Origin of the sequence: Candidatus Methylobacter oryzae, assembly GCF_003994235.2 — a bacterium.
Lineage (GTDB): Bacteria > Pseudomonadota > Gammaproteobacteria > Methylococcales > Methylomonadaceae > Methylobacter_A > Methylobacter_A oryzae.
Map to the genome: position 1 here is coordinate 24378 of NZ_RYFG02000020.1, position 45366 is coordinate 69743.

A 45366-nucleotide genomic window follows, 5' to 3' on the forward strand; every position below is an offset into this window, starting at 1 on the left:
TCGGATTGATAACCCTTTTTTTATGCCTGCCGGTTTTGTTCCTGCATCAGGCAATGCCGAAGATATTCTTATATCCAAAGGCATAAGTTTCGTTTGTGCAGACGAACCGCTCAACTCAGCTTTAACAGCAGTCATCTCAATGGGGCGTCGTTCTCTATTTTGCCGTTCATGTCGTCAAATCTTAACGCAGCCGGCTCAGAGTGTTGTTTTTAATCATTTATAGAATAAGCCCACGCTAAATAATCTCAATATAGTGACTTATAACCGTTTTAGGCTTGGTTGTAGTGAGCTATTGGTTAAGGAATTATTCCGGGCGAGTTCGGGCGAGTTAAAGTTATCCATTGATCAGGTTTTTACTTTCCCGCTTATTCGCATACATGGCTTGATCGGCATGTCGTAGCAATGCTTCCGCTGTTTCGCCGTGTTGCGGATAACTTGCGATGCCTATACTGATGTTGGTCGTGATTACGTTGCCGCGATAATTGAAACTGCCGGCGGTTAATGTTTCTTTGATGCGCTTCGTTACCAGTCCGGCCTCTTCGGCAGTGGTGTTCGGCAGCAATATCGTAAATTCATCGCCGCCATAGCGGGCAGCGGAATCGCAGCCTCTCAAGCAGTGGCGGAAGTTGTCGGCGATCGATTGTAATAACAAATTGCCCGCTTCATGTCCGTATTGATCGTTGACGATTTTTAAGTTGTCGCAATCGCCCAGTAACACGCTGAACGTATGTCCGCCACGTTTGGTTTGGTGCAATTGTTTTTCCAACAAATCCATAAAGGCACGGCGGTTGTAGAGACTGGTTAGTTCGTCGGTTTGCGCGCTGGTCTTAATACGGCTGAAAGCGTGGTAAATGTCGCTGGATAGCATAGTGGTAACGTATCCGACCAACAACATAGGAAATAACCAAGCCAGTAAAACGCTGCTTTGGGCCAAGGAAAAGATTTGATCTTTAGGTACGTCGCTTTTCCCTAAATATAGGTAGCAAGCACCGATCAGCAGAACTTCCAATAATGTCGTTAACCTGCCTAAAGCCAGGGCGCTGGTGATGATGGGCAGAAAATACAGGTTCAGCAACAGGCTGTTTTGGCGGCCGGTGTGCCAGACAAACCAAGTGACCAACAAGATCATGACCCAGGTTTCTAAAGCCAGTTTCCAAACGTTGGCTTTGGAAAAAAAGTTCAGGTAATGAAATGCCATCACAAAACCGGCGAAAGCGCAGAGACCGCCTAACAAAAAGATTTTAACGTTCTCTTCGATTTGTCCTACAACCAGGTAAAACATCATCAAGACCAGTAGCAGCCACTGGATTTCCGCAACAGTACGGGAAAAACCGCTCAGCGCTTCAGGTTCTTGGTTAAGACGAAAAAACGGTTCCTTGGGCATGTGGAGTTTTCCGGGTTAATAGTGTTGGATAATGAAATATAAAAGGATAGACCAATCTTTTTATCTTAACACAATAGCTGAAGACGGCCGCGCTGCCGATCTGAAAGAGAATGTTATTAATTTAAGGGATTTCAATTGGGTTAAAACGGCATCTCCAAGCGGCATGCCGTTTTAACCGCTACGACTTACAACCAGCCTTTTCGTTTAAAGAACCAGTAGGGGGCAATCCCGGATAGCAGCATTAAGCACAATGCGCCAGGATAGCCCAGCTTAAAGTTGAGTTCAGGCATGTTCTGAAAATTCATGCCGTAAATGCTGGCCACCAGGGTAGGGGGCAGGAATACCACGGCAGCAATGGAAAAGATTTTAATAATCTTGTTTTGGGTGATGTTGATAAAACCTTGCGTCGAATCCATCAAGAAATTGATTTTATCGAACAGGAAAGTCGTGTGCGACATCAATGTATCCACGTCGCGCATGATTTCACGGGCCGTTTCCTGCAATTCGGGATGATTACGCAAGTGCCTCTGCAGAAAAGATATAGAACGTTGCGTATCCATTAGGCATAGCCGGATCTTACCGTTGCTGTCTTCCAGTTTGGCCAGTTGATCGATCGCCGTTTCAAGATCCGATTCTATTTCTTCCAGCACTAGATAACTGACATCTTCCAGTTTGCGATGAATATCCTCCAATGCATCGGCCAGGTTTTCCACTTTTTGCTCGAATATCAGCACCAGTAACTCCTGCGGGGAATGCGCGGCTACATGTCCATGCCGGGCGCGCATGCGCAGCAGGCGAAAGTCGGCCAGCGCACCTTCACGAAGGGTAATCAAGCGGTCGTTTTGCAGGATGAAGGCGACGGTTGCGGTGCTGTGCCGCCCTTCGCTGAGGGAAAGGAACAAAGAGCGTACATGAACGCCGGTCTTATCGGTAAAATAACGCGCCGATGATTCGATCTCTTCCACGTCATCCGATTCGGGTAGTATGGTACGCAAAAAAGCTTGTAATAAAGAGCGCTCAGTATCGCTCGGATCATGCGCATCAATCCAGGACGCTTTGGCAACGGCTTGTTTGATCTGATCTTCAGGCGGAGTGTGTTCTTTGAGTCGGCCCTTGTCAAAATTGAATAGTCGTAACATGTTTTTTTAATTATTCAGGCAGGCTGTCCGGTCGAATCAGCGTGATTAATTTGGCGCCGCCTTCGGCCAATGTTGTCCAGTCTCCTTCAAAGACCAGTTGGGCTAAAGCAGCGGTAGGTAGGCATTTTCCTTTAATCGATAGCGGAATCGAATGGGTGATCAATTTTTCCAATAAGTTTTCCAGGCCGGGATTATGCCCGACCAATAGCACGCGCCGTTCACGGCAAGTGGTTCTCAGCACGGTAAGTAAAGTCGACGCATCCGCTTCATAAATGCGTGGATCGCAGATTACCGCCGACTTGTCTATGTCCAGTTGTTTGCAAACCCGTTGCGCCGTTGCCAGGGCGCGCGTTGCCGGCGAGCTGAGTATGGCGTCGGGTATTAGATCTTGTTCGCGTAGCCAGCGTCCGATTTGTTTAGCCGCGCGGCGTCCGCGTTTTTTTAAAGGACGGGAAAAATCATCCATTTCAACCGACCAATCTGACTTGGCGTGTCGTAATAATAAAAGTTCGTGAGTCATAAAATATTTCTGTAAATGTAGGATTAATCCCCGGACACATAAATACTGTAATACTATAACAGTTAATGTTTACAATCCCATTAAAAACGAACGCATAAATCACCTGAAGCCTAGATAATGCAAGGCATTGGGAGCGTTAGAAGATCGGCGGAGTAGTGATACTACTTATTGATTGATGGAGTCGACTTCTCTATTCTTCAAGCGCTTAGGCAATATCAACTGTTAACGGGCGTTCGATACCATGAGGTGTGCCATGTCGATAAAAGAAGATTTTGAAAATCTATTGGGTAAGCTACAAACAGAACGGGATGAAATCAATTTAAAAATACATTTGGCTTCGATGGAAGTTAGGCAAGAATTTGAAGATGCCGAAAAAGAGTGGGGCCGGTTAAAAGCCAAAGCCTCCGAAATAGCCGGGGAGCCGTTAGAAACCTCGGAAGAGTTTATCGCCAATGCCAAAATAATCGGCGAAGAGCTTAAAGAAACTTACAATCGAATCAGCAAACGCCTGGCTCATTAATTTTCTTATTCTCTATAGAAAAATACAAAGTCGTACAGTCTTTTATGGTCTCTTGGCCTGAGAGGCGTTTGCCTATCGGTGCACAGAAAAACAGGTTCATCGGAAATTCCTGCTAATATGCTGGCGGCAAGGAGAATATTATGAATATTTCACGTTGGGCGCTGTTGGCTGTGATCGTTACGTTGTTCGCGGCGTTTTTTATTTTCGATCTGCAAAGCTATTTAACGCTGGAAGCACTCAAAGCCCGGCAAGCCTCTATCGAAGCTTATCGCAGCAGCCACCCGTTTTCGGCAATGGCTATATATGCGTCGATTTATATCGCCGCGACCGCTTTATCGCTGCCGGGGGCTGCCATTTTGACGCTGGCCGGCGGCGCCGTGTTCGGATTAGGGTGGGGAACATTGATTGTTTCGTTTGCTTCCACAATTGGCGCAACACTGGCTTTTCTGGTGGCGCGTTTTTTGTTCCGGGATGCGGTTAAAGCCCGTTTTGGCGACCGCCTGAACGTGATTAATAAAGGCATCGACAAAGACGGCGCGCTGTATCTTTTTACGCTGAGACTGGTGCCGATTTTCCCTTTTTTTGTGATCAACCTGGTGATGGGCTTAACGAACCTGAAAACCCAAACTTTCTACTGGGTCAGTCAGGCCGGCATGTTAGCCGGTACCGTGGTGTATGTGAATGCCGGAACTCAGCTTGGCAAGCTGGAGTCATTGTCGGGCATTTTATCGCCCGGATTGGTCGGGTCTTTTATTTTGCTGGGCGTTTTCCCGCTGTTGGCCAATAAAATCGTCGAAGCCATTAAGGCCAACAAGGTTTATCGCCAATGGCTAAAGCCGTCGCGCTTTGACAGCAATATCGTGGTGATCGGCGCAGGTTCGGGCGGCTTGGTTACCGCTTACATCGCGGCGGCCGTCAAGGCCAAAGTGACGTTGATTGAAAAGCATCAAATGGGCGGCGATTGCCTGAACAGCGGTTGCGTTCCGTCTAAAGCCTTAATCCGTTCCGCCGGATTGTTGGCCCAGATTCGTCGGGCTGCGGATTTCGGCATTACAAAAGCCGACGCCGAAGTGGATTTTGCCGAGGTGATGAAGCGCGTGCAGTCCGTCATCCTTACCATCGAACCGCACGATTCCGTGCAACGTTATACAGACCTTGGCGTGGACGTTATTGAAGGCGAAGCGAAGATTATTTCGCCTTGGGAAGTTCAGGTAACGACAACTGAAACAACGCGTATTATTACCACGCGTTCGATTGTCGTTGCCGCCGGTTCGCGTCCGCTGATTCCGCCGATTCCGGGTATTGGCGATAGCGCTTATCTAACTTCCGACACGATTTGGGCATTGCGCGAACTGCCGGGACGTTTGCTGGTATTGGGCGGCGGACCTATCGGTTGCGAATTGGCGCAATGTTTTGCCCGTTTTGGCAGCGAAGTGACGCAAGTCGAAATGGCGCCCCGCTTATTGATCAAGGAAGATCCGGAAGCTTCCGAAGCGGTGATGGCAAAGTTTCGCCGGGAAGGCGTTAATGTGCTGGTCGGCCACACCGCGAAAAGTTTTATCGTCGAGAACGGTCAAAAAATCCTGCTGGCCGAGCATGAAGGAAAGGAGCTGCGCATTTCTTTCGACCAGGTTTTGCTGGCCATCGGCCGGACTGCGAATATTCAAGGTTATGGGCTTGAACAGTTGGGCGTTGAAATCTCAACCAATCGCACGATTGAAACTAATGAGTTTCAGCAAACCAACTACCCGAACATTTTTGCTTGCGGCGATGTATCCGGCCCGTTCCAGTTTACGCATACTGCCGCTCATCAAGCGTGGTATGCGGCCGTGAATGCGCTGTTCGGCGGTTTGGTGAAATTTCGTACCGACTATTCGGCGGTTCCCTGGGCGACTTTCACCGATCCTGAAGTTGCGCGGGTCGGCGTTAACGAGCAAGACGCGAAAGCAACAGGGATTGCTTATGAAGTCAGCACTTATCATCTTGACGACCTGGACCGCGCAATTGCCGACGGCGTGGCGCACGGCTTCGTTAAAGTATTGACTGTACCGGGCAGTGACAGGATTCTCGGCGTGACGATTGTCGGCGAACAGGCCGGCGATTTGATCGCCGAGTTTGTGTTGGCGATGAAGCACAATATCGGTTTGAATAAATTGCTGGGCACTATCCATATCTATCCAACCTTGTCCGAAGCCAACAAGTACGCGGCCGGGGTTTGGAAACGCAACCATGCGCCGAAAGCTTTATTGCGGTGCGTGGCTCGTTATCACGAATGGCGTAGGGGATGAGCTTTATACGCTCGGCTTTTTCAACATCAACAGCTTGATATTAATCAAGGCCACTTTTGTCTATAATCGGAGGCAATTTTAGACCCGCGCCGAGCAACGGAAAATGAAACGTTGTTATTTTCAATATTAGGTTCAGGTTCCAGTTAACAGGAGTAACAATTTGAACCCCAATAACAAGATTCTGTTCGCAGGCGATCCGCATGGAGATTTCAGGCCGTTGATAGCGGCCGTGCATAAATACCGGCCCGAAGCCGTGGTGTTGCTGGGCGATTACGATCTGGAAATGCCGTTGGAAATTTGTTTGCAGGAAATTATCGGTTTAACTGAAATCTGGTGGATTGCCGGGAACCATGATTTTGAAACTCCGGTCAAGTATAAAAACCTGTTTCACTCGGCCCTGGCCGGAAACAGTCTGCACCTGAAAGTCACGGAAATAGCGGGATTAAGAATTGCCGGTCTAGGCGGGATTTTTCTCGGCCGTGTCTGGTATCCGCCGCAGCCGCCCAGATGGAGGAATAAACAGCATTTCCTGAACGGTCAAGCGGCCGGCGCAAAATCTGCCGCGCTGTCATTAAAATATCAGGGCGCGATCTGGCCTGACGAGTTTCATGCATTGAAAGCGCTGAAAGCGGATATTCTGGTGACTCACGAAGCGCCGGGGGGGCATCGCCACGGTTTCGACGTAATTGGTGAGCTGGGCGTTGCGATGGGCGTCAAACATATTTTTCATGGCCATCTGCATGAAAATTACACCGGCATTGTTAAAAACAATATCAAGGTATTCGGCGTGGCGAACAGGGCGGTTGCCGATTTGATGGGTAATACGTTAAAGGATGAGGATTGATCAACGCCGGTAAATCGTATTTACCACGAAGACACGAACGGCTGTATGGATACAGCCGTTCGTGTCTTCGCGGCGATGATTTTTGATGATCGTTCTAAGCCTGACTGCTTAAGTAATCCTCATAATTACCGTTGAAATCGACAATCCCGTTCGGGGTTAATTCGATAATCCGCGTCGCCAGCGACGACACAAACTCACGGTCATGGCTGACGAATATCAACGTGCCGGGATAGTTTTCCAGCGCGGTATTCAGCGACTCAATCGATTCCATGTCCAAATGGTTGGTCGGTTCGTCCAGCACCATGATATTGTTCTTTTGCAGGATCAGTTTGCCGAACAACATGCGGCCTTGCTCGCCGCCGGAGATGACCTTAACGGATTTGTTAATCTCATCGGCGCTGAACAACAAGCGTCCCAGCGTACCGCGAATGGTCTGGTCGTCGTCGGTTTCCTTGCGCCATTGCCCCATCCATTCGATCAGCGTCATATTTTCGGCAAAATCCTCGGCATGATCCTGGGCAAAATAGCCGACTTCCGAATTTTCCGACCATTTAACGACGCCGGTGTCCGGGCTTAAATCGTCGACCAGCGTACGCAGCAAAGTGGATTTACCGATACCGTTAGGGCCGATCACAGCAACGCGCTCGCCGACCGCAACCATCAGGTTCAGGTTTTTGAATAAGGGCTCTTCGCCGTAACCTTTGCTCAAGCCTTCAACTTCCAGCGCCAAGCGATGCAACTTCTTGGTTTGGTCGAAACGGATAAACGGATTAACCCGGCTTGACGGTTTGACTTCGTCCAGTTTGATTTTCTCCAACTGCCGTGCGCGCGACGTGGCTTGCTTGGCCTTCGACGCATTGGCCGAGAAGCGGCTGACGAAAGTTTGCAGTTCGGCAATCTGGGCTTTTTTCTTCGCATTTCCGGCCAGCAGGCGTTCGCGAACTTCAGTCACCGCGATCATGTAGTCGTCGTAATTGCCCGGATAAACGCGCAGTTCGCCGTAGTCCATATCGGCCATGTGCGTGCAGACGCTGTTCAGGAAGTGACGGTCGTGCGAGATGATGATCATCGTACAATCGCGCTGGTTCAGAGTGTCTTCAAGCCAGCGGATCGTGTTGATGTCCAGGTTGTTGGTCGGCTCGTCGAGCAGCATGATGTCGGGATTCGAAAATAGCGCTTGCGCCAGCAATACCCGCAACTTCCAGCCCGGCGCCACTGCGCTCATCGGGCCGTTATGCTGTTCCAGCGGAATGCCCACGCCCAGCAACAGCTCGCCGGCCCTGGCTTCGGCGGTGTAGCCGTCGTACTCGGCGAATACAGATTCCAGCTCGGCCGCGCGCATATAATCGTCCTCGGTCGCTTCCATGTTCGCGTAGATAGCGTCGCGCTCGGACATCGCGGCCCACATTTCCGCGTGGCCCATCAATACCACGTCCAATACGCGCTGGTCTTCATAAGCGAACTGGTCCTGGCGCAAATTACCCAGGCGTTCATTCGGGCTGATGCTGACGTTGCCGGCTGACGGCTCCAAATCGCCGCTCAATATTTTCATGAAGGTCGATTTGCCGCAGCCGTTCGCGCCGATCAGGCCGTAACGGTTGCCGTCGCCGAATTTGACCGAGACGTTTTCAAACAGGGGTTTAGCCCCGAACTGCATGGTAATGTTAGCTGTAGAGATCAAGTTTTTGTTCCGAAGATTAAGAGAAGAGAAAGTTGTTAGAAAAATAGAACTCGGCAATTGCTCCTGCATCCATGCAGTCGACGGATGGCACGGATCGGACGGATTTACACAAATTTTTTATCCGTGTTCCATTATTTCGTATTATTGAGTTTAATTAAGCCAAACCTCAGGCACGATATTGGCCGTGTTCTGGTCATCGCTGATCCAAAGCTGGCCGTCCTGGATAGTGACTTGTAATTGCATGGTACGCTTTACCATCGGCGCGAGCTGATCGGTCGCTTCCTTAGGCAAATTAATAACGCTCAGGTTTTTAAAGCGCTCCAGCTTCGGTTGAATCTGGTTCCACCAGACATTATTGCGGCCGCCGTAAGTGTAGACGATGACTTTATCGGCTCGATTGGATGCTTTGCGGATGCGTTTCTCATCGGGCATGCCCATATCGATCCACAATTCGATGTCGTCGGTCAGGTTTTTCCGCCAGAGGTCGGGTTCGTCGTCGGTACTCAGGCCTTTAGTGAATTGCAGTTGTTCGTCAGCATTCATGACAAAAGCCAACAGACGCGCCATCATGCGCTCTTCGGTTTCCGAAGGATGCAGGGCAATGGTCAGGTTATGCGATTGGTAATAGCCTCTGTCCATATCTGAAATTTGGCAGTCGGCTTTATAGATGGTTGACTTAAGCGCCATTGAGCGTTTTTAGGATTCTGAAAATAAACGCTTATTCTAACAGATTTGCGCCTATTCAGGCGACGTTCGGCTTTTATTTATTGGAAAGCATGTATTTTTTTGACATTTGCCGATGCTGTTTTGTCATGTTGAATTGAGAGCACTGAGCTGATTAGGGCAGTGCCAATTGAATTTAAACGGTCTATTGCTGAAATGCGAACTTGGAGCGCCCATAAAAACCCGATGTTTCGCGTTTTTGGTAATGTATTGATTAGTATGTGTTTTTCGATTGGTAGAAAATGAGCTAAAATGCGTTTGGCGGATGTTTTGACCGGTTCGCAAATATTCGGTTTTTCAGCCGTTAAATTCAGCCGGTTAAGCATACGCCGTCGCGCCTCACGTAGGCGCGTGGATTGAAACGAGGCCTCAACGTCAGACCATCCGTTATTAATAGTCGCGCCTCACGTAGGCGCGTGGATTGAAACTATCTATATAAGGAAACGTATCATGAACACATTAGTCGCGCCTCACGTAGGCGCGTGGATTGAAACTTAGTCTTAGAAGCATCATGTATAATCTTTGGCAAGTCGCGCCTCACGTAGGCGCGTGGATTGAAACCTAAGGTGCATATTATACGTACATATACGTAGATGTCGCGCCTCACGTAGGCGCGTGGATTGAAACGGTGTTTAACCTTAGCGTGGCTTGCTTAGCGAGTAGTCGCGCCTCACGTAGGCGCGTGGATTGAAACATACAGGTGTAGCAACGCGTAACTCATTACCTGTCGCGCCTCACGTAGGCGCGTGGATTGAAACGTGGCGTGTGCGCCATCCTCGTCGGTACTATTGGTCGCGCCTCACGTAGGCGCGTGGATTGAAACAACAAAATGGCGCAGCGCGAACGCGAAGAAATCGTCGCGCCTCACGTAGGCGCGTGGATTGAAACCACTGATTTGTAGCAACAAGCGCCCAAGTATTCGGTCGCGCCTCACGTAGGCGCGTGGATTGAAACACGTAATAAAGCGTTACCTCCAACCCAACAGGAGGTCGCGCCTCACGTAGGCGCGTGGATTGAAACTCATAGGCAATATTATGCGCAGGCTGTAACTCCTGTCGCGCCTCACGTAGGCGCGTGGATTGAAACGACCAGCCGGAGCCATGCACGTAGGCCAAAGCGGTCGCGCCTCACGTAGGCGCGTGGATTGAAACCGTAATCATTTGTGCTAGATAGTCGTCCTTATAGTCGCGCCTCACGTAGGCGCGTGGATTGAAACGTAGTCGTAGTCGAGTACAACAATACCCCGTGGAAGTCGCGCCTCACGTAGGCGCGTGGATTGAAACTAATGATAGATATAGCTCCTATGGAGGAAGAGGTCGCGCCTCACGTAGGCGCGTGGATTGAAACGGTCATATTGTCGCGATGTCCCATGCTAAAAAGTCGCGCCTCACGTAGGCGCGTGGATTGAAACGTCATATTGTCGCGATGTCCCATGCTAAAAAGGGAGTCGCGCCTCACGTAGGCGCGTGGATTGAAACATTTCCATGCTGTAATGGATCGGCATCACCAGCGTCGCGCCTCACGTAGGCGCGTGGATTGAAACATGAAACCAAGAATATGTGCCTAACGCCCCGGTAGTCGCGCCTCACGTAGGCGCGTGGATTGAAACACCCCCGATGCGTTGTCCATATAAATCAACGAGGTCGCGCCTCACGTAGGCGCGTGGATTGAAACGATGGAATTTGCTCAGGCCTGGGATTTATATAAAGTCGCGCCTCACGTAGGCGCGTGGATTGAAACAGGAAGTCCAGCGCCGTCAAACTCATCAACGAGTCGCGCCTCACGTAGGCGCGTGGATTGAAACAGCATCGTACGCCGTCTTGGCCGTATCCAATTGTCGCGCCTCACGTAGGCGCGTGGATTGAAACTTATCAACAACCGGTTGATAAGGATGCGGATCGTCGCGCCTCACGTAGGCGCGTGGATTGAAACCCACATGCAGTTATTGTTTTATGCTTATGCCCGTCGCGCCTCACGTAGGCGCGTGGATTGAAACACCGATGTCTTCCAGCACATAGCTAGCCAGGGGTCGCGCCTCACGTAGGCGCGTGGATTGAAACAACCAGATCGGCAGGCGCTGGATAATCGGCAACGGTCGCGCCTCACGTAGGCGCGTGGATTGAAACTGTTGCTAAGCCTCTGGATACATTAGCAAGACCGTCGCGCCTCACGTAGGCGCGTGGATTGAAACTTAATTTCAGCTTGAGACTGGAATTTCTTTAAGTCGCGCCTCACGTAGGCGCGTGGATTGAAACTGCTCTACGTTTTGCATCGTCTTTAACAATCGGTCGCGCCTCACGTAGGCGCGTGGATTGAAACAATTTGCGGTAACATGAATTGCCCGACAGTGCCAGTCGCGCCTCACGTAGGCGCGTGGATTGAAACTTCGATCAGGATCACATGCGAGTTTTTATCCCTGTCGCGCCTCACGTAGGCGCGTGGATTGAACCGGAGACTGCCCTGCGGATAGCTTCCGTTAGCGGATACTGGTGCTCACTACCGGGCTGACAGGCCCCGCTGCTGTTCGTCATCGGCAATCCGCTGGTTGCAAAAGCGCAGGACGAATAAGAAAAACCGGTTAAATAAGCCGGAACAAACTATTGGCAAACAGTCTTGGCGATTTTAACAAAGCCGTCCGGCGCATATGGGGCGTTTTTGCGTCATTTCACCTGGTCAGTAAGGCATATGCCGCATTCCTCTACCTCTCCCCAACGAATAACTCTATTCAATATCAATTCCCTAACGATTGGCTTGGTTATTGCTGACTGTTTGAATCTTCCGGAAAGGCATTTTCAATTTGTTAGAAAAATTATCGTTATGACCAGCCTTAGTCTCAATATCAACGACTTGTTTTTAAATCATCGGCAATCATTAATTCGAACTATCTACCGTATTGTCGGTTGTCCGCAAACGGCCGAAGATCTGGCGCACGAGGCTTATTTAAAAATGCTGCATGCTTCAAAGAACCAGGAAATAAGTTATCCGCATCCGTTTCTTTACCAGATTGCCCGCAATCTGGCGCTGGATCATCTGCGCAAGGAAAAAATACGTCAGCGTAGCGACGATAGCCAGTTAAAACACAGCGAGGATGCCGACGATTTATTGGAATATATTCCTTCATCCGCGCCTACTCCGGAACAGCAAACCGATAACAGCCAGCAGGTCGCGCTGATGCTTGACGCCTTGAACGGCTTATCTGAGCGTCGCCGCCAAATTCTGGTGCTGCATAAGTTTCATCACTGGACGTACGAACGCATCGCCCGGCATTACGGCATTTCCCGCAGTGCGGTGGAAAAAAACGTGCATGTTGCTCTTGCCCACTTGATGGCCGCACAGAGCGGAACGGCGTTTTAAAGTACGGATTTGCGTTCACGTACGCCTAATAATGATAGAATTTTCGCAAAATTATCTAAGTTGTATGCCTTATGTCTTCACACGCCAACCCGGAACCGACTCATTCCTTAAGCAAAACGCAAGATCAAGCGCTGGCTTGGTTTGCCCGTTTACAGGACAGTAAAGCCAGCCAACGCGACCGGGCCGAGTTTGCCGCCTGGCTGGCCGTCTCGCCGGCGCATCAAGCCGCTTACGACAAAATCGCTCAGTTCTGGCAATCTCCTGCGCTGAATGCGGCCTTGAGCCAATGCGCAGAGATTCCGCTGCCGCAAAGATCGCGAAAACTGCCTCGGCAACGCTGGGCTGCCGCTGCCTGTGTGGTAGTGGCGAGCGGCTGGTTGTTGCTGGCCTCGGGTTTGATCGACCGCTGGCAAGCCGATGCGGTGACCGCCACCGGGGAGCAGCGCCGTATTATGTTGGCCGACGGCTCGGCGGCAACGTTGAATACCGATACGGCACTGGCGTTTAATTACGGCGCCGAACGGCGCGGCGTAAAAATACTCAGCGGGGAAGTCTACTTTGAAGTACAGCCTGACAAAGCCCGGCCATTTATCGTCGAGACAGAGCAGGGCACGGTGCGGGTGGTCGGCACCCGTTTTAGCGTCAAAACCGGTGACGCCATCCAGGTCGACGTCGAAAGCGGCATAGTTGCCTGTGCCGGGCGGCAAGGCGGCAGCCGTCAACTCACGGCCGGACAGCATACCCGCATCTTCAGCCAGGGCGTTGACGCAGTTACCGAAATCGATGCCGGCCGAGCTTTCGCCTGGCTTAACGGACGGTTGATTTTTCAGGATCAACCGCTGGCGGAAGTGATCGCCGAGCTGGACCGCTATCATCCCGGCGCCATCGTCATTACCGATGCCGCGCTCGCCAAAACCCGAGTCACCGGCAATTATAAACTGGAGGATACCGCTGCCATTGTTCGCACCTTGGCCGATATTACCGGAGCGAGGGTGATCAATCTGTCATCGTATTTGACTGTGTTAAAAGGCTAAGATGCATTGTCGTTACTGCATTGTTAGAGCGGTTATATAACAACGGATACTGCACTTTTAATTCAATCGTTATTTAGAAAATCTCATTCGAAAAAACTACTGGACTAACCAGCACGAAAAAATTCTCCCGCAAGTGTGTGTTAATCATGCTGATACGTCTCGTTAGTTGTGCGTGGTGTTGCCAACGCGCTAACTAACGACATTATTAAGTAGGAGTATTCATGCCCCAGGTTCCCCCTCATGTGCCTTACACATTGCGCAAACTGACTATTGCCATTGCCCTCGTATTACCTGTATCCAGTTTGCCGTTGCCGGTACTGGCCTCCGGCACAGCAGCGCATAATGCGGCAGATTCACAAAATGCAACACTCAGTTTTAATATTCCTGGCCAATCTTTGGCGGATGCGCTCAACGCCTTTATCGCAATCAGCGACTGGCAGGTCGGCTTTCCTTCGGGGATGGCGAAAAATGCACGCTCCAGCGCGGTAAACGGCAACTACACGCCGGAACAGGCTTTGCAGCGGCTACTGAGCGGAAGCGGGTTAAGTTATCGAATAACGGGAGTCAATACAGTCACGCTGGAGAAGGTGCCGGAGCAACTCAATAAGGTCGACACGACCATATTAAAAATGATGACAGTGACCGGCAAAGCCAAATACGACCCAAATGATCCGTATGACAAGCATTACGCTGCAACCAATTCCAGCTTTGCCACTAAAACCGACACTCCGATCATGGAAACGCCGCTGAATATTCAAGTGCTTCCGAAGGCCGTACTTGAAGACCAACAATCCACCAAGCTTGATCAGGCAGTGAAATTAGTCAGCGGCGTCACGACCGGTCAAGGCGCCGGCGGGATTTCCGACCAAATCACCATACGCGGCTTTTTCAACTACAACTATTTTCGCAACGGCATGCGCATCGATACTAACGGCGGTTCGGACGGAACGCGCGCGATGGCGAACGTGCAAAGCCTGGAAGTGCTCAAAGGACCTGCGGCGATGCTGTACGGACGCGTCGAACCCGGAGGCATGGTCAATGTCGTCACTAAAAAGCCATTGGATACTGCCTATTATTCGTTGCAACAGCAAGCCGGATCGTTTGATTTCTATCGCACCAGTATCGACGCGACAGGGCCTTTGACCGGCAATAAGGACTTGCTGTACCGGATGAATGTTTCCTATGAAAACAGCGGTTCGTTTCGCGAGTTTGACAATTACGAAAAAGTGTTTGTCGCGCCGGTCCTGCAATGGAATATCAGCCCGCAAACACAAGCAATGCTGGAGATGGAATACCGCCACGAAAATAATAGCTACGATCCCTATGCGGGCGCTTTGATCATTGACGGAAAAACAGCGGACGGCACTTGGATCAACCCGCGCCTGGCAAAAATTCCCCGCGAACGGAATTTGATAGAGCCCGACAATAACAACCCTCTCGATAACGAGTTTATCGGCTTTAATGTGAACCATAAATTTAGTGACGACTGGGTATTGTCCGAGCAACTCGGCATCAATCTATTGGATAGAACCCGGACAGCGATGAACTCCGGACTTTTGAACGCCGATCAACGCACATTGAACAGGCAATTGCTCACCAGCGACTTTTATACCAACGACAGTTATTTCACCACAACCAATTTGACCGGCCATTTCGACACCTGGGGGCTTAAACACACGTTGTTGGTCGGCGGCGACTATTATCTTCAAGACGAAAATTCCGTCGGCTACAGCAGCACGGTTGCCAGCACCATTGACATTTATAATCCTGTCCACAGAGGCCTTCCGCCTGTTAATCCAACGACGCGGGCCAGCCAGTCGTTTCACACGACCACGGATTTGTACGGCATCTATCTACAGGATCAAATCAAGTTGCCTTATAACGTCCATGTGATGGGCGGCTTTCGTTACCAGAACGTCGAGCAATACAATGTGCTTACCAAGCGGATCGGACAAAAAGCCGATGCGGTAACGCCGCAGGTAGGCGTGCTTTGGCAGCCGATGCATTGGTTGAGTCTTTACGGTAACTATGTGGAAAATTTCGGCGCCACCAACGGCCAGGGACAAGGCGGTACCTTTTTACCGCCGCAAACCGCGCAACAATGGGAAGGCGGATTTAAAACCGCATTCTTCGATGACCGTTTAAGCACCACCATTGCTTACTTCAACTTGACCAAGCAAAACATTCCTACGCTTGACCCTGTTAATCCGACCTTCAGTATTGCAACCGGCGAGGCGCAAAGCCGCGGCGTAGAAGCGGACATCAAAGGCGAAATTTTGCCGGGATGGAACACTATTGCCACCTATGCCTATACCGAAACCGAGGTACTCAAGGAAAATAATCCCAATAACATACCCGTCGGCAGTCCGCTTCGGGGTGTTCCTAAACATACCTCCACTTTATGGATGACCTACGATTTTCAACAAGATTATTTGCGCGGCTTCAAGGTGGGCGCCGGCGTGGATTTGTATAGTTCAAGAAAAGCCACTTTCGACCGGCAGCAGTTCGATTTTGCCGGCTACGGCATTGTTAACCTGCTGGGGAGCTATACGCGGAACGTCGCTAAATCCAAGGTAACCCTCCAGTTGAACGTCACCAACCTGCTGGATAAGGAGTATATCCACGACGGTTTTATCCAATCCAATTCCCCGACCCTGCAAACCCGGACTACCTGGGGGACGCCAAGGACGCTGATGGGATCGGTGAAAGTCGAGTTTTAACCGGTATCGCTAAGTTTGTTTTGCGCCAATGCCGGGAGGATTTCTCTCGGCATTGGCGTGCATGACTGCATTGTTAGTTGTTTAGTCACTACCTTAAAGAAATAAATCATGCGACAACCATTTATTAAAGATTTTTCTGCGCTTAGCTCTGTGACAATATCGAAAGCGGATATTCATCTGGCTAAACTCAAAGCGCGACGTAAACTGTGGCTGGATGTTCACCTTTATCTCGGCTTGATCGTCGGCGCGATATTGGCCGTGGTTGGCCTGACCGGCTGCATTCTGGTGTTTTATCAAGAAATGCAGGAAGTCTTGAACCCGGAATTGGCTGTTGTTTCCGCACCGCCCGAAAATCGGCAACAAGTGCGCGGCTTGGACGACATCGTAGCGGCTGCGGAATCGGCCAAGCCGCGAGGCAGCCGTTTTTTCAAAGTCTACTACCCACGCAAGCCCGATGTCGCCTATAAGCTGCTGTATTATGTCAGGGACGAAAGCCTGGCTAACAACGGCGACGGCTATTACATTTTCGTCGATCCATACAAAGCTCAGGTTCAAGGCATTCAGCTTTGGCATCCGAAAGACCGCTACTGGGGGCGGCCTCTGGTCAGTTTCATCATGCAACTGCACTGGTGCTTGTTGTTGGGCAAACAAGTCGGCGGTACTCTTAATTGCGTTATGGCGGCGTTATCGATTATTTCGCTGTTGACCGGCCTGATTGTCTGGTGGCCGCTGACCGGTAAATTCAAACAGGCGTTAACCTTTAAGCGCAATGGCAGCGCCGTGCGTTTTAATTTCGACCTGCATAAAACATTCGGTTTTTATTCGGCCATCGTATTGTTGCCGGTGTTGTTTTCCGGGGTTTACATGGTGTTGCCCGAACGAGTGAACGTATTGATCAAGCTGTTCTCGCCGGTCAGCCGCCCCCATGCTTACAGCGCCGTGCCGGCAGGAATCCATAGCAAACCGCAAGAGGGCCGGCAGCCGGTCACTATCGCGGAAGTGGAAGCAATAGTGCAGAAACACTATCCCGCCGGCAAGCTATGGATGCTCAATGGGCCGAAAAACCGGGAGGACGTTTACACGGTAATGAAACACGACGTCATCGAATTAAGCCGCTTTATCGGCTATCGCGACATTGCCGTCGACCAATACAGCGGCGAAATCATCAATGTTTTCGACAGGGGAACGGGCAACGCCGGCGATATTTTCACGGATTGGCAATGGCCGTTGCACAACGGCCATGCTTTCGGTTGGACTGGCCGGATGCTGGTCTTTCTCTCCGGCCTGGCTTGTCCGCTTTTGTATGTGACCGGCTTGGTCCGCTGGCAGCAAAAGCGCAAGGCGAAAAAGTTAAAAAGGATCGTCGAGCTCCAAAAGCAACGCTAACGCCTCAAGCCGTCACAGCAGCAGCTTGTCATCTATGGCTATAAAACGGCTGGCCGATTTAATCAGCGAAGGAGAGGTCAGCGCCGGTACGCCGTACACTTCTGTCGTTACGCCGTAAGCGTTCCGGACTTTATCCAACAGCAGATCAAAGTCGCCATCGCCGGACAGCAAAATAATCACGTCGGCTTTGGCCGCAGTGTCGATCACATCCAGCGTGATGCCGACATCCCAATCGCCTTTTGCGGAACCGTCGCTACGCTGGATGTAAGGCTTCAGTTTGATTGTAAAACCGATATTGCGAAGGACTTGCTGAAATCCCTGTTGTTTGCTGTCGCCTTTATCGATTGCATAAGCAAATGCGGCAACTACCTCGCGGCCCGCAGTCGCCTGCGCCCAGAATGCGCTGTAGTTAAAATGCCGGTGATAACTTTGCTTGGTGGTGTAATAGATATTTTGCACATCGACAAAGATGGCGACTTTTTCCATGCTTATTTCAGGAACGAGCAGCAGTAATCGCTAGGGGTTTTAACTTTCATCGTGAATGCCGAGTTGGCAGGCACATTAAACGATTCGCCGCCTTTGACGCTTTGCCATTCCGCGCCGGGCAATAATACGTCCAGCTCGCCGTCGAGGATTTCCATTAATTCAGGATCGGCGGTATTGAACGTGTATTCGCCGGGCAGCATGAAGCCCAGGGTTTTGCTTGAACCGTCCGCGAATCTGATAGTCCGGCTGCTGACGTTGCCGCCGAAATAGACGTTGGCTTTTTTGACGATGGTGACGTTGTTGAATTCTGACATGGATTGTCCTTTATGAAAGAGTGGATAAAAAGGGCGGCCATGATACCAGATTGTGCCGATTTGGCGAGTTGTAATAGAACGCGGATGATGGTGCTCTTTGCCGGCAACGTTGCAAAGTGTCACCGGTTTTGCTGTGTTTGCGTAAGCACGAGCAAGACAAACCGTCGTTAACTAAGTCATTTAGTTTCGGTAGCAAATCCTGTTTTTATGTTTTCCAGTCGCCAAGGTTTAAGTTCGCCACTCTTGAAAATTCCCTTGCGCCATGACGTAAAGCAATAGCTGCAATCTGTAAGTCATAAGGGCCAATTGGCGTACCGGCTTTGGCAAGCTTTGTGCGGATTTGACCGAAGCGGCGGGCTGCACTTCCGTCAAACGGGAGCGATAAAGAACTGTTGCTCAATTCATCAAGTAATGCCAAGTTTTCTTCGCGGCGCGTACTCTTAAACGCGCCAAAATATAGTTCCGCTTTCCCAACATCGCATAGGCATATTGTGCCGGCTGGATGCTTTAAAAAATGAGCTTTTACCTGGAAGGCTTGGGGATTCAAATAGCGCACCCAAACGTTAGTGTCGGGTAACCATATGTGGATGCCAAGGCAACCTACTCGGGCTTACAGCCCGCCATAGCTCGCTTGGCAAACGTTATCGGCAACCCGCCGCCGATAACCAAGGCGACAAAGCGCCTATGTTAAGGATCAAATTGTTGGACAATGGGCTGAGGTAATAGACGTGATTGTCGGCAGAGGACGTACCCAGATAGGCGTTTGTTTGCGGATAATACCGATAATAGTACGGCGCTAGAGTGCGCGATGTCGAGCTCACAGGACCGAACAGTCTGAGGTAGGTTTTTTCCGCCCAGTTGAACAAGCAATCGGACTTTGAAATGAAATCAGACGCTGAGCTGGTTAGCCTGTATATCTTCGAAGCAGCCGCGTCGGCGACATAGATTTCGCCGTTTTCGTCTTCACCGAAAGTGGTGATATACAGGTCCGAGGCTAGCAATACCGAGTTCGAGACGCCCCCGTTTGCGGGTGCGCTAATACCCCAGATCGTACCGCTGCATAAGTCCCCGTAAACATAGACGCCTTTGAACAGCGGGTTCTCTCCGGGCGAGTTCGCGGGTATCAACTCGGGCACCGCTCGGCCCCGGTACAAGTAACCGCCGGTTACAGAACAACCCTGGCCATGATCGTAGTCGACAATAGGCGATGTGAAACGAGGATCGTGGCACGGCAAATCGCCGGGAAGATTCGTACACTGCGTACCCTCCATTATCCGCCAGCCGAAGTTCATTCCGCCGGCACTGCCGGCGCGGACGAAATCAATCTCTTCGCGCGCGTCCTGGCCCACGTCGCCGATGAACAGATCGCCCGTCAAACTATCGAAGCTGAACCGCCAAGGATTGCGCAGTCCGTAGGCCCAAATTTCGGCGCGCACGCCGGGCTGTGCCGATCCGACAAACGGGTTGTCGGACGGAATGCCGTAGGGGAGAGTGCCGGTCGTGGTATTTACGTCGATGCGAAGCATTTTGCCCAGCAGGCTGGTGAGGTCTTGGGCATGATTTTGCGGATCGTTACCCGAGCCGCCATCGCCCATCCCGATATACAGATAACCGTCGGGGCCGAAGCGCACCGCGCCGCCATTGTGGTTGGCGTAGGGTTGCGGGATCGTTAACAATACCGCCGCGCTTTGCGGATCGGCGGCGTCGGGGTTGTTCGCGCTACGCGAATAGCGCGCCACCACCGTTGCGCCGTCGGGGCTGCGCGTATAGTTCACGTAAAAGAAGCCGTTGTTGCGATAATCCGGATGAAACGCAAGGCCCAACAAGCCTTGCTCGACGCCGGTCAGGACCAGGTTTGAAATATCCAGGAACGCAGCCGGCGGTTCGGCATCGTTCTTCCATGCCATGATCCGGCCGCTCTGCTGGACGAAGAATAATCGGCCGGAGCCGTCACGCGCGTTCTGGATATCGGTCGGATTGCTGATGCCGGAGGCAACCTGAGCCAGCGTCACACTGGCGGATGCTGGCAGCGCTGTTAGCAGCGCCCCGAGAAGAGCAACAGAGCCCAGCCATATATGGCGCGTGCATCTAATCGAAAAAGTCACCATAGGATCTCCTAGAATGTAAAACGGCTGCGAATGTTTGCCGCTTTCAGAGTCCGCTTGTCGGGCAAGTCAGGAATTTTGTGATGTAAAAACGGAGGATAGCTTAAGCGCTAATTTCGCGTCTTGGGATTGGTGCGAATACTTATATTGTCGGCTTTTGATGGTTCCTGCGAGATTGGGGCGGAAAGACGGCCGGACGCGCTACCCAACTGCTCAACTGTTCAGGTATTACTTTTGCTGCTAGAATCCAGGCGGCTTTACACCATAATAATAAATTGCTCACACTAATGAAGAAGGTATCGCTCATGTCCGAATATATTTCCGAAGCATCCGAAATTGCTAACCAAGAAGCCGAACGCGCCAGACAGGCGGCAAATCGTTGTGAAGATTTCTATCTATCTGCCGAACAATCTCAACGAGCCGCTGAACGACAGGCGCAAGAGGCATCCGAACGTGCCGTTCAAGCTGACCAACATGCTCATCAAGCCGCATTAGTTCTCCGTCATACTGAAATGCACGCTGAAAATGCCGGTAACTCGGCTCAGAATGCTTACGATAGCGCCCAAACGGCGGCACAAGCGGCCGGCAAGGCGGAGGATGAGGCGCAACAAGCCCGCAACTACGCCGAAACAGCCGCGCATGCGGCGACTGAAAGCCAGGCTTCTGCTCAGACAGCCCAAGATTGTGCCCAGCAGGCCCAACTACAAGCTGAAAATGCCGGTAACTTAGCTCAGGATGCAAGCGGAAGCGCCCAAACGGCAGCCCAGGCAGCTATTAAGGCGGAGGATGAAGCACAACAGGCCGCTCGATTTGCCAGCGACGCTCAATCATCCGCCTATTTGATCGGCCAGACTGTGAGCCAATCTCAGGAGCATGCCGCCCAAGCAGCCCAGTTTAATGAGCAATCGGCCGGTCTTACTCAAGAAATTGTGCAACGGCGCAGCGATGCACAGACGGAAATAGATAGGATACAGGGTATTCGTGCTCAGGCCGAATTTGTATTATCGCAACTGCAACAATCGCTCTCGGAAACTCAAAACGCCCAGCGCTTGGCTGAACAGGCTCGCGACGATGCGCAGAGGCTGCGCGATGATGCGCGAAAATTGCACGAGCAGGCCCAAGAGGCCGTTGCCCTCATCCTGGATCATTCCCGCAATGCCGAACAAGCTAAAGCCGAAGCGAGCAGCGCCGTCGAAGATACGAAAAAATCAATGTTCGAGGCCAGGGCTGTATTGTCGCGAGCTTTTGCTGCGGTTAAGTGGTAACAAGCGCGTAAGGATGTGCTAAACAAAGCGAAGCGCATCATTCGCAATTGATGCGCTTCGTACTTCAGTCTAATTTACGCACTATGAATTGTTTTAGAGGCCGTTTGAAAACTGCCTCCTCACAAGCCAAGCGATTCAGCGTAATGGCGGACATGGCAACATGCCCGGCTTAGGTTGGCGGCAATTAAGATTGCGTTAGATTCTGAGAAATTACGGTTTGGTCAGCTTATCCAAACGTCCTTGGTTGACGTACAGCGGGTTAATAAACAGCTGGTAAAACTTTACGAAGACTGTGCCCAACAAGAAACCGGTTGCCCTGAAAACTGCTTTGGCAACTTCCGCTTGGGGACGAAGAACGTTCAAGAAGCCGAAGACATGCGCCAGTTTAGGCGCCATCGCACTGATTAGCCATATGACAGCCGCGATGACCAAGACGTAAACCGGAACGGAACTTTTGAGCCAGGCGACAAGGTGCGGGCCGAGAAAATAGATGGCCGCGATAACGACTACCGGCAACGCGATCCACAGCCAGGAAAAACGCATCAGCGCTTTGCCGAACGTCATCTGAGCTATTTTCAGTTGCTGCTTGTAATCATCATTCGGGTTATTTATCCAAGGCTCTATGCCTGCGAATTTCCACGGCGCTTCCGGCTCTGTTCTTTCACTGGCCGGTTTGGCTGCTTGCATGCAGTGGGCGTGTTCCTTGAAATGTTCCAAGTCCTGTTTGCTCATGCGGTAAGCGTCGAGCATCAAGGAGTAAGCTTCCACTTCGGTAAAAGCGTCCAGGTCGGTGCGGATTTTCGACAGGCCTTCTTGTACTTCGGGGGCAACGCCAAATTCCGTACATGTTGCCGGAAAGATTTTATCCTCAGGCTGTTTGTCGTGTTGATCGATTGGAAAAATTTCCCGGACTTCCAGTCCGGCGCGTAAATTCATGAAAGCGACGTTATGCATACCTTGGCTGTTTTTTAGTAACAGCAGTCCTTCGGTGCGCACTCTATCCTGCAGGATGGTGCTGGTGCGCAACAACACTGGGACGGAACCGGTTTCCGGGCTGTCTTCGGTGTTCATTTGTCCTGACGCATCGCTGATCACAAAGCATGTGCATTTGTTGCGCAGCAAGACGTCGATGCCCTGGTTATCGTGAACGCCGCCGTCTACCAATTGCACGCGTATATCCAGTTTTTGCTCCAGGTCTTTGTACAAGCCGCTGACAGCCATCGGATCGAACAATCCGGGCACGCAGGCGGAAGCCGCAACCGCATGGGCTAAAGGAAAGTCTTGCTGGGCCTTTACAATATCGTTATATCCGTCGGCAGCACTCAGGCGGATAGGTTTGCAGTCGATGTCGTTGTCGCTCAGGCAGAGAGGCTTATGGCCATTATCATGCGCGTGGGCAGATGTTGCGTTGATTTTATTTTCCTCGGGTACGAGCGGTTCGCCCATCGTCTGCGCTGTAAACTGCCAGTTGCGGCCGGTATTCAGGGAGGTGGCGTTAAGGACCAAGATCGGCACTTTAGCCGACCTGTTTGCGTTATGTTTATTCGGGTGGAAGTTTTCTTCGCCGCCTTTGGGAAATATTTTCAACTCCCGCATCTGGATTGGGGTACTAACGCCCGGCAGGACTTTTTGGTATAGCCAATCATTGTAGATTTCGGCGATACGGTCACTGCGGGAGTAGTTAAGAAACATCATCCTGAAGTTGGCTTTGAAACTGCTAAAAGTTTCCATGCGGATGTTTTTTTCGGTCGCTTCCAGGAAATCCTTTTCAATCGTATGGACGATTTCGACATAATCCCGGTCGGTAATATCTTTGTCTTCCTTGCTTTCGAGCAGTTTTTTTACATGCAGGTAATAGAGCGCGCCGATAATGGAGCCGCCGGAAACGGTGGAAATAACCTCGACGTTTTTCAGTAAGTTGAGTTCCGCCATTTGCGCTAAAACGCCGATGTGGAAAAATGACGCGCGGAGTCCGCCGCCGGAAAGGCCAAGACCTAATCTTTCTTGTATTTTTTCTTCTGACATTAGATGTTTCCCGGTTAAGTTGGAGTTGAATCGATGGCGCCCGGTTTTTATGATTGGTAAGATGAAAACCGTGTAAGCCGGCATGCGACGTGGCGGTTTGTGGTTTCAGGCGACAACGGCAATTGTGGCAAAAAAGCTCAGCGGCGTATGTCAGCTAAAGCTGAAATTGGCTTGGAATTGGATAGAGAGTGCCCGTTATTTGCGATTGGCCGGGGTATGTTGATTAGGTGTTTTAATTTAAGAAAAACCGTAACTATTAAATTAAATGGAACGCGGATTTTTACGGATTCACACGGATAAGAAGTTAAACGCGTAAAAATCCGCGTCAATCCGTCGTATTAGTGTCATCCGTGTTCCATTTTTAAGATCATCAGCGTTGTTTGCGGATTACGAACAGCCGTGGGGCCGAGTCTTTGTGTTCAACACTGTAAATAGTATCAACTGCGAATTGCTCCTTATTCAGCTGTTCGCACCAATTTTTAACTTGGCCTGTCTCACTATCGCCGCCTTGGTGGCCGGGGTAGGCGAGCAATGTGACGATGCCGTCGACGGCTAAAATCCGGCTTGCAGCCGTTAAGGCGCTTAATGTGGTATCTGTCAAGGTGATGATGCTTTTGTCGCCGCCCGGCAGGTAGCCCAGGTTAAACATGATCGCGCGGATTTTGCCGTGGTGAAAGGCTGGGATTTTTCCGCTCATTTCAGCATGGCTGGCGTGAAGCAAAGTCAGGCGTTCCGATAGAAGCGTTTGCCGGAATTTCTCCCGAGTCGAATCGATAGCGGCTTGTTGTATATCAAAACCGTACACATGGCCGGACGGGCCGACTTGTTCGGCCAGGAACAAGGTGTCGTGGCCGTTGCCTAGCGTTGCATCGATCGCAATGTCGCCGGGGCGTAAGATGTCCCGGATCAAGTCATGGGCGGTATTAACCAGTGAAATGCGTTTCATAATATTTGAGATTTGTTGATTATTGGAGTGCAGGCTTTGCCTACATGGACAGATATTTGCTCCTGCAATATCTGCATTAACCACATCCATGTGGCTTATGTAGGTAAGGAGCGGAAGCTTTGCCTGCAAGGGCAAGCACCAAAAGTAGGCGCTTTAGGCGAAGCTTGCACTCCTGTTAGATACGTTGAATGTCGCAAGTTTGGGACAGGGCAGTGCCGTTTAATAAAGCATCGGCAAAATGCCGGCTGTAGCAGGGTATTTGCAAGCTGCCTTTTGCGCCGAAGCCGTTAAAAATAAGCAGGTTGTGATGTTGAGGATGCCTGCCGATAAAGGGCTGTTTGTCCAAAGTGCAAGGCCGGATGTTGGCTTGATGATTAATCAGGGGAGCATCGATTAGATTAGCCGAGATTTGCCCTAATGCTTTTAATAAGCTTTCTTTGCCTTGTTCGGTAATTTGGGTATCCAGGTTTTCCCGGTCGAAGGTTGCGCCGACGCGAATTTGCCTGCTGTTTAACGGAATCAGCCAGTTGCCGTAATTGAGGATTTTATCCGGTAATTCGGTTTGATGTTCCAGCGTCAGGATCTCGCCTTTAGCCGGTTGAAAAGGCAGCCAGGAAAACCAGGGATTTTGCGCAACCCGATAACCTTCGCAGAAGATAATCCGCTTAGGCGCAATATCTTGCCACCGCAAAGACGCTTGCAATTGCAGGTCCCGGTAATCGAATTCGGCTTGCCGGTAGCTGTTTTGGGCAATGAAAAATTCTTTTAAACTGTCTAATAACGGCCGGGTTAATAAATAGCCGGTTTGTTGTTGCTCCAGCAAACCGAACGGTGCTGCCAGATTTTTGATGCGTGTGCCAGGCGGCTGGATATTGCCCAAGTAGGCTTGATAATCGGGATTATTCAGGCGCTTATTAGCGTTGAGCCATTCGTTGTTGCTGCGGAAAATCCTCAGCATCGGTTTTTCGATATAAAAATCTTGCTGAAAGAAACCGGCTAACTGTGAGTAACAATGTTTTGCAATGGGCAGCAGCGTATCGACTTCGGCGGATTTGACAAAACGCATGCCGGTAACCGGATTGATCAGTCCGGCTGCAACTTGCGAAGCATTTTCCCGGCCGTTATCGATAATGACGACTTTGCAGCCGCGTTGTATCAGTTCCCAAGCCAGCAAGCTGCCGGCGAGTCCCTGGCCGATGATTAGGAAGTCGATCATGATTCTGAATGTTTATCGGTAGGGGCGGGCCATGCCCGCGATTGGCGTTTCACACATTTGTTGGCGAAATATCGCGGGCATGGCCCGCTCCTACCGAGCTTGGCGCTCTTATTTAGCCGTCAACGCCACGCCTTTAAAGCTAATCCCATCCCAGCCGTATTGCATAAAATTCCTGATGTTCTGGTGGCCCGTGCCGTTCGGGTCGTTTAAAACATCCACTCGATAATAATCGCCGAACAGGTTTAATGTCTGCTGCGGATCGAGCCCGTGCAGTTGGGCGAAAGCGAAAATCTTGCAAGAGCCTTCGTTAGTGCCGGCTGGGCTGACTAACGCCTGTTCATTCAGGCCATTGCTGAATTCGGTAGGTTGGTAATGAAAGTTTTCGGTGATGACGGCAATGGTTTCGTCAAAGCCGACGGCTTCGTTGTTGGTGACTTTTTCGATAAAAGAGGTAAGCGACATGGGATAACTCAAGGGTTAACGGAGTAAAGCGGAGATCTTTTTAAATTCAGGGTGAGTCGAATCTCTGAGCCATTCGAACAATACCGATTCGTAATTGGTAATGGTCGCGCCTTGCTGCTGCATGCGTTGCAAGGCGTAGAACTTATGTTCCGCTTTGCGCGAACAGATCGCGTCTTCGGCGACGTGAACCTGATAGCCGAGATGCAATAGTTCCAAGGCTGTTTGCAGTACGCAAACATGCGCTTCTTGTCCGACCAGTATGATTTGCCTGCGATCGGCATTGGCGACGGTGTCGGTAAAGCCTTCCGCCGCGCAGCAGGAAAATCCGGTTTTGTCGAAGATCAACGTGTCTTCGGACAATATATCGGTGATGGTGGTATCGGTCGAGCCCAAGCCCTTCGGATATTGCTCGGTCAACAATACAGGAATATTCAACAGCCCGGCGGCTTCAACCAGGCTGCCAGCGTTGGCCGTCATCAATTCGGCTTCTTGCTCGGGCATGGCTGCCGATAGTTTTGGCTGCAAGTCGACGACGATCAGCAGGCTGTTTTCTATAGACAGAATGTTTGGATGTGTAGTCATATGTTAGCTGAAAGGTTCAAAGTGAAAGGTTCAAAGTGAAAGGTTCAAGGGCATAAGGTAAGGTTAAAAACGCATCCTTGAACCTTGCGCCTTTAACCTTTCACCTCATTAACCCTTTTTCATAATCCGCGCTTTTTCACGCTGCCAATCGCGGTCTTTAGAAGCGGCGCGCTTGTCGTGTAATTGCTTGCCTTTTGCCAGGCCGATTTCCAGTTTGGCCCTGCCGTTTTTCCAGTACATCGACAACGGAATCAACGTGTAGCCTTTGCGTTCGACCGCGCCGATCAGCTTGTTCAGCTCATGGCGGTTAAGCAGCAGTTTTTTGGCGCGGACAGAGTCAGGATTGACGTGGGTCGATGCGGATAATAACGGTGAAATATGCGCTCCGGCTAACCAGGCCTCGCCGCGTTTCATCGCAACGTAACTTTCTTTCAGTTGCACGCGTCCGTCCCGCAGGCTTTTAACTTCCCAGCCTTCCAAAACCATGCCGGCCTCAAAGCGTTCCTCAATCGTATACTCAAATTTAGCTTGACGATTAACGGCAATGGTGGCGTTTTGCTGCTTGTTGTTTTTCTTGGACTTTTTATCGGCCATAAGTGCGAGTTAAGATTTTTAAACTGACGTAAAGGAATAATTTTGTTATTTTACTCGATATTACTGCAATAGTCAGAAAAGCTCACCCCGATAATTATAAAGTTTTACAGGCACACTAATGACGGACACAAAAAAATCAATCCATGGCCAGTGGTCATCGCGTTTCGCCTTTATTTTGGCTGCAACAGGTTCGGCGGTCGGCCTGGGTAACATCTGGAAGTTTCCTTATATTACCGGGGAAAACGGCGGCGGGGCGTTTGTTCTTGTCTATTTGCTGTGCGTGCTGCTGATCGGCATACCTATCATGATGGCCGAAACGATGCTCGGGCGTCGCAGCAGGCAGAATCCAATTAATACCATGGTGACTTTGTCCGAAGAAGCCGGAGCCGATAAAAACTGGCACTATTTAGGCTGGATGGGCGTCATTGCCGGATTTTTAATTCTCTCTTATTACAGTGTTATCGCCGGCTGGGCTTCGGCTTATGTGTTAAAGGCTTTTACCGGCAGTTTTTTCGGCGCCGATGCAACAACGATAAAAGGGCTTTTCGATAATTTCATGGCCAGCCCGATACAGCTGACTTTTTGGCATAGCCTATTCATGTTGGCGACGATGTTGGTTGTGGTTCGCGGCGTCAATACCGGCCTGGAAAAAGCGGTGCGTTTTTTAATGCCCAGCTTGTTCGTATTGCTGATACTGATGGTCGCGTATGCGATGACCTTCGATGACTATTACGACAAAGGCATTAAATTCTTATTCACGCCCGACTTTAGCAAATTGACCGCTAACGGCGTATTGACCGCGATGGGGCACGCCTTTTTCACGCTGAGTTTAGGCATGGGCGCGATCATGATTTACGGCTCTTATTTGCCGAAAGACGTGTCGATTGCGAAAACTGCAATTTTGATCGCCGGTACCGATACGGCGGTTGCGTTATTGGCCGGTATTGCGATTTTTCCGATTGTGTTCGCGGCCGGCCTGGAGCCTGCCTCCGGTCCCGGTCTTATTTTTCAAATCTTGCCGATTGCTTTCGGCAACATGACCGGCGGCTGGCTGTTCGGCATTTTGTTCTTTGTAATGCTGGTGTTTGCGGCCTTGTCTTCGTCGATTTCGCTGATCGAGCCGGCTGTAGCCTGGTTGATTGAAAATAAAGACATGAGCAGGGAGCAAGCCTGTATTCGGTCGGGTTTAGTCACTTGGCTATTGGGATTGGGTACTATTTTCTCATTTAATATTTGGTCCGGGTTTAAGATTTTCGATAGAACCATTTTTCAATTGATGGATTATTTAACCGCCAATTTGATGTTGCCGATCGGCGGCTTTTGTATCGCCGTATTCGCCGGCTGGATCATGAAGCAGCAACATACCGAGCAAGAACTGGATATGTCTGACGCACTCAGCTACCAAGTGTGGAGGTTTTTAATTTGCTATATCTCTCCCGCCTCGGTGTTTGTGGTATTCCTGCACGTGGTTGGAGTTCTCTAAGTATGACCGTTGTTCAGAAAAGCGCCCTGGTTAAATTTTCGGCGCAGCAAATGTTTGATTTGGTTAACGATATTGAAGCTTATCCGGAGTTTTTGCCTTGGTGCAGCGGCAGCCGGATTATTACGCGCGAAGATGACATCGTCGAAGCCGAGCTGTTGATTTCCAAAGGCGGTTTTAAAAAATCCTTTTCGACCCGGAATAAGATTGAACAAGGACGCCGAATGACGGTTTCCCTGTTGAACGGCCCGTTTTCTCACCTGGATGGGGTGTGGGATTTTGTAGCGCTACGCGAAGACGCCAGCAAGATTTCTTTAGACCTTGAATTCGAAATGTCCGGGAAACTGGCAAGTTTGGCGTTCGGTGCGGTTTTTAACCAAATCTGCAATACGATGGTGAGTTCATTTACCGGGCGGGCCAAAGCAATTTATGGTTAATGTCGAAGTGGCGTATGCGAAGCCTGACGAGCAGGTGATTGTTGAGTTGGCGCTGGATGAAGACACGACTGTGGATGCGGCGGTAAAAGCTTCCGGGCTGCTTGATCGTTTCCCTGAGATTGCTTTGTCCGAACTTAATGCCGGAATTTTTGGTGTGGCTTGTAAATTGGATCAGCCTGTCAAAGAGGGCGACAGGATAGAAATTTACCGGCCTTTGGTGCATGATCCGAAAGAGGCTAGGCGGCAAAGGGCCTTAAAGCTGTAATTCTATAGCGCTAATCTGCTAATTAGAAGGTAACAATATGAGTGTGCTATCTAAAAGATCAACCGTTTATTTGGAGCCGGAAGTTCATCAGGCATTGAAAATCAAGGCCGCTAGCGCCCATCAATCCATATCTGAAGTAGTTAATGAGGCGGTACGCATTGCTTTGCTAGAAGATAGTGAAGATTTATCGGCTTTTGAAGAAAGAGCGGGTGAATCTACGTTAAGCTATGAGGAGCTATTAGCAGATCTAAAAGCGCATGGCAAATTATAAGGTCACGTTCAAAAGTTCAGTTGCAAAAGATCTTCGAAACATTCCAAATACCGATGTAAAACGTATACTCAATTGCATTAATTCGCTTTGTGAAAACCCAAGGTCTGAGGGTTGTATTAAGCTATCGGGCCAGGAGCGGTAGCGGATAAGGCAAGGCGTATATCGAATTATTTATGAAATTCAGGATTCAGAGTTAATAGTTTTGGTTGTTAAAGTTGCACATCGCAAGGAAGTTTATAAAAACAATTAACAACCGTTATGTATCGCGCATCGCTCTCAAATGCTGTTGAATACAGAAAAGGGCGCGATGCGCGCCCTCAATTGCTATAGCGGCAACTGATCCGTCGGCGATCCCGATGCCGGTTTTGCATTCGCTTTATCGGCTTTAGTCGAATCGTCAATGCCGTCATAGCCAAACAGGCCGGTGATCATTTCCCACAAGGTTTTTTCAAGATCGCGCTTAGGCACATCCACGGTAGTTTCTCCAGATGTCTTAACAACAGGGACCTCGCTAGGTTTAAAATCGCCTTGTACGCCGACGAGCTGGTCGTTATCGAAGAACAGCGAAATTCGTTTTTGCTCTCTATCTCCGCCTTTAACCTGGGCCGAATAGAGGTAGTCCCAACGGTTTTTATGAAAAAAATCCGTCAGCATCGGCGAGCCCATGATGTACAGTACTTGGCGTTTGTTCATGTTGGGCCTGAGTTGGTCAATCATGCCTTGATCGACGATATTGCCTTGCTGGACATCGATTGTGTAGACGCCGGGCAGGTTATTCAGGATGGTGGAACAGGATGCGAGCGTTAGGCTTGCTGTAACTGCAAAGATGCAGGAAATACGGCTCCGCGGATGGAGCAAGTGTCGAGAGCAATGACCAGATTGGTTTAAAGCGGAAAGCGGCTTTCTCATTTAAGGCAGCGGATGAGTTAAAAATGCGAAATCATACAGGATGTTAAACGATTATCCTATAAAACTGTCATGCCAATGGCGTCAAAAAAAGGCTACAATGCGCGTAATTCTATCTAAAACTGCCTATATACAAGGCATAAACGGAGATCAATATTGGATACTCATGATTTAAGGAATGCCGGCCTGAAAGTAACTTTGCCTAGGGTCAAGATTCTGCAAATTTTAGAAGATCAGGCGAATGAACGTCATTTAACGGCTGAACAAGTTTATAAAATTCTGCTCAGTGAAGATGAAGAAATTGGCTTGGCTACGGTTTATCGCGTTTTAACGCAGTTTGAAGCGGCCGGCTTAGTGAGTCGGCATCACTTCGAAGGCGGCAATTCTGTTTTTGAGCTGGATAAAGGCTCGCATCATGATCACATACTTTGCGTGAGGTGCGGTAAAGTGGACGAGTTTACCGACGAAGTGATTGAAGCCCGGCAGAAAGAAATCGCAGGAAAGCTAGGCTATGATTTGACCGATCACAGCCTTTATTTGTACGGTTTTTGCGCTCAGTGCAGGAAATCCTGAATTATATGATAGAACACGGATGACACGGATTGGACTGATTAACACTGATAAATAATTTTACAGAAAATTCAGAATGAACTCTGATTTCAGTTTCTTACTAATCCGTTTAAATCCGTCCAATCCGTGAGCTATTTTTCTAACTTTTGAACAGTTCTTTCATTTTAAATTGTAGGCTTCATGTTTAAACCTCTTATTTTTTATATCGGCTTGCGCTATACGCGAGCAAAACGCCGAACTCAGTTCATTTCGTTTATCACATTAACGTCCATTTTGGGCATAGCCTTAGGCGTTACTGCGCTGATTGCCGTATTGTCTGTCATGAACGGCTTTGAAGCCGAACTGCGCGAGCGGATACTCGGCATGACGTCGCATGCGACTGCTACCGGAAGGTACGGTCAATTGGATAATTGGCAGGAACTGGACCAGAAATTAAAAAACTATCCGCATATAGAAGGCGCCGCGCCTTTTATTAACGGGCAGGTGATGATTAATGCCGACCGGCGCGTTAGCGGCACGATGCTGAGCGGGATTTTGCCGGATTATGAGTCCAAGGTATCGGAAGTGGCCGATAAAATGAAAGAGGGTAAGTTGTCCGACCTGGTGCCGGGCGAATACGGCATTATCCTGGGCGCGGAACTGGCCAGTTATCTGGGCGTTTTTACCGGCGATAAAATCACTATCATCAGTCCGCAGATCAACTCCACTCCGGCCGGCATCGTACCGCGCATGCGGCGCTTTACCGTGGTCGGCGTTTTCAAGGTGGGTATGTACGAATACGATCGCAACATGGCGCTGATTCATCTTGACGATGCAGCCAAGCTGTTCCGCATGGAGGGGGCTGTCTCTGGTCTTAGAATCAAGCTGGATGATTTGTTTAATGCGCCGAAAATAACCCGCTCGTTGTCCAATGCTCTGGCTGGCGAGTATCAGGTTAGCGATTGGACGCTGGCGCACAGCAATTTTTTCCGCGCTATTCAGACCGAAAAGCGGGTCATGTTTATCATCCTGTTGCTTATCGTCGCGGTAGCGGCTTTCAACATCGTTTCAACATTAGTTATGGTCGTGACCGATAAGCGCGGCGATATTGCTATTTTAAAAACCCAAGGCTTGACGTCGCGTGCGGTGATGGGGATTTTTATCGTTTTGGGGGCTGTCATCGGTGTCACCGGCACGGCCTTGGGAACTGTTGGCGGCGTATTGCTGGCCTTGAATGTTGAAACTATCGTACCGGCAATTGAAAAGCTGTTTAATGTTCAATTTATGGCGGCCGATGTTTATTACATCAGCCAATTACCTTCCAAACTGGTTTGGACGGATGTTTATGCGATAGCAGGCATGGCGTTTTTACTGTCGTTACTGGCGACTATTTATCCTGCCTGGCAGGCATCCAAAGTAAATCCGGCGGAAGTTCTCAGATATGAATAATACCAATATTTTGCAATGCCAGCAGTTGACCATGCGCTATGACCAAGGCGGGCTCGATGTCGAGGTTTTAAAAGGCGTTAATTTAAGTATCGGTATCGGCGAGCGTGTCGCTATCATGGGCGCGTCCGGTTCGGGTAAAAGCACTTTGCTGCATCTGTTGGGCGGTCTTGAAAGACCGACCGGCGGCAAGGTGGTTTTGGACGGTGTGAATCTGAATGAAGTAAGCGCCGGCCAGCAGGCTAAATTAAGAAATAAATCTTTGGGTTTTATCTATCAGTCGCATCATTTGCTGAGCGAATTTACCGTTCTGGAAAATGTGGCAATGCCGTTGTTGATTGCCGGGCTCCCGGTAAAGTTGGCGAGTAACCGGGCGATAGAGTTATTGCAGCGGGTAGGCTTGGGGCACCGTGTCGAGCATAAGCCCGGCGAATTGTCCGGCGGAGAAAGACAGCGCGCGGCAATTGCCAGGGCGTTAATTAATAAACCCGGCGTCGTTCTGGCGGATGAGCCGACAGGAAACCTGGACAGCAAAACGGCTGACCAGGTTTACCAGTTAATGTTGGAATTAAACCAGGAGTTGAATGTCAGCTTCTTGGTGGTGACTCATGACCATGAGCTGGCTGCAAGGATGGGCAAGGTCTTGCACATGGAAGATGGGGTTATATTAGGCTAAAGATACAAGGTAAAAGGCGCAAGCATTAAGTCCTTGGGCCTTTCGCCTTTAGCCTTTTTTCTTTGCGGTTTTCCCATTTTTTAGTTATGTGTTGTTGCCAGTAATATTGGATGCCGAAATAACCGGCTGCGGACGAGACAATGCCCATAATAAAACAACCGATCAGGAACGGTTGCCAAACATCGCCAAGCCCGGAAAACATGCCGCTTATTGAAAATTCGGATTCATCGGCGACGGCCGGTTGATTCATAAACCAGAGGCCGACTCTATAAGCAAAATAGAACAGCGGCGGCATAGTAATGGGGTTGGTTATCCAGACCAAGCCCACTGAAAGCGGCAGGTTTGCCCTGTAATAAATCGCTCCGGCAGCCGCGATAGCCATCTGTGCCGGCGTTGGAATCCATGCGCAAAAAAGGCCTATCGCAAAAGCCATCGAGACGGAGCGCCGGTTTAGATGCCAAAGGTTAGGTTCATGCAATTTCTCGCCAAGAAACTGTAGGCTCTTGTGCCGTTTGATCATCTCTGGATCAGGAATGAGCTTGTCGATCAGTTTTTGTATCAGTTCTTTTGGCATCGTTATTTCTTATTAAATTCATGTTTTCGCAGTTTAGCAGGTTTTAGGTAGTCTAAAAAAACATCAAGGTGACGAATGGTTGTTTCCGCTCTGTCGTTTTTAGCCGGATTGATATGGGTTCAGCAGTTGGCGGTATTGCCGGATGTTAAGTGGCTGATAGCCGGCGGCGTAGCGACCTGCATTATTGCAGGGTTACGTTATTGGCGGTGCCTGTTTTTTCTGGTCGGTATTCTATGGGCGATAGTGTTTGCAATGCACCGCTTGGCCGATCGATTGCCTGAACAACTGGAAGGCGTGGAGATTCCTGTTACCGGCACCATAGCCGATTTGCCGGAGCAAGATGAAAAGCGAGTCCGCTTCGATTTTATCACCAGGGATGGTGTGTATGCCGAAAACCTGTCGGGAACAGGTTCGGCGATTACCAGAAATACCTCCGAATTCGCTGGCCGATTACCGTCTAAACTGCGATTAAGTTGGTATTACCCGGATCAACCCGTTAAAGCGGGCCAGCAATGGACTTTTACTGTTAAATTGAAGCGAGTGCACGGCACTCTCAATCCCGGAGGCTTCGATTATGAGCGTTGGTTGTTTTCCGAGGGTGTGGGCGCGACAGGCTATGTGCGGCCTAATCCGAAGCCGGTTTTGTTGGGGAATGATCCGGCTTGGCGCAATATTTCTGTCTGGAGGCAAAGCCTTGCGGATCGGCTTTCGAACACGTTGGGAAATAGCCCGAGCCTTGCGTTGATTAAGGCGTTAACTATTGGTGACGGCAACGGCATCGAGCAAGAACAATGGGAGGTTTTTCGTAAAACCGGTACCACGCATTTGGTGGTGATTTCCGGTTCGCATATCGGTCTTATTGCCGGTCTGGTTTATTTGCTGGTGCTTAGAGCCTGGGCGTGGACAGGCTATCTGGCGTGGTCGCCGCAGAAAGTTGCTGCGCTTTCGGCGGTATTGGCCGCAATTTTTTACTCAGGTCTGGCCGGGTTTTCGGTGCCGACTCAACGCTCCGTGGTTATGTTGGCTATTGCGATGTTGGCCGTTATCCTGCAACGCAACAGCCGTCCTTTCAATACCTTGGCTGTTGCAATGTTTGCGGTGTTGGTCTTTGATCCGTTAGCCGTTTTGTCGGCGGGATTCTGGCTGTCATTTCTTGCGGTGGGAATCATTGTTTACGTCGTTTCCGGCCGCTTGGGCAAGCTCGGCCATGTTTGGGCGGCAATAAAAATCAACTGGGCGACTTCGGTCGCTTTGTCGCCTCTGCTGTTGCTGTTTTTTCAGCAAATTTCATTGATTGCGCCATTCGCTAACTTGATCGCCGTGCCGGTCATCAGTTTGTTGGCGGTGCCGTTGTCGTTGTTGGCTGTCATGATTATGTTTATCTCGCCGATGTTGGCGGACAAATTGTTCTTTTTGGTGGATCGTGTCTTGCAAAGCTTATGGTGGTTGTTGACGCACTTGGCGGAAACGCCGATGGCAGCGGTAAATCATGCGTTGCCATCGTATTGGGCATTGCTTTTCGCTGTGCCGGGTATTTTGTTGCTGCTTGCGCCTGTCGGAATTCCGGCTCGATGGCTGGGTTTGGTGATGTTTTTTCCGCTGGTGTTTACGGAGTCGAGGCAACCTGAAACCGGCGCTATCAGAATGACCCTGCTCGATGTCGGACAAGGCTTGTCGACGGTCGTGCAAACTACGCATCACCTTCTGGTTTTCGATACCGGCGCTAAGTTTTCCGAGCAAAGTGATATGGGGCAGGGTGTTCTGTTGCCTTTTCTGCATTCGGAGGGCGTGACAAAAATCGACAGCTTGATCGTTAGCCATGGCGATAACGATCATATTGGCGGCGCTGCTTCGTTAATGCGCGGTATGCCGGCTGAGAAATTGCTGACCAGCGTTCCGCAAATGTTGAGCGAGTATGCGCCTGTTCAATGTAAGGCCGGGCAATCGTGGGTATGGGATCAAGTTGAATTCACTGTGCTGGCGCCGCGGCAGGCGTTTGTCTCGGAAAATGATAATTCCTGCGTGCTGAAAATCCGCTCCCAATATGGCACGGCATTATTGACTGGAGACATTGAGGCGGTGGCAGAATCCTGGCTGGTTAATACTTATGGTGAGGAATTAAAGGCCGATGTGTTAGTCGCGCCGCATCATGGCAGTAAAACTTCGTCGACAGCCGGTTTTTTGCAAGCCGTTCAGCCTAATTACGTGTTGATTTCGGCGGGCTATCGAAACCAATTCGGCCATCCGCATAAAGATGTGTTGGCGCGTTATCGACAAGTCAATGCGAAATGGCTAAGTAGTGCTGAAAGCGGGGCTATTGCTGTTAACGTTGGAAACAGCGGTTTTGCAGTGCAAGGGATGCGCGAAACGGAAGGAAGGTATTGGAATACAAAATGATAATTACCTAGAGCTTTACTCTGGAATTAAATAGGACTAAAATAGTCCTTAATTGATGAGGGTGGGATATGTTACGGTTGAGTAAGTTAACTGATTATGCGACGGTTATTCTAAGCTTTATGGCCAGGGACGGATCGCAGATGCGCGCGGCTATGGAAATAGCGACAATGACCGGTATCGCCCTGCCGACGGTCAGTAAAATCCTCAAACTGCTGGTTAATGCTAATGTGTTGATCTCTACACGCGGCGCCAAAGGCGGTTATGCTTTGGCAAGAATGCCGGAAGAGATTAGTGTCGCGGCTGTTATCAGCGCTCTGGAAGGACCGATAGCCCTGACCGAATGCAGCATTTCCCATCAAGGCTGCGAGCAGGCTTCGCGTTGCGATATTTTGGGAAACTGGGGCTTAATTAACCAGACTATTCATAATGCATTAGAGTCGGTGACTGTGGCAGATTTAATCAGGCCCGTTGTTGTGCCGGAAGAAGTGTTGATACCGGTCTCCAGTTTATATAGGTAGAAATGTTATGTCAGCAAGTGAACAAGAAATTAAAAATCTGATCGGCAAGGAATACAAACAAGGGTTTGTGACCGAATTGGAAACCGACACTTTTCTTCCCGGATTGGATGAAGAAGTGATTCACAGGTTATCTAAAGTCAAAAATGAACCTGAGTTTATGCTTGAATACCGGTTGAAAGCGTTTCGCCATTGGCAGACGATGAAATCTCCCGAGTGGGCGTTTGTTAACTTCGATCCTATCGATTACCAAGCCATTAGCTACTATTCGGCGCCTAAACGCAAGGAAGACCGGCCGAAAAGTCTCGATGAAATCGATCCGCAAGTCTTGGATGCTTACAAAAAACTCGGTATTCCATTGGATGAGCAGGAGCGTTTGGCCGGTGTCGCGGTCGATGCGGTTTTTGACAGCGTGTCGGTGGCGACTACGTTTAAAGGCAAGCTGAAAGAAGCCGGCGTTATTTTTTGCCCGATTTCGGAAGCGTTGCGCGAGCATCCCGAGCTGGTCAAACAATACCTGGGTTCGGTCGTGCCGCCTACCGACAATTTTTTTGCTGCGTTAAATGCGGCGGTATTTACCGACGGGTCGTTTGTGTATATTCCGAAAGGCGTGCGTTGCCCGATGGAACTATCGACTTATTTCAGAATCAACGCGGCCAATACCGGCCAGTTCGAGCGGACTTTGATCATTGCCGATGAAGGCAGTTACGTCAGTTATCTGGAAGGCTGTACCGCACCGATGCGCGACGAAAATCAGCTGCATGCGGCTGTGGTCGAGCTGGTTGCAATGAAAGACGCGCAAATTAAATACTCGACCGTACAAAACTGGTATCCAGGAGACAAAGAAGGCAAGGGCGGTATTTACAACTTCGTAACTAAGCGCGCCGATTGCCGCGGCGAAAATTCCAAAGTGTCGTGGACGCAGGTTGAAACCGGCTCGGCAATTACCTGGAAATATCCGAGCTGCATTCTGACCGGCGATAACTCAACCGGCGAGTTTTACTCAGTCGCGCTGACCAACAATTTCCAGCAGGCCGATACCGGTACCAAGATGATTCATATTGGCAAAAACACCCGCAGTACGATCGTGTCCAAAGGTATTTCGGCTGGTAAGGCACAGAACACTTACCGCGGTTTGGTTAAGGTATTAAAAAGCGCGGAGAACGCCCGCAACTATACCCAGTGCGATTCCTTATTAATCGGCGATAAATGCGGCGCTCATACCTTTCCTTATGTCGAAGTCAAGCAGCCGTCGGCGCAGGTTGAACATGAAGCGACGACCTCCAAGATTAGCGAAGATCAGCTGTTCTTTTGCCAGCAACGCGGCTTGTCGGCCGAAGACGCGGTGTCGATGATTGTGAACGGTTTCTGTAAGGAAGTGTTCAGGGAGCTGCCGATGGAGTTTGCGGTAGAGGCTCAAGCATTGTTAGGGCTGAGTTTGGAAGGCTCGGTTGGATAATGTCCATCTATTGGGTTGACTTAAGGAAACCCAATAGATACTGATTCGATGTATTGAACTTCGTACCAGCCTAACCAATTTAATTGTCAAACAAACGCTCATTTTTAGTCCTTTTTAAATTGACTGAATGGTGGTATGTGAGATGAAAATTAAAGCCAAGGTTGATTGTAACGACGAAGAATATGTAACTGATGAAATTGATATTTCACCTATAACGCAAGAACAAATAATTAATTACTGTACAGATGGCTATCTGAATATTTTTCAGAGTAAGCATCGTGTTACCGATGTATGGCGGTATGTCGTAGACGTCGCTAATACTGATATAAATATAATGCCTGTTGATAAGACAGTTGAATTATCGGACTTTAATGATCGTCCGGCAGCCGATGCCGAAGGTACGAAAAATATTTTGTTTATTTTAGAGTCGCCCCATAAAAGCGAATATAAGCATGATAAGAAAAACTTTACTTTAAAACCCAAAGCTCCGGCCCAAGGTTATACGGGGCGTAATATAGAAAGTTTTATCGGCGATATTTTGAAAAAAATACCGGAACTATCAAAAGATAATTATTGCTTAATTATATCCAACCCAATCCCTTATCTGTGCTCCTTAGGGATTTTTACCGATAAATTAAATGCCAAGATTCGCGATAATGTCTGGAATGCGCTTTGGAATATTACTGATGAAAAAGGTAAATATATTATTCGGGAAGAGTTTATTACCCGCTGTAAGCATTATCAGCCCGAATATATTATTAATTGCTGCACAGCAAATTTGAAAAAGAATGTTACAAGTTGTCTGCTTGCTCATGGGTTTAAACATAATCTATATACAGCGCATCATCCTTCTGCATGGAAATATCGAACCCCGGAAGAACTTGATATTCTAAAAGTTAAAGTAACAGGCTAATTATACTGTCTTAGGTAACGTTAAAAAACAATTGGAAACCCTCATGCTTAGTATTAAAGATTTAACCGTCAATGTTAACGACAAACAAATTCTCAAGGGCATTAATCTTGAGATTAAACCGGGTGAAATCCACGCGATCATGGGCCCTAACGGTTCAGGCAAAAGCACGTTGTCGCATGTGTTGTCCGGTAAGGCTGGGTACACGGTAACAGGCGGAACGGCGACTTATTTGGGGAAAGATTTACTGGAAATGGCGCCTGAAATACGGGCTCGCGAAGGCGTATTTTTGGCGTTCCAATATCCGGTGGAAATCCCCGGCGTCAGCAATGTTTATTTATTGAAAGCGGCGCTGAACTCCATACGCAAACATCACGGCCAGCCTGAAGTCGATGCAATGGATTTTTTAACGCTGGTTAAAGAGAAAGTGCGCTTGCTGGAAATGGATGAGAAGTTTCTGTATCGTGCGGTCAACGAAGGTTTCTCCGGCGGCGAAAAGAAACGTAATGAAATCCTGCAAATGGCTATTTTGGAACCTAAACTGTGCATTATGGATGAGACCGATTCAGGCTTGGATATCGATGCGTTGAAAATCGTCGCGGAAGGCGTTAACTCATTGCGCTCACCGGAGCGTTCGTTTGTGATGGTTACGCATTATCAGCGCTTGCTGGATTACATCAAGCCGGATAAGGTCCACGTTTTGGCGCATGGCCGCATTGTCAAATCCGGCGGTCCTGAACTGGCGTTGGAGCTGGAAGAAAAAGGTTATAGTTGGGTTGAAGAGGCGGCAGCATAATGAATACGGCAATGGCAAGCCGTTATACGGCTGAATATCAAAGCATAGCATCCGCATTACCGGGACAAAGTCTGCCTTGGCTGCAAGCTTTAAGAATCGAGGCATTGGCGCAGTTTGCCGAGCAAGGCTTTCCATCGCCGCGTGAAGAGGAATGGCGTTATACCAATGTTTCCGGTATTGAAAAGAAACTGTTTGCGCCGTCGGCGGATTTAACGGCCGGCGATACCGATGTTGATTGGTTGAAACAGTACCGGTTGCAAGATGCTTGGGTCGTGGTGGTCGTGAATGGGCATTTTGCAGCCGATCTTTCGGTTTTGGACGGTCTGCCCGAAGGTGTTTGGGTAATGAGCATGGCCGAAGCATTAGCAACGCAGCCGGATGCGGTCGAAAAATATCTGGGTAAGGCAGTCAATCATTCGGAACACGGCTTTATAGCCTTCAATACCGCGTGGTTTAGCGACGGCCTGTTCGTACAGGTGCCGGCCAAGCAGGTTTTGGATAAGCCTATACAACTGCTGCATGTCGTCAGCAAAGCCGAAGCAATGGCGACGACGCGCAATATCATCGTTGCCGACGACATGGCCGAGTTGAAAGTAGTAGAAACATTTATTGGCGCCGAGGCTTGTTTGACGGCTGCGGTCACCGAGGTTTTTGTCGGACAAAACGCCGATCTGACGCTGTATAAAATGCAATGCGAATCCGAAAAGACCTATCATTTCGGCGGCTGCTACATTAAACAGGTCCGGGATGCACGGTTTACGCATCATAATTTTGCTTTTGGCGGCTTGCTGGCGCGTAGCGATATTCATGCCGATCTGGATCATGCGTCGGAGTGTGAATTGAATGGCTTGTACCTGGGTTCAAAGCGCCAGCACATAGATAGCCATACCCGTATCAATCACTTAAAACCTTATGGTATTAGTCGTGAGATTTATAAAGGCGTACTTGACGATAGAGCCAGAGGGGTGTTTCAGGGACGGGTGATTGTTGCTGTCGATGCGCAAAAAACCGACTCGCAAATGAATAACCGCAATTTGTTACTATCGGATGATGCTGAAGCGGATACCAAACCGCAGTTGGAAATTTATGCCGATGACGTCAAATGCGGGCATGGTGTGACGGTTGGGCAGTTGGATGAAAAGTCTATTTTCTACCTGCAATCACGTTGCGTTGACGAAGAAACGGCGCGAAATATGCTGACTTTTGCGTTTGCTAACGAAATGGTCGATAAGATCAAGATTAGAGGTTTGCACGATATGGTTTTGGAACAAGTGCTGGCGCGCTTCCCGCAAGAAGGAGTCAATAAAGAATGGCTATAAAATATCGGCAATATTGATGGTGATTTGATCTAGTTGAGATAAGGTGATGCTGTCGCCGACGCGTAATGCGGTTTTTTCGCCATAACAATCGCCGTGCGGTTGACGGTATATCTCAACGCAGGGGTCGTTCAAGTTCATCAGCCAGTATTCGGGGATATTATGGGTGGCATATAAACGCAGCTTTTGGTTTTGGTCGAAGCTGAGCGAACTATCGGCGACTTCGATCAACAGTAATACGTCATTAGCATTAGGATGGCGAGAACAGTAGAAATCGGCATTCGGCTTTAACAGCGTGAAATCCGGCTCAGGCTCGGAAAGATCCCCGAGTTGTAATGGGTTTTGAACGCTGACTATAGCTTTGCCGAAAACTAAAGCTGATAGGAAGTGGGTTAAACGTATACATGCCCTGAATGATTAAAGCCAATAGGCGCCATTTCAAAGATTTCTCCATCGATAAGTTCAAGACGGCTGCCGGGCGGAAAAATATTAGCTTCACCTAATTTTTGCCATTCCTTAATGTCGGTCAGATGTTTTCGTACAGTCGCAGTTGCCATAGTCATTTTCTTAATGAGAGTCAGACAAGAAGAATGGTTTGAATATAATGGGTTGTAATTAAAGAATCAATGTTATCGGAATAAATATGACAAACTTTCCCGTAGAAAAAATTCGCGCCGATTTCCCCATATTGGCAGAACTTATCCGCAACAAGCCGTTGGTTTATCTGGATAACGCGGCCTCTTGCCAAAAACCGCAGGCGGTTATCGACAGCATCGTGCATTTATATAGCCATGATTACGCCAACGTGCATCGCGGCGTACATACTTTGAGCGTGCGTTCTACCGATAAGTTTGAAGACGCACGCACCAAGGTTAAAGAGTTTATTAATGCGGCCAGCGAAAAAGAGATTATTTTCGTCAGGGGGGCTACGGAAGCGATTAACCTAGTTGCGCAGACCTACGGAAAAACCAATATGAAAATTGGTGATGAGATTTTAATTACCGCGATGGAACATCATTCCAATATCGTGCCTTGGCAAATGCTTTGCGAGCAGACCGGAGCAATCTTAAAAGTTGCGCCGATTGATCTGCGCGGCGAATTGATCTATGGTGAATTTGAAAAATTGATCAGCGATAAAACCAAGCTGGTTTCAGTGGTGCATATGTCCAATGCTTTGGGCACGATCAATCCGGTTAAAGAGATTATTGCAGCGGCACATGCCAAAAATATTCCGGTGCTGCTGGATGGTGCGCAAGCTATTCCGCATATGGCAGTCAATATGCAGGACTTGGATTGCGATTTTTACGTTTTCTCCGGTCATAAACTTTACGGGCCTTCCGGTATCGGCGTACTGTACGGTAAACAGGCTTTATTGGAAGCCATGCCCCCGTATCAGGGCGGCGGCGACATGATACGCAAAGTCACTTTTGAAGAAACCGAATATAATGTGCTGCCTTATAAGTTTGAAGCAGGTACGCCGAACATTGCCGATGTAGTGGGGTTAGGGGCGGCAATTGATTATTTGAACGGCATCGGCATGGATAATATTGCCGCTTATGAGGCTGAACTGCTCGATTATGCCACTGAAAAAGCCAAGCAAATTAAAGGGCTTAGAATTATCGGCGAGGCCGAGCATAAAGGCGCCATATTGGCGTTCGTGCTGGATAAAATTCATCCTCATGATATCGGCACTATGTTGGACAGCTTAGGTATTGCAATCAGGGCAGGGCATCATTGCGCGATGCCGGTGATGGATTTTTTTACAGTTCCGGCAACGGCAAGAGCATCCTTTGCAATGTATAACACCAAACAAGAAATTGATGTATTAATGAAAGGTATACAATCCTTGATCGAGGTATTTGGCTAATGTTTGAAGATTTACGCGACCTCTATCAAGAGGTGATATTCGACCACAACCGCAACCCGCGTAATTTCCGGGTTATAGACGATGCCGATCGAAAAGTGGAAGGTTTTAACCCGCTATGCGGCGATCGCCTGACCTTATATTTGAAGATGGACGGCGATAAGATCATCGATGCCAGTTTTCAAGGGTCAGGTTGCGCTATTTCGACGGCTTCGGTTTCATTAATGACCGAAATAGTCAAAGGCAAAACCGAACAGGAAGCCGAAGATTTATTTAAAAAATTCCATGAAATGACTACCGGTAAAGATGAGCAGGTTAGTTTGGAGGCTGTCGGCAAGCTGGCTGTACTGGCCGGTGTCCGTGAATATCCGGCGCGGGTCAAATGCGCGACATTGGCTTGGCATACGCTGGATGCTGCTCTGAAAAACGAGCAAAAATCCATTTCAACAGAATAATTCTTCACTAAGACGCGAAGGACATGAAGTTTTTATGAACGTCCTTCGTGGCTAAATTTAAGTCATGACCAACACAACATCGCAGCAATACATCGGAAAGCTGGCCGTACTTTATCTAGGGCAGGGTGATAGGCTGCCGTTTCAACAGCTTGCGGAAAGATTAGGCGTTCCTTTGTATGAGTCGTTTAATGGCGATAGCCCGGAAGAATTCTTTTTAACTTGGCGTGACGGCTGCTTAAAACTACTCGACAAAGAGCTGATTAAAAAAGGTGGTTTGGCAGTCGATATTGAGCCTCGCAACGGCGAACAGCGATCATGGCCCGCTCCCAAAGACGGTGCTTTGGCCCAGGCGTTGGGCCGAAAAACCAGGACCGTTGTCGATGCTACGACCGGTTGGGGGCAGGACAGTCTGTATATCTTCCGTATGGGTTACGAGCTATTGTGTATCGAGCGGTCTCCGGTTATGGTGGAATTGCTGGCCGATGGCTTTGTCCGTTTGGCGCAACTGGATTGGATGCAGCGGCTTAATCTTGAGCCTCCGCGATTGCTACAAGGCAACGCCATCGAATTATTGGCTGGTTTGGAAGTCAAGCCCGATTGTATTTATCTTGACCCTATGTTTCCGCCTAAACGCAAGAAATCAGCACTCGCCAAAAAAACAATGATGGTTTTGCGCGATTTGTTAGGTGATGACCAGGATAAGGAATTGCTTTTTCAGGCGGCTTTAAACGCAGCCGGAAAACGAGTTGTAGTGAAAAGCCCTGATTATGCCGAACCTTTGGGCTGCAAGCCTAGCCAAAGTTTTCAGGGCAAATTGTTGCGGTATGATGTTTATTTGAAACTATAGACCTTACAAGTTTAAAAAATCTGGAAGGTCTGAACATATTAAAAATATAACGATAACGGTAAAAAAATGTCAGATTGGATAGACGCAATAGATGAAAATGCTTTGGCAAATGGCGAGCACATCGTCGTAGATGTTGACGGTACGGATGTCGCTATTTTTAAAATTGACGGTAAATTTTACGCGCTTGAGGATGTCTGTACTCATGACGGAGCGGAAATAGCCAGCGGCAGATTGGAAGGTGATGAGATTATCTGTCCTCGTCATGGTGCGCGTTTTTGTGTAAAAACCGGTGAAGTAAAATCTCCGCCTGCGTATGAAAATATTGACTGTTTTCCGCTTAGAATCAAAAACGGTAAGCTCCAAGTTAGGGATAATCGTTGGGATTAGTGCCGTTCTGAAACATATTTTTTAATGCTTGGTTTATAAAATTTTAAGACGGGTAATCCTCATAAATATTTCGCTTTTGTGCTTTTAGCAGTTTCCATATTCGTGGGCGAACATATATTGGGACATGATAAAAGTGAAAATAAAAGCTTGACGGCAGAGAGGAAAGGCGTAGAATGCGCGGCTCTTTCGGGGCCGATGTTGCGAAAGACAGCCTTGGGGTTCCGCAAT

Annotated in this window: 47 protein-coding genes and 1 CRISPR repeat array; of the genes, 27 read left to right on the plus strand and 20 right to left on the minus strand. The window is 49.3% G+C overall.

The genetic code is table 11. The features are described from left to right. The coding region (locus tag EKO24_RS22780) for a hypothetical protein (protein ID WP_206667203.1) at positions 1–223 on the plus strand (223 nt) is incomplete at its 5' end. A 111-nt stretch (positions 224–334) separates the two neighbouring features. Here the strand turns inward: EKO24_RS22780 and EKO24_RS03890 are convergent. The 3 genes from EKO24_RS03890 to EKO24_RS03900 form a co-directional block, all read right to left on the minus strand. Beyond that, positions 335–1384, minus strand: a complete 1050-nt coding sequence (locus EKO24_RS03890; protein WP_127029856.1) for a GGDEF domain-containing protein — start codon at positions 1382–1384, stop codon at positions 335–337. Positions 1385–1569: 185 nt separating this feature from the next. After that, positions 1570–2523: a magnesium/cobalt transporter CorA gene (gene corA / locus EKO24_RS03895; protein ID WP_127029857.1), complete on the minus strand. Its 954-nt coding sequence runs from the start codon at positions 2521–2523 to the stop codon at positions 1570–1572. Between the two features lie 10 nt (positions 2524–2533). Beyond that, entirely contained in the window at positions 2534–3043 is a 510-nt protein-coding gene (locus tag EKO24_RS03900; protein ID WP_127029858.1) for a SixA phosphatase family protein, read from the minus strand. A 253-nt stretch (positions 3044–3296) separates the two neighbouring features. Here EKO24_RS03900 and EKO24_RS03905 point away from each other — a divergent pair, with 253 nt between their 5' ends. From EKO24_RS03905 to EKO24_RS03915, 3 genes are all read left to right on the plus strand, one after another. Next, positions 3297–3563 carry a hypothetical protein gene (locus EKO24_RS03905; RefSeq protein ID WP_127029859.1) on the plus strand — a complete coding sequence of 89 codons (267 nt, stop codon included), beginning with the start codon at positions 3297–3299 and terminating at the stop codon, positions 3561–3563. A 140-nt stretch (positions 3564–3703) separates the two neighbouring features. Beyond that, positions 3704–5851, plus strand: a complete 2148-nt coding sequence (locus tag EKO24_RS03910; protein ID WP_127029860.1) for an FAD-dependent oxidoreductase — start codon at positions 3704–3706, stop codon at positions 5849–5851. Between the two features lie 160 nt (positions 5852–6011). Further along, a complete protein-coding gene (locus tag EKO24_RS03915; RefSeq protein WP_127029861.1) occupies positions 6012–6695 on the plus strand; it encodes a metallophosphoesterase family protein in 684 nt (227 codons plus the stop codon). A 94-nt stretch (positions 6696–6789) separates the two neighbouring features. On the opposite strand, the gene EKO24_RS03920 is transcribed toward EKO24_RS03915, so the two are convergent. The 3 genes from EKO24_RS03920 to EKO24_RS03930 form a co-directional block, all read right to left on the minus strand. Next, positions 6790–8376: an ABC-F family ATPase gene (locus tag EKO24_RS03920; protein WP_143733169.1), complete on the minus strand. Its 1587-nt coding sequence runs from the start codon at positions 8374–8376 to the stop codon at positions 6790–6792. A 150-nt stretch (positions 8377–8526) separates the two neighbouring features. Next, the gene (locus tag EKO24_RS03925; RefSeq protein ID WP_127029863.1) at positions 8527–9063 is read right to left on the minus strand and encodes a YaeQ family protein; all 537 of its coding nucleotides are present in this window, start codon (positions 9061–9063) and stop codon (positions 8527–8529) included. A 77-nt stretch (positions 9064–9140) separates the two neighbouring features. Next, positions 9141–9425 (minus strand): hypothetical protein, encoded by a 285-nt coding sequence (locus EKO24_RS03930; RefSeq protein ID WP_143733170.1) that lies wholly within the window; start codon positions 9423–9425, stop codon positions 9141–9143. 5 nt (positions 9426–9430) lie between these two features. Then, a CRISPR array of direct repeats spans positions 9431–11549; the repeat unit is 32 nt; unit sequence GTCGCGCCTCACGTAGGCGCGTGGATTGAAAC. A gap of 367 nt (positions 11550–11916) precedes the next feature. Here EKO24_RS03930 and EKO24_RS03935 point away from each other — a divergent pair. The 4 genes from EKO24_RS03935 to EKO24_RS03950 all read left to right on the plus strand — a co-directional run bounded on the left by EKO24_RS03935 (position 11917) and on the right by EKO24_RS03950 (position 17593). Next, a complete protein-coding gene (locus tag EKO24_RS03935; protein WP_127029865.1) occupies positions 11917–12453 on the plus strand; it encodes an RNA polymerase sigma factor in 537 nt (178 codons plus the stop codon). Positions 12454–12524: 71 nt separating this feature from the next. Next, positions 12525–13487, plus strand: coding sequence for a FecR family protein (locus EKO24_RS03940; RefSeq protein WP_127029866.1), 963 nt, complete (start codon positions 12525–12527; stop codon positions 13485–13487). Between the two features lie 221 nt (positions 13488–13708). After that, the gene (locus EKO24_RS03945; RefSeq protein WP_127029867.1) at positions 13709–16207 is read left to right on the plus strand and encodes a TonB-dependent siderophore receptor; all 2499 of its coding nucleotides are present in this window, start codon (positions 13709–13711) and stop codon (positions 16205–16207) included. 108 nt (positions 16208–16315) lie between these two features. Beyond that, complete coding sequence (locus EKO24_RS03950; protein WP_127029868.1) at positions 16316–17593, plus strand: PepSY-associated TM helix domain-containing protein; 1278 nt, start codon at positions 16316–16318, stop codon at positions 17591–17593. Between the two features lie 12 nt (positions 17594–17605). Here the strand turns inward: EKO24_RS03950 and EKO24_RS03955 are convergent, their stop codons facing one another. From EKO24_RS03955 to EKO24_RS03970, 4 genes are all read right to left on the minus strand, one after another. Continuing rightward, positions 17606–18079 (minus strand): LabA-like NYN domain-containing protein, encoded by a 474-nt coding sequence (locus tag EKO24_RS03955; protein ID WP_127029869.1) that lies wholly within the window; start codon positions 18077–18079, stop codon positions 17606–17608. 2 nt (positions 18080–18081) lie between these two features. Further along, positions 18082–18393 carry a pyrimidine/purine nucleoside phosphorylase gene (gene ppnP / locus EKO24_RS03960; protein WP_127029870.1) on the minus strand — a complete coding sequence of 104 codons (312 nt, stop codon included), beginning with the start codon at positions 18391–18393 and terminating at the stop codon, positions 18082–18084. 205 nt (positions 18394–18598) lie between these two features. Continuing rightward, complete coding sequence (locus EKO24_RS03965) at positions 18599–18982, minus strand: PIN domain-containing protein (protein ID WP_338323994.1); 384 nt, start codon at positions 18980–18982, stop codon at positions 18599–18601. A 52-nt stretch (positions 18983–19034) separates the two neighbouring features. Continuing rightward, entirely contained in the window at positions 19035–20501 is a 1467-nt protein-coding gene (locus EKO24_RS03970; protein WP_127029872.1) for a PQQ-dependent sugar dehydrogenase, read from the minus strand. Between the two features lie 302 nt (positions 20502–20803). Between EKO24_RS03970 and EKO24_RS03975 the strand changes: the two genes are divergently transcribed. Next, the gene (locus EKO24_RS03975; protein WP_127029873.1) at positions 20804–21763 is read left to right on the plus strand and encodes a coiled-coil domain-containing protein; all 960 of its coding nucleotides are present in this window, start codon (positions 20804–20806) and stop codon (positions 21761–21763) included. 210 nt (positions 21764–21973) lie between these two features. Here EKO24_RS03975 and EKO24_RS03980 read toward each other — a convergent pair whose 3' ends face one another. The 6 genes from EKO24_RS03980 to smpB all read right to left on the minus strand — a co-directional run bounded on the left by EKO24_RS03980 (position 21974) and on the right by smpB (position 27588). Further along, positions 21974–23788 (minus strand): patatin-like phospholipase family protein, encoded by a 1815-nt coding sequence (locus EKO24_RS03980; protein ID WP_161990567.1) that lies wholly within the window; start codon positions 23786–23788, stop codon positions 21974–21976. 370 nt (positions 23789–24158) lie between these two features. Further along, positions 24159–24734, minus strand: a complete 576-nt coding sequence (gene mnmM, locus EKO24_RS03985; RefSeq protein ID WP_127029875.1) for a tRNA 5-(aminomethyl)-2-thiouridylate-methyltransferase MnmM — start codon at positions 24732–24734, stop codon at positions 24159–24161. 175 nt (positions 24735–24909) lie between these two features. Next, positions 24910–25950, minus strand: a complete 1041-nt coding sequence (locus EKO24_RS03990; protein WP_143733171.1) for an NAD(P)/FAD-dependent oxidoreductase — start codon at positions 25948–25950, stop codon at positions 24910–24912. A gap of 108 nt (positions 25951–26058) precedes the next feature. After that, positions 26059–26412 carry a HopJ type III effector protein gene (locus tag EKO24_RS03995; protein WP_127030447.1) on the minus strand — a complete coding sequence of 118 codons (354 nt, stop codon included), beginning with the start codon at positions 26410–26412 and terminating at the stop codon, positions 26059–26061. 15 nt (positions 26413–26427) lie between these two features. Next, on the minus strand, positions 26428–26994 hold the full coding sequence (locus tag EKO24_RS04000; protein ID WP_127030448.1) for an isochorismatase family protein: 567 nt from the start codon (positions 26992–26994) through the stop codon (positions 26428–26430). Positions 26995–27102: 108 nt separating this feature from the next. After that, complete coding sequence (gene smpB, locus EKO24_RS04005) at positions 27103–27588, minus strand: SsrA-binding protein SmpB (RefSeq protein ID WP_127030449.1); 486 nt, start codon at positions 27586–27588, stop codon at positions 27103–27105. Between the two features lie 118 nt (positions 27589–27706). Between smpB and EKO24_RS04010 the strand changes: the two genes are divergently transcribed. The 5 genes from EKO24_RS04010 to EKO24_RS23050 all read left to right on the plus strand — a co-directional run bounded on the left by EKO24_RS04010 (position 27707) and on the right by EKO24_RS23050 (position 30291). Next, positions 27707–29071, plus strand: coding sequence for a sodium-dependent transporter (locus tag EKO24_RS04010; RefSeq protein ID WP_127030450.1), 1365 nt, complete (start codon positions 27707–27709; stop codon positions 29069–29071). 2 nt (positions 29072–29073) lie between these two features. Beyond that, positions 29074–29505, plus strand: coding sequence for a type II toxin-antitoxin system RatA family toxin (locus tag EKO24_RS04015; RefSeq protein WP_127030451.1), 432 nt, complete (start codon positions 29074–29076; stop codon positions 29503–29505). Next, on the plus strand, positions 29498–29770 hold the full coding sequence (locus EKO24_RS04020) for an RnfH family protein (protein ID WP_127030452.1): 273 nt from the start codon (positions 29498–29500) through the stop codon (positions 29768–29770). The genes EKO24_RS04015 and EKO24_RS04020 overlap by 8 nt, the downstream gene beginning before the upstream one ends. 37 nt (positions 29771–29807) lie before the next feature. Beyond that, positions 29808–30041 carry a CopG family transcriptional regulator gene (locus EKO24_RS04025; protein ID WP_127030453.1) on the plus strand — a complete coding sequence of 78 codons (234 nt, stop codon included), beginning with the start codon at positions 29808–29810 and terminating at the stop codon, positions 30039–30041. 145 nt (positions 30042–30186) lie between these two features. Continuing rightward, positions 30187–30291, plus strand: coding sequence for a type II toxin-antitoxin system RelE family toxin (locus EKO24_RS23050; protein WP_277752488.1), 105 nt, complete (start codon positions 30187–30189; stop codon positions 30289–30291). A gap of 74 nt (positions 30292–30365) precedes the next feature. Here the strand turns inward: EKO24_RS23050 and EKO24_RS04035 are convergent, their stop codons facing one another. Then, positions 30366–30950 (minus strand): outer membrane protein assembly factor BamE, encoded by a 585-nt coding sequence (locus EKO24_RS04035; RefSeq protein ID WP_127030454.1) that lies wholly within the window; start codon positions 30948–30950, stop codon positions 30366–30368. A 153-nt stretch (positions 30951–31103) separates the two neighbouring features. On the opposite strand from EKO24_RS04035, the gene fur reads away from it, so the two are divergent. From fur to lolD, 3 genes are all read left to right on the plus strand, one after another. Continuing rightward, on the plus strand, positions 31104–31520 hold the full coding sequence (gene fur / locus EKO24_RS04040; RefSeq protein WP_127030455.1) for a ferric iron uptake transcriptional regulator: 417 nt from the start codon (positions 31104–31106) through the stop codon (positions 31518–31520). A gap of 177 nt (positions 31521–31697) precedes the next feature. Then, positions 31698–32945: a lipoprotein-releasing ABC transporter permease subunit gene (locus tag EKO24_RS04045; protein ID WP_143733172.1), complete on the plus strand. Its 1248-nt coding sequence runs from the start codon at positions 31698–31700 to the stop codon at positions 32943–32945. Continuing rightward, complete coding sequence (gene lolD / locus EKO24_RS04050) at positions 32938–33618, plus strand: lipoprotein-releasing ABC transporter ATP-binding protein LolD (protein WP_127030457.1); 681 nt, start codon at positions 32938–32940, stop codon at positions 33616–33618. The genes EKO24_RS04045 and lolD overlap by 8 nt, the downstream gene beginning before the upstream one ends. Before the next feature lie 25 nt (positions 33619–33643). On the opposite strand, the gene EKO24_RS04055 is transcribed toward lolD, so the two are convergent. After that, positions 33644–34192: a DUF2062 domain-containing protein gene (locus EKO24_RS04055; protein WP_127030458.1), complete on the minus strand. Its 549-nt coding sequence runs from the start codon at positions 34190–34192 to the stop codon at positions 33644–33646. A 75-nt stretch (positions 34193–34267) separates the two neighbouring features. On the opposite strand from EKO24_RS04055, the gene EKO24_RS04060 reads away from it, so the two are divergent. From EKO24_RS04060 to sufD, 6 genes are all read left to right on the plus strand, one after another. After that, the gene (locus EKO24_RS04060) at positions 34268–36589 is read left to right on the plus strand and encodes a DNA internalization-related competence protein ComEC/Rec2 (protein WP_127030459.1); all 2322 of its coding nucleotides are present in this window, start codon (positions 34268–34270) and stop codon (positions 36587–36589) included. A gap of 68 nt (positions 36590–36657) precedes the next feature. Next, the gene (locus tag EKO24_RS04065; protein ID WP_127030460.1) at positions 36658–37107 is read left to right on the plus strand and encodes an SUF system Fe-S cluster assembly regulator; all 450 of its coding nucleotides are present in this window, start codon (positions 36658–36660) and stop codon (positions 37105–37107) included. A 7-nt stretch (positions 37108–37114) separates the two neighbouring features. Continuing rightward, entirely contained in the window at positions 37115–38563 is a 1449-nt protein-coding gene (gene sufB, locus EKO24_RS04070) for a Fe-S cluster assembly protein SufB (protein WP_127030461.1), read from the plus strand. Between the two features lie 142 nt (positions 38564–38705). Beyond that, a complete protein-coding gene (locus EKO24_RS04075) occupies positions 38706–39476 on the plus strand; it encodes a hypothetical protein (RefSeq protein ID WP_127030462.1) in 771 nt (256 codons plus the stop codon). A gap of 43 nt (positions 39477–39519) precedes the next feature. Then, positions 39520–40269, plus strand: coding sequence for a Fe-S cluster assembly ATPase SufC (gene sufC, locus EKO24_RS04080; protein WP_127030463.1), 750 nt, complete (start codon positions 39520–39522; stop codon positions 40267–40269). Further along, positions 40269–41588: a Fe-S cluster assembly protein SufD gene (sufD, locus tag EKO24_RS04085; protein ID WP_127030464.1), complete on the plus strand. Its 1320-nt coding sequence runs from the start codon at positions 40269–40271 to the stop codon at positions 41586–41588. Before sufC ends, sufD begins: the two co-directional genes overlap by 1 nt. Here the strand turns inward: sufD and EKO24_RS23055 are convergent. Next, a complete protein-coding gene (locus EKO24_RS23055; protein WP_338323995.1) occupies positions 41583–41987 on the minus strand; it encodes a Uma2 family endonuclease in 405 nt (134 codons plus the stop codon). The genes sufD and EKO24_RS23055 overlap by 6 nt on opposite strands. Next, entirely contained in the window at positions 41978–42142 is a 165-nt protein-coding gene (locus EKO24_RS23060; RefSeq protein ID WP_241674385.1) for a Uma2 family endonuclease, read from the minus strand. The genes EKO24_RS23055 and EKO24_RS23060 overlap by 10 nt, the downstream gene beginning before the upstream one ends. An 86-nt stretch (positions 42143–42228) precedes the next feature. On the opposite strand from EKO24_RS23060, the gene EKO24_RS04095 reads away from it, so the two are divergent. From EKO24_RS04095 to EKO24_RS04110, 4 genes are all read left to right on the plus strand, one after another. Then, complete coding sequence (locus EKO24_RS04095) at positions 42229–43452, plus strand: cysteine desulfurase (protein ID WP_127030465.1); 1224 nt, start codon at positions 42229–42231, stop codon at positions 43450–43452. Further along, positions 43452–43904: a Fe-S cluster assembly sulfur transfer protein SufU gene (gene sufU, locus EKO24_RS04100; RefSeq protein ID WP_127030466.1), complete on the plus strand. Its 453-nt coding sequence runs from the start codon at positions 43452–43454 to the stop codon at positions 43902–43904. Before EKO24_RS04095 ends, sufU begins: the two co-directional genes overlap by 1 nt. Positions 43905–43968: 64 nt before the next feature. Next, complete coding sequence (locus EKO24_RS04105) at positions 43969–44751, plus strand: class I SAM-dependent methyltransferase (protein WP_127030467.1); 783 nt, start codon at positions 43969–43971, stop codon at positions 44749–44751. A gap of 66 nt (positions 44752–44817) precedes the next feature. Further along, positions 44818–45138: a non-heme iron oxygenase ferredoxin subunit gene (locus EKO24_RS04110; RefSeq protein WP_127030468.1), complete on the plus strand. Its 321-nt coding sequence runs from the start codon at positions 44818–44820 to the stop codon at positions 45136–45138. Positions 45139–45366 lie beyond the last annotated feature (228 nt).

Coding starts and splice junctions, on each gene's coding strand:
- EKO24_RS03890 (WP_127029856.1), bottom strand. CDS start 1,384: ATGCCCAAGGAACCGTTTTTTCGTCTTAACCAAGAACCTGAAGCGCTG.
- corA (WP_127029857.1), bottom strand. CDS start 2,523: ATGTTACGACTATTCAATTTTGACAAGGGCCGACTCAAAGAACACACT.
- EKO24_RS03900 (WP_127029858.1), bottom strand. CDS start 3,043: ATGACTCACGAACTTTTATTATTACGACACGCCAAGTCAGATTGGTCG.
- EKO24_RS03905 (WP_127029859.1), top strand. CDS start 3,297: ATGTCGATAAAAGAAGATTTTGAAAATCTATTGGGTAAGCTACAAACA.
- EKO24_RS03910 (WP_127029860.1), top strand. CDS start 3,704: ATGAATATTTCACGTTGGGCGCTGTTGGCTGTGATCGTTACGTTGTTC.
- EKO24_RS03925 (WP_127029863.1), bottom strand. CDS start 9,063: ATGGCGCTTAAGTCAACCATCTATAAAGCCGACTGCCAAATTTCAGAT.
- EKO24_RS03930 (WP_143733170.1), bottom strand. CDS start 9,425: ATGCTTAACCGGCTGAATTTAACGGCTGAAAAACCGAATATTTGCGAA.
- EKO24_RS03935 (WP_127029865.1), top strand. CDS start 11,917: ATGACCAGCCTTAGTCTCAATATCAACGACTTGTTTTTAAATCATCGG.
- EKO24_RS03940 (WP_127029866.1), top strand. CDS start 12,525: ATGTCTTCACACGCCAACCCGGAACCGACTCATTCCTTAAGCAAAACG.
- EKO24_RS03945 (WP_127029867.1), top strand. CDS start 13,709: ATGCCCCAGGTTCCCCCTCATGTGCCTTACACATTGCGCAAACTGACT.
- EKO24_RS03950 (WP_127029868.1), top strand. CDS start 16,316: ATGCGACAACCATTTATTAAAGATTTTTCTGCGCTTAGCTCTGTGACA.
- EKO24_RS03955 (WP_127029869.1), bottom strand. CDS start 18,079: ATGGAAAAAGTCGCCATCTTTGTCGATGTGCAAAATATCTATTACACC.
- ppnP (WP_127029870.1), bottom strand. CDS start 18,393: ATGTCAGAATTCAACAACGTCACCATCGTCAAAAAAGCCAACGTCTAT.
- EKO24_RS03970 (WP_127029872.1), bottom strand. CDS start 20,501: ATGGTGACTTTTTCGATTAGATGCACGCGCCATATATGGCTGGGCTCT.
- EKO24_RS03975 (WP_127029873.1), top strand. CDS start 20,804: ATGTCCGAATATATTTCCGAAGCATCCGAAATTGCTAACCAAGAAGCC.
- EKO24_RS03980 (WP_161990567.1), bottom strand. CDS start 23,788: ATGTCAGAAGAAAAAATACAAGAAAGATTAGGTCTTGGCCTTTCCGGC.
- mnmM (WP_127029875.1), bottom strand. CDS start 24,734: ATGAAACGCATTTCACTGGTTAATACCGCCCATGACTTGATCCGGGAC.
- EKO24_RS03990 (WP_143733171.1), bottom strand. CDS start 25,950: ATGATCGACTTCCTAATCATCGGCCAGGGACTCGCCGGCAGCTTGCTG.
- EKO24_RS03995 (WP_127030447.1), bottom strand. CDS start 26,412: ATGTCGCTTACCTCTTTTATCGAAAAAGTCACCAACAACGAAGCCGTC.
- EKO24_RS04000 (WP_127030448.1), bottom strand. CDS start 26,994: ATGACTACACATCCAAACATTCTGTCTATAGAAAACAGCCTGCTGATC.
- smpB (WP_127030449.1), bottom strand. CDS start 27,588: ATGGCCGATAAAAAGTCCAAGAAAAACAACAAGCAGCAAAACGCCACC.
- EKO24_RS04010 (WP_127030450.1), top strand. CDS start 27,707: ATGACGGACACAAAAAAATCAATCCATGGCCAGTGGTCATCGCGTTTC.
- EKO24_RS04015 (WP_127030451.1), top strand. CDS start 29,074: ATGACCGTTGTTCAGAAAAGCGCCCTGGTTAAATTTTCGGCGCAGCAA.
- EKO24_RS04020 (WP_127030452.1), top strand. CDS start 29,498: ATGGTTAATGTCGAAGTGGCGTATGCGAAGCCTGACGAGCAGGTGATT.
- EKO24_RS04025 (WP_127030453.1), top strand. CDS start 29,808: ATGAGTGTGCTATCTAAAAGATCAACCGTTTATTTGGAGCCGGAAGTT.
- EKO24_RS04035 (WP_127030454.1), bottom strand. CDS start 30,950: ATGAGAAAGCCGCTTTCCGCTTTAAACCAATCTGGTCATTGCTCTCGA.
- EKO24_RS04045 (WP_143733172.1), top strand. CDS start 31,698: ATGTTTAAACCTCTTATTTTTTATATCGGCTTGCGCTATACGCGAGCA.
- lolD (WP_127030457.1), top strand. CDS start 32,938: ATGAATAATACCAATATTTTGCAATGCCAGCAGTTGACCATGCGCTAT.
- EKO24_RS04055 (WP_127030458.1), bottom strand. CDS start 34,192: ATGCCAAAAGAACTGATACAAAAACTGATCGACAAGCTCATTCCTGAT.
- EKO24_RS04060 (WP_127030459.1), top strand. CDS start 34,268: ATGGTTGTTTCCGCTCTGTCGTTTTTAGCCGGATTGATATGGGTTCAG.
- EKO24_RS04065 (WP_127030460.1), top strand. CDS start 36,658: ATGTTACGGTTGAGTAAGTTAACTGATTATGCGACGGTTATTCTAAGC.
- sufB (WP_127030461.1), top strand. CDS start 37,115: ATGTCAGCAAGTGAACAAGAAATTAAAAATCTGATCGGCAAGGAATAC.
- EKO24_RS04075 (WP_127030462.1), top strand. CDS start 38,706: ATGAAAATTAAAGCCAAGGTTGATTGTAACGACGAAGAATATGTAACT.
- sufC (WP_127030463.1), top strand. CDS start 39,520: ATGCTTAGTATTAAAGATTTAACCGTCAATGTTAACGACAAACAAATT.
- sufD (WP_127030464.1), top strand. CDS start 40,269: ATGAATACGGCAATGGCAAGCCGTTATACGGCTGAATATCAAAGCATA.
- EKO24_RS23060 (WP_241674385.1), bottom strand. CDS start 42,142: ATGGCAACTGCGACTGTACGAAAACATCTGACCGACATTAAGGAATGG.
- EKO24_RS04095 (WP_127030465.1), top strand. CDS start 42,229: ATGACAAACTTTCCCGTAGAAAAAATTCGCGCCGATTTCCCCATATTG.
- sufU (WP_127030466.1), top strand. CDS start 43,452: ATGTTTGAAGATTTACGCGACCTCTATCAAGAGGTGATATTCGACCAC.
- EKO24_RS04105 (WP_127030467.1), top strand. CDS start 43,969: ATGACCAACACAACATCGCAGCAATACATCGGAAAGCTGGCCGTACTT.
- EKO24_RS04110 (WP_127030468.1), top strand. CDS start 44,818: ATGTCAGATTGGATAGACGCAATAGATGAAAATGCTTTGGCAAATGGC.